The sequence below is a fragment of the Citrobacter sp. Cpo037 genome (assembly GCF_030332945.1).
Taxonomy (GTDB): Bacteria; Pseudomonadota; Gammaproteobacteria; order Enterobacterales; family Enterobacteriaceae; genus Citrobacter; species Citrobacter portucalensis.
The window spans coordinates 288,356-330,529 of sequence record NZ_JAOWGW010000040.1; the positions used below are offsets into that span (position 1 = coordinate 288,356).

The 42,174-nt window shown below is 50.8% G+C and carries 43 protein-coding genes; 22 read left to right on the forward strand and 21 right to left on the reverse strand.

Translation table 11 applies throughout. From position 1 onward, the window contains the following. Window positions 1-127: 127 nt before the first annotated feature. The 3 genes from mtlA to mtlR all read left to right on the forward strand — a co-directional run bounded on the left by mtlA (window position 128) and on the right by mtlR (window position 4,000). Window positions 128-2,044 carry a PTS mannitol transporter subunit IICBA gene (gene mtlA / locus OGX94_RS04925; RefSeq protein WP_003827337.1) on the forward strand — a complete coding sequence of 639 codons (1,917 nt, stop codon included), beginning with the start codon at window positions 128-130 and terminating at the stop codon, window positions 2,042-2,044. Between the two features lie 220 nt (window positions 2,045-2,264). Beyond that, on the forward strand, window positions 2,265-3,413 hold the full coding sequence (gene mtlD / locus OGX94_RS04930; RefSeq protein ID WP_003827336.1) for a mannitol-1-phosphate 5-dehydrogenase: 1,149 nt from the start codon (window positions 2,265-2,267) through the stop codon (window positions 3,411-3,413). Beyond that, window positions 3,413-4,000: a mannitol operon repressor MtlR gene (gene mtlR, locus OGX94_RS04935; RefSeq protein ID WP_003024179.1), complete on the forward strand. Its 588-nt coding sequence runs from the start codon at window positions 3,413-3,415 to the stop codon at window positions 3,998-4,000. The genes mtlD and mtlR overlap by 1 nt, the downstream gene beginning before the upstream one ends. Window positions 4,001-4,012: 12 nt before the next feature. On the opposite strand, the gene OGX94_RS04940 is transcribed toward mtlR, so the two are convergent. Further along, a complete protein-coding gene (locus OGX94_RS04940) occupies window positions 4,013-4,219 on the reverse strand; it encodes a hypothetical protein (RefSeq protein ID WP_003827334.1) in 207 nt (68 codons plus the stop codon). Window positions 4,220-4,511: 292 nt separating this feature from the next. On the opposite strand from OGX94_RS04940, the gene OGX94_RS04945 reads away from it, so the two are divergent. From OGX94_RS04945 to trmL, 5 genes are all read left to right on the forward strand, one after another. Then, window positions 4,512-4,874: a YibL family ribosome-associated protein gene (locus tag OGX94_RS04945; RefSeq protein WP_003827333.1), complete on the forward strand. Its 363-nt coding sequence runs from the start codon at window positions 4,512-4,514 to the stop codon at window positions 4,872-4,874. Between the two features lie 262 nt (window positions 4,875-5,136). Then, window positions 5,137-6,792: an L-lactate permease gene (gene lldP, locus OGX94_RS04950; RefSeq protein ID WP_257662182.1), complete on the forward strand. Its 1,656-nt coding sequence runs from the start codon at window positions 5,137-5,139 to the stop codon at window positions 6,790-6,792. Further along, entirely contained in the window at window positions 6,789-7,565 is a 777-nt protein-coding gene (lldR, locus tag OGX94_RS04955) for a transcriptional regulator LldR (protein WP_003827331.1), read from the forward strand. The genes lldP and lldR overlap by 4 nt, the downstream gene beginning before the upstream one ends. Further along, window positions 7,562-8,752 (forward strand): FMN-dependent L-lactate dehydrogenase LldD, encoded by a 1,191-nt coding sequence (gene lldD / locus OGX94_RS04960; protein WP_149335516.1) that lies wholly within the window; start codon window positions 7,562-7,564, stop codon window positions 8,750-8,752. The genes lldR and lldD overlap by 4 nt, the downstream gene beginning before the upstream one ends. Window positions 8,753-8,792: 40 nt before the next feature. Next, on the forward strand, window positions 8,793-9,266 hold the full coding sequence (trmL, locus tag OGX94_RS04965) for a tRNA (uridine(34)/cytosine(34)/5-carboxymethylaminomethyluridine(34)-2'-O)-methyltransferase TrmL (protein WP_003827329.1): 474 nt from the start codon (window positions 8,793-8,795) through the stop codon (window positions 9,264-9,266). Between the two features lie 181 nt (window positions 9,267-9,447). Here the strand turns inward: trmL and cysE are convergent, their stop codons facing one another. The 5 genes from cysE to OGX94_RS04990 form a co-directional block, all read right to left on the reverse strand. After that, window positions 9,448-10,269, reverse strand: a complete 822-nt coding sequence (gene cysE, locus OGX94_RS04970) for a serine O-acetyltransferase (RefSeq protein ID WP_003024160.1) — start codon at window positions 10,267-10,269, stop codon at window positions 9,448-9,450. A 77-nt stretch (window positions 10,270-10,346) separates the two neighbouring features. Next, window positions 10,347-11,366, reverse strand: coding sequence for an NAD(P)H-dependent glycerol-3-phosphate dehydrogenase (gene gpsA, locus OGX94_RS04975; RefSeq protein WP_003827328.1), 1,020 nt, complete (start codon window positions 11,364-11,366; stop codon window positions 10,347-10,349). Continuing rightward, window positions 11,366-11,833, reverse strand: a complete 468-nt coding sequence (gene secB / locus OGX94_RS04980) for a protein-export chaperone SecB (RefSeq protein WP_003024155.1) — start codon at window positions 11,831-11,833, stop codon at window positions 11,366-11,368. Before secB ends, gpsA begins: the two co-directional genes overlap by 1 nt. A gap of 46 nt (window positions 11,834-11,879) precedes the next feature. After that, a complete protein-coding gene (grxC, locus tag OGX94_RS04985) occupies window positions 11,880-12,131 on the reverse strand; it encodes a glutaredoxin 3 (protein ID WP_003024152.1) in 252 nt (83 codons plus the stop codon). Window positions 12,132-12,183: 52 nt separating this feature from the next. Then, entirely contained in the window at window positions 12,184-12,615 is a 432-nt protein-coding gene (locus tag OGX94_RS04990) for a rhodanese-like domain-containing protein (protein WP_003024148.1), read from the reverse strand. 249 nt (window positions 12,616-12,864) lie between these two features. Here OGX94_RS04990 and gpmM point away from each other — a divergent pair, with 249 nt between their 5' ends. Genes gpmM through OGX94_RS05005 form a run of 3 tightly spaced genes read left to right on the forward strand, consistent with a single transcriptional unit; the run spans window position 12,865 to window position 16,641 of the window. Next, window positions 12,865-14,409, forward strand: a complete 1,545-nt coding sequence (gpmM, locus tag OGX94_RS04995; protein WP_286568820.1) for a 2,3-bisphosphoglycerate-independent phosphoglycerate mutase — start codon at window positions 12,865-12,867, stop codon at window positions 14,407-14,409. A 33-nt stretch (window positions 14,410-14,442) separates the two neighbouring features. After that, the gene (envC, locus tag OGX94_RS05000) at window positions 14,443-15,702 is read left to right on the forward strand and encodes a murein hydrolase activator EnvC (RefSeq protein ID WP_231504629.1); all 1,260 of its coding nucleotides are present in this window, start codon (window positions 14,443-14,445) and stop codon (window positions 15,700-15,702) included. A gap of 3 nt (window positions 15,703-15,705) precedes the next feature. After that, entirely contained in the window at window positions 15,706-16,641 is a 936-nt protein-coding gene (locus tag OGX94_RS05005) for a divergent polysaccharide deacetylase family protein (RefSeq protein WP_003827321.1), read from the forward strand. Here the strand turns inward: OGX94_RS05005 and OGX94_RS05010 are convergent, their stop codons facing one another. Further along, window positions 16,642-17,676 carry a glycosyltransferase gene (locus OGX94_RS05010; RefSeq protein ID WP_003827319.1) on the reverse strand — a complete coding sequence of 345 codons (1,035 nt, stop codon included), beginning with the start codon at window positions 17,674-17,676 and terminating at the stop codon, window positions 16,642-16,644. A gap of 484 nt (window positions 17,677-18,160) precedes the next feature. On the opposite strand from OGX94_RS05010, the gene OGX94_RS05015 reads away from it, so the two are divergent. Beyond that, on the forward strand, window positions 18,161-18,847 hold the full coding sequence (locus OGX94_RS05015; protein ID WP_063941154.1) for a lipopolysaccharide core heptose(II) kinase RfaY: 687 nt from the start codon (window positions 18,161-18,163) through the stop codon (window positions 18,845-18,847). 52 nt (window positions 18,848-18,899) lie between these two features. Here the strand turns inward: OGX94_RS05015 and tdh are convergent, their stop codons facing one another. After that, window positions 18,900-19,925, reverse strand: a complete 1,026-nt coding sequence (gene tdh / locus OGX94_RS05020; protein ID WP_003024132.1) for an L-threonine 3-dehydrogenase — start codon at window positions 19,923-19,925, stop codon at window positions 18,900-18,902. Between the two features lie 9 nt (window positions 19,926-19,934). After that, window positions 19,935-21,131, reverse strand: coding sequence for a glycine C-acetyltransferase (gene kbl / locus OGX94_RS05025; protein ID WP_257662180.1), 1,197 nt, complete (start codon window positions 21,129-21,131; stop codon window positions 19,935-19,937). 214 nt (window positions 21,132-21,345) lie between these two features. Between kbl and rfaD the strand changes: the two genes are divergently transcribed. From rfaD to rfaC, 3 genes are read left to right on the forward strand one after another with little or no spacing between them, the layout of a single operon-like run. After that, the gene (gene rfaD / locus OGX94_RS05030; protein WP_197385429.1) at window positions 21,346-22,278 is read left to right on the forward strand and encodes an ADP-glyceromanno-heptose 6-epimerase; all 933 of its coding nucleotides are present in this window, start codon (window positions 21,346-21,348) and stop codon (window positions 22,276-22,278) included. Between the two features lie 2 nt (window positions 22,279-22,280). After that, window positions 22,281-23,327 carry an ADP-heptose--LPS heptosyltransferase RfaF gene (gene rfaF, locus OGX94_RS05035; RefSeq protein WP_257662179.1) on the forward strand — a complete coding sequence of 349 codons (1,047 nt, stop codon included), beginning with the start codon at window positions 22,281-22,283 and terminating at the stop codon, window positions 23,325-23,327. A gap of 3 nt (window positions 23,328-23,330) precedes the next feature. Then, window positions 23,331-24,293 (forward strand): lipopolysaccharide heptosyltransferase RfaC, encoded by a 963-nt coding sequence (rfaC, locus tag OGX94_RS05040; RefSeq protein ID WP_257662178.1) that lies wholly within the window; start codon window positions 23,331-23,333, stop codon window positions 24,291-24,293. A 63-nt stretch (window positions 24,294-24,356) separates the two neighbouring features. Here the strand turns inward: rfaC and OGX94_RS05045 are convergent, their stop codons facing one another. The 6 genes from OGX94_RS05045 to rfaQ all read right to left on the reverse strand — a co-directional run bounded on the left by OGX94_RS05045 (window position 24,357) and on the right by rfaQ (window position 31,054). Beyond that, complete coding sequence (locus tag OGX94_RS05045) at window positions 24,357-25,460, reverse strand: glycosyltransferase family 9 protein (protein ID WP_003827305.1); 1,104 nt, start codon at window positions 25,458-25,460, stop codon at window positions 24,357-24,359. 71 nt (window positions 25,461-25,531) lie between these two features. Next, the gene (locus tag OGX94_RS05050) at window positions 25,532-26,569 is read right to left on the reverse strand and encodes a glycosyltransferase family 9 protein (protein ID WP_003827303.1); all 1,038 of its coding nucleotides are present in this window, start codon (window positions 26,567-26,569) and stop codon (window positions 25,532-25,534) included. Beyond that, window positions 26,566-27,951, reverse strand: a complete 1,386-nt coding sequence (locus OGX94_RS05055; protein WP_257662177.1) for an O-antigen ligase family protein — start codon at window positions 27,949-27,951, stop codon at window positions 26,566-26,568. Before OGX94_RS05055 ends, OGX94_RS05050 begins: the two co-directional genes overlap by 4 nt. 121 nt (window positions 27,952-28,072) lie before the next feature. Continuing rightward, a complete protein-coding gene (rfaP, locus tag OGX94_RS05060) occupies window positions 28,073-28,873 on the reverse strand; it encodes a lipopolysaccharide core heptose(I) kinase RfaP (RefSeq protein WP_257662176.1) in 801 nt (266 codons plus the stop codon). Beyond that, window positions 28,866-29,990 (reverse strand): glycosyltransferase family 4 protein, encoded by a 1,125-nt coding sequence (locus OGX94_RS05065; RefSeq protein WP_003827294.1) that lies wholly within the window; start codon window positions 29,988-29,990, stop codon window positions 28,866-28,868. The genes rfaP and OGX94_RS05065 overlap by 8 nt, the downstream gene beginning before the upstream one ends. After that, entirely contained in the window at window positions 29,987-31,054 is a 1,068-nt protein-coding gene (gene rfaQ, locus OGX94_RS05070) for a lipopolysaccharide core heptosyltransferase RfaQ (RefSeq protein WP_074170599.1), read from the reverse strand. The genes OGX94_RS05065 and rfaQ overlap by 4 nt, the downstream gene beginning before the upstream one ends. A 408-nt stretch (window positions 31,055-31,462) precedes the next feature. Between rfaQ and waaA the strand changes: the two genes are divergently transcribed. Together waaA and coaD are read left to right on the forward strand one after the other, a co-directional pair. Next, window positions 31,463-32,740 carry a lipid IV(A) 3-deoxy-D-manno-octulosonic acid transferase gene (gene waaA / locus OGX94_RS05075; protein WP_003827291.1) on the forward strand — a complete coding sequence of 426 codons (1,278 nt, stop codon included), beginning with the start codon at window positions 31,463-31,465 and terminating at the stop codon, window positions 32,738-32,740. 8 nt (window positions 32,741-32,748) lie between these two features. Next, complete coding sequence (gene coaD, locus OGX94_RS05080; RefSeq protein ID WP_003024099.1) at window positions 32,749-33,228, forward strand: pantetheine-phosphate adenylyltransferase; 480 nt, start codon at window positions 32,749-32,751, stop codon at window positions 33,226-33,228. Between the two features lie 38 nt (window positions 33,229-33,266). Here coaD and mutM read toward each other — a convergent pair whose 3' ends face one another. The 4 genes from mutM to radC all read right to left on the reverse strand — a co-directional run bounded on the left by mutM (window position 33,267) and on the right by radC (window position 35,541). Beyond that, on the reverse strand, window positions 33,267-34,076 hold the full coding sequence (mutM, locus tag OGX94_RS05085; RefSeq protein WP_003827288.1) for a bifunctional DNA-formamidopyrimidine glycosylase/DNA-(apurinic or apyrimidinic site) lyase: 810 nt from the start codon (window positions 34,074-34,076) through the stop codon (window positions 33,267-33,269). 98 nt (window positions 34,077-34,174) lie between these two features. Then, complete coding sequence (rpmG, locus tag OGX94_RS05090; RefSeq protein WP_003024094.1) at window positions 34,175-34,342, reverse strand: 50S ribosomal protein L33; 168 nt, start codon at window positions 34,340-34,342, stop codon at window positions 34,175-34,177. Between the two features lie 20 nt (window positions 34,343-34,362). Then, the gene (rpmB, locus tag OGX94_RS05095; protein ID WP_003024071.1) at window positions 34,363-34,599 is read right to left on the reverse strand and encodes a 50S ribosomal protein L28; all 237 of its coding nucleotides are present in this window, start codon (window positions 34,597-34,599) and stop codon (window positions 34,363-34,365) included. A gap of 276 nt (window positions 34,600-34,875) precedes the next feature. Further along, window positions 34,876-35,541 (reverse strand): RadC family protein, encoded by a 666-nt coding sequence (radC, locus tag OGX94_RS05100; RefSeq protein ID WP_063941160.1) that lies wholly within the window; start codon window positions 35,539-35,541, stop codon window positions 34,876-34,878. Window positions 35,542-35,712: 171 nt separating this feature from the next. Here radC and coaBC point away from each other — a divergent pair, with 171 nt between their 5' ends. The 3 genes from coaBC (at window position 35,713) to slmA (ending at window position 38,082) form a co-directional block, all read left to right on the forward strand. Beyond that, window positions 35,713-36,933, forward strand: a complete 1,221-nt coding sequence (gene coaBC / locus OGX94_RS05105; protein WP_122973903.1) for a bifunctional phosphopantothenoylcysteine decarboxylase/phosphopantothenate--cysteine ligase CoaBC — start codon at window positions 35,713-35,715, stop codon at window positions 36,931-36,933. After that, window positions 36,911-37,369 (forward strand): dUTP diphosphatase, encoded by a 459-nt coding sequence (gene dut / locus OGX94_RS05110; RefSeq protein ID WP_003827259.1) that lies wholly within the window; start codon window positions 36,911-36,913, stop codon window positions 37,367-37,369. The genes coaBC and dut overlap by 23 nt, the downstream gene beginning before the upstream one ends. A gap of 116 nt (window positions 37,370-37,485) precedes the next feature. Beyond that, window positions 37,486-38,082, forward strand: coding sequence for a nucleoid occlusion factor SlmA (gene slmA, locus OGX94_RS05115; RefSeq protein ID WP_003827257.1), 597 nt, complete (start codon window positions 37,486-37,488; stop codon window positions 38,080-38,082). A 66-nt stretch (window positions 38,083-38,148) separates the two neighbouring features. On the opposite strand, the gene pyrE is transcribed toward slmA, so the two are convergent. Together pyrE and rph are read right to left on the reverse strand one after the other, a co-directional pair. After that, window positions 38,149-38,790, reverse strand: coding sequence for an orotate phosphoribosyltransferase (gene pyrE / locus OGX94_RS05120; RefSeq protein ID WP_164562363.1), 642 nt, complete (start codon window positions 38,788-38,790; stop codon window positions 38,149-38,151). A gap of 65 nt (window positions 38,791-38,855) precedes the next feature. Next, a complete protein-coding gene (gene rph, locus OGX94_RS05125) occupies window positions 38,856-39,572 on the reverse strand; it encodes a ribonuclease PH (RefSeq protein WP_003024054.1) in 717 nt (238 codons plus the stop codon). A 125-nt stretch (window positions 39,573-39,697) separates the two neighbouring features. On the opposite strand from rph, the gene OGX94_RS05130 reads away from it, so the two are divergent. Continuing rightward, window positions 39,698-40,561 carry a YicC/YloC family endoribonuclease gene (locus OGX94_RS05130; RefSeq protein ID WP_003024052.1) on the forward strand — a complete coding sequence of 288 codons (864 nt, stop codon included), beginning with the start codon at window positions 39,698-39,700 and terminating at the stop codon, window positions 40,559-40,561. Between the two features lie 190 nt (window positions 40,562-40,751). Next, a complete protein-coding gene (locus OGX94_RS05135; protein ID WP_048275722.1) occupies window positions 40,752-42,014 on the forward strand; it encodes a tyrosine-type recombinase/integrase in 1,263 nt (420 codons plus the stop codon). Window positions 42,015-42,174: the final 160 nt, after the last annotated feature.

Consider the following 42,174-nt stretch of genomic DNA (forward strand, 5'->3'; position numbering starts at 1 on the left):
CTGGACAGTTGAACGATTCAGTGCCAGATTTCGCAGTATCTACAGGGTCCGGCTACCTCCTGCCGCTACATTAACAAACCTCGGGCTTTCAGCCTGCGCGATAGCAAACATAAGAAGGGGTGTTTTTATGTCATCCGATATTAAGATCAAGGTGCAAAGCTTTGGTCGATTCCTCAGCAACATGGTGATGCCAAATATCGGCGCGTTTATCGCGTGGGGTATTATCACCGCATTATTCATTCCGACAGGGTGGTTGCCGAACGAAACGCTGGCGAAGCTAGTCGGCCCGATGATCACCTATCTGCTGCCGCTGCTGATCGGTTATACCGGTGGTAAGCTGGTTGGCGGCGAGCGTGGCGGCGTGGTTGGCGCTATCACCACCATGGGCGTTATCGTCGGTGCAGATATGCCAATGTTCCTCGGCGCGATGATCGCAGGTCCGCTGGGCGGCTGGGCTATCAAACATTTCGACAACTGGGTAGACGGTAAGATCAAATCCGGTTTTGAGATGCTGGTGAATAACTTCTCCGCTGGCATCATCGGTATGATCCTCGCCATTCTGGCATTCCTTGGCATTGGCCCATTGGTTGAAGCGCTGTCAAAAATTCTGGCGGCAGGCGTTAACTTCATGGTTGTCCATGACATGCTACCGCTGGCATCTATCTTCGTTGAACCGGCGAAAATCCTGTTCCTCAACAACGCCATTAACCACGGTATTTTCTCACCGCTGGGTATTCAGCAGTCCCATGAGATGGGCAAATCCATCTTCTTCCTGATTGAAGCTAACCCGGGTCCGGGTATGGGCGTCCTGCTGGCGTACATGTTCTTCGGTCGCGGCAGCGCTAAGCAGTCTGCAGGCGGCGCGGCTATCATCCACTTCCTGGGTGGTATCCACGAAATTTACTTCCCGTACGTGCTGATGAACCCGCGCCTGATCCTGGCCGTTATTCTCGGCGGTATGACTGGCGTATTTACCCTGACTATCCTGAACGGCGGTCTGGTTTCTCCGGCGTCTCCGGGTTCTATCCTGGCCGTGCTGGCAATGACGCCGAAGGGTGCTTACTTCGCTAACATCGCTGCTATCTGCGCGGCTATGGCAGTCTCTTTTGTGGTCTCAGCCATTCTGCTGAAAACCAGCAAAGTGAAAGAAGATGATGACATTGATGCCGCAACCCGTCGTATGCACGACATGAAAGCGGAATCCAAAGGCGCATCTCCGCTGGCGGCTGGCGATGTAACCAACGACCTGAGCCATGTGCGTAAAATCATCGTTGCCTGCGATGCTGGTATGGGTTCCAGCGCCATGGGTGCGGGCGTACTGCGTAAGAAAGTGCAGGATGCGGGGCTGTCTCAGATTTCCGTCACTAACAGCGCGATTAACAATCTGCCGCCGGATGTGGATCTGGTCATTACCCACCGTGACCTGACTGAACGCGCGATGCGCCAGGTGCCTCAGGCACAGCACATTTCGCTGACCAACTTCCTCGACAGTGGCCTGTACTCCAACCTGACCGAACGTCTGGTCGCTGCGCAGCGCCACAACGTGAACGAGGAGAAAGTTCGCGACCACCTGAAAGACAGCTTTGAAGAGGGTGATACCCACCTGTTCAAACTGGGTGCGGAGAACATCTTCCTTGGCCGTAAAGCGGCTAACAAAGAAGAAGCGATTCGCTTTGCTGGTGAGCAACTGGTGAAAGGCGGTTACGTTGAGCCAGAATACGTTGAGGCGATGCTGGACCGTGAAAAACTGACCCCGACTTACCTGGGTGAGTCCATCGCAGTACCGCACGGTACGGTTGAAGCCAAAGACCGCGTGCTGAAAACCGGTGTGGTGTTCTGCCAGTACCCGGAAGGCGTTCGCTTCGGTGAAGAAGAAGACGATATTGCCCGCCTGGTGATTGGCATCGCAGCGCGTAACAACGAGCACATCCAGGTGATTACCAGCCTGACCAACGCTCTGGATGATGAATCCGTGATCGAACGTCTGGCCCATACCACCAGCGTGGATGAAGTTCTGGAACTGCTGGCGGGTAAAAAAGCTTAACGCTTAAGTATCTCCAAAATAGTTCGAGCTGCAGGAAGGCGGCAACGCAGTGAATCCCCAGGAGCGTACATAAGTACGTGACTGGGGTGAGCGAGGAGAGCCAACGCATCTGCAGTTCGAAATATGAAGGCGATATCCTCTCCCTTGTGGAGAGGGTTAGGTTGAGGGAAAAGCCTCACCCCAGCCCTCTTGGGTAAAAACATTAATGAAGGTTAATACTATGAAAGCATTACATTTTGGCGCAGGTAATATCGGTCGTGGCTTTATCGGCAAACTGCTGGCGGACGCGGGGATACAGCTGACGTTCGCGGATGTAAATCAGGTCGTGCTCGATGCCCTGAATGCCCGTCATAGCTATCAGGTTCATGTCGTGGGTGAAAACGAGCAGGTTGATACCGTCTCCGGTGTCAACGCCGTGAGCAGCATCGGCGATGATGTTGTTGAACTGATTGCCCACGTAGATTTAGTCACTACCGCCGTCGGTCCGGTCGTGCTTGAGCGTATCGCTCCGGCCATCGCCAAAGGGCTGGTTAAACGCAAGGCGCAGAGAATCACTACTCCACTAAATATCATCGCTTGTGAAAACATGGTGCGCGGAACGACTCAGTTGAAAGGCCATGTAATGAACGCGTTAGCAGATGAAGATAAAGCCTGGGTTGAAGAACATGTTGGCTTTGTCGATTCTGCCGTGGACCGCATTGTTCCGCCTTCGGCTTCAGCAACCAACGATCCGCTGGAAGTTACCGTAGAAACCTTCAGTGAGTGGATTGTCGACAAAACACAGTTCAAAGGTGAACTGCCAAATATCCCAGGAATGGAATTAACTGATAACCTGATGGCATTTGTCGAACGTAAACTCTTCACGCTGAACACCGGGCATGCTATAACCGCGTACCTCGGAAAATTGACCGGTCATCAGACCATCCGTGACGCGATTCTCGACGAGAAAATCCGCGCAGTGGTAAAAGGTGCGATGGAAGAGAGCGGCGCGGTACTGATCAAACGCTATGGCTTTGATGCAGCAAAACATGCGGCATACATTCAGAAAATCCTCGGCCGTTTTGAAAACCCGTATCTGAAAGATGACGTTGAGCGTGTGGGTCGTCAGCCGCTGCGTAAACTTAGCGCAGGCGACCGCCTGATTAAACCACTGCTGGGTACGCTGGAATATGGTTTGCCGCATGCGAATCTGGTTACCGGTATTGCGGCAGCGATGCACTATCGCAGCGAAGAAGATCCGCAGGCACAGGAACTGGCCGCACTGATTGACGAAAAAGGTCCACAGGCCGCGCTGGCGCAAGTTTCCGGGCTGGATGCCAACAGTGATGTCGTGCTTGAGGCTGTTAACGCGTATAACGCAAAGAAATGATGCAGGACCTGGCGCAGGATATCCTGCGCCTGAATAATAGATTGTCAGATATGCAGGCAATAATGGAACAAACGCAGGCCTTTGAAAATCGTGTGCTTGAGCGTCTGAATGCTGGCAAAACCGTACGCAGCTTCCTCATCACCGCCGTAGAACTGCTCACCGAGGCGGTGAATATCCTTGTGCTTCAGGTATTTCGCAAAGACGACTATGCGGTGAAATACGCCGTAGAACCGCTGCTCGACGGCGATGGTCCGTTGGGCGATCTTTCTGTTCGTCTGAAGTTAATCTACGGCCTGGGCGTACTCAGTCGCCCGGAGTACGAAGATGCGGAGCTCCTGATGGCGCTGCGGGAGGAGCTGAATCACGACGGCAACGAATACGCATTCACCGACGACGAAATTCTTGGACCGTTTGGTGAACTTCACTGCGTGACGGCACTCCCGCCGCCACCCCAGTTTGATACCTCAGACTCTGGTTTGCATGCCATGCAGATCCAGCGTTACCAGCAGATGGTACGATCCACCATGGTCCTTTCCCTGACCGAGCTGATTTCTAAAATCAGCTTAAAAAAAGCCTTTCAAAAATAAGACGATGTTTGCTTATTTCTCTTCCTGCTGCGGTCGATACAGCTGCCGATAGTACGCCAGACGTTGCAGATACAGCTGCGCGTTTTCCTGCGGTATTTCTGAAGGGACAACGTTGCGCGGCGGTGTTTTATTCAAATATTCGCGAAAAGCCTGGCTTGAAGCCATAAAATCGACAGTTTTATCAATCAGGACCGAAACGTTCTCACCTATTTTCGCCATAATCTTCCCTCCTCCATGTATTAACCGCGCTCAGCCTGTGCGGTTGATCATTTAAGTTTAGGATCAGTTGGGTGTTTATATTGAGGAAAACGTGCTTCACCACGAACACGCCAATAAAAAGCACCACGGCCGATCTTATCGCTTAAAACTCCTTGTTAATCAATGCAGTAACATTATCATTAGCTAATTAATACTTACGGTATTTGATTATTTATCTTCGAGCAGTTGTGAATAATCCCGCTCTGCGCGCATACTATAGGATATTCATCCTATTTTTATCAGAAGCTATCCTATGAAAGAAGTCGAAAAAAACGAAATTAAACGCCTGAGCGATCGTCTGGACGCTATTCGCCACCAGCAGGCAGACCTGTCCCTGGTTGAAGCCGCCGACAAATACGCCGAGCTGGAAAAAGAGAAAGAAACTCTGGAAGCCGAGATCGCACGCCTGCGTGAAGTTCACAGCCAGAAGCTGAGCAAAGAAGCGCAAAAGCTGACAAAACTTCCGTTCCGTCGGGCCATCACCAAAAAAGAGCAGGCTGACATGGGCAAACTGAAGAAAAGCGTGCGCGGCCTGATCGTCGTCCACCCGATGACCGAGCTTGGCCGTGAAATGGGCCTGAAAGAGATGACGGGCTTCGCGAAGAGCGAGTTCTAATCTCCCACCGGGCAACATCCGCTTGCCCGGTCCTTCATTTCCCCTCGCAATTGGCCCTACCAATTTTAGCCAGATCCTACCAGCACCTCACATTTCATTAAAATGTGCGTACAATACCGTTGCCAATAAATAACATTTGATTAACCATTCATTGTCATTACCCCTACACAACAATATTGGCAGGGCCACTTTTACACATAATGTGACGAAGATTTGAGCAAAGACTCATTCCATTATGTCAGCGGCCCCCAGGAGACCTGCAATGAATCTCTGGCAACAGAACTACGACCCGGCCGGTAATATCTGGCTTTCCAGCCTGATCGCATCGCTCCCTATCCTGTTCTTTTTCTTCGCCCTGATTAAGCTCAAGCTGAAAGGCTATGTTGCGGCGTCATGGACGGTGGTGATCGCTTTGTCGGTCGCCCTGCTGTTCTACAAAATGCCGGTCGATCACGCACTGGCATCCGTAGTGTACGGTTTCTTCTACGGTCTGTGGCCAATTGCCTGGATCATTATCGCCGCGGTATTCGTCTATAAAATCTCGGTGAAGACCGGGCAGTTCGACATCATCCGCTCATCAATACTCTCGATTACCCCAGACCAGCGTCTGCAAATGCTGATTGTTGGTTTCTCCTTTGGGGCATTCCTCGAAGGAGCGGCAGGCTTTGGCGCTCCGGTAGCGATTACCGCCGCACTGCTGGTTGGTCTTGGCTTTAACCCGCTGTATGCAGCAGGTTTGTGCCTGATCGTAAATACCGCGCCGGTCGCTTTTGGCGCAATGGGCATTCCGATTCTGGTCGCCGGTCAGGTTACCGGACTGGACAGCTTCGAGATTGGCCAGATGGTAGGTCGTCAGCTGCCGTTCCTGACCATTATCGTGCTGTTCTGGATTATGGCGATTATGGATGGCTGGCGCGGCGTCAAAGAAACCTGGCCTGCGGTGATGGTCGCTGGCGGCTCGTTTGCTATCGCACAGTACCTCAGCTCTAACTTTATCGGGCCGGAACTGCCGGACATTATCTCTTCTCTGGTCTCACTGGTGTGTCTGACGCTGTTCCTGAAACGTTGGCAGCCGGTACGCATCTTCCGTTTTGGCGATATGGGCGCTTCGCAGGTCGATATGGACCTGCCGCGCACCCGCTACACCGCTGGGCAGGTGGTACGCGCCTGGTCACCGTTCCTGTTCCTGACCGCTACCGTCACGCTGTGGAGCATACCGCCGTTTAAAGCACTGTTTGCGCCCGGCGGCGCGATGTACCACTGGGTGGTCAATATTCCGGTTCCGTTCCTCGACAAGCTGGTTGCCCGTATGCCGCCGGTCGTACACGAAGCCACGGCCTACGCGGCGGTGTACAAATTTGACTGGTTCTCCGCGACCGGTACCGCAATACTGTTTGCCGCCCTGCTGTCTATCGTCTGGCTGAAGATGAAGCCATCTGCTGCGCTGCAGACCTTTGGCAGCACGTTGAAAGATCTGGCGCTGCCTATCTACTCCATCGGGATGGTGCTGGCGTTCGCGTTTATCTCTAACTACTCCGGGCTTTCATCCACCCTGGCACTGGCCCTGGCGCACACCGGCAGCGCGTTTACCTTCTTCTCGCCATTCCTCGGCTGGCTGGGGGTATTCCTGACCGGGTCCGACACCTCATCAAACGCATTGTTCGCCGCCCTGCAGGCCACGGCCGCTCAGCAAATCGGCGTTTCGGATGTGCTGATGGTGGCCGCAAATACCACCGGCGGCGTGACCGGCAAGATGATCTCTCCACAATCTATCGCTATCGCCTGTGCGGCAGTGGGATTAGTGGGGAAAGAGTCTGATCTGTTCCGCTTTACCGTGAAGCACAGCCTGATTTTCACCTGCATGGTGGGTGTGATTACCACGCTGCAGGCCTATGTCTTAACCTGGATGATTCCATGATAGTGATGCCCAGACGCCTGTCAGACGAAGTCGCATCTCGTGTGCGGGCGCTGATTGAAGAACAACAGCTGGAGGCGGGCATGAAGTTGCCCGCTGAGCGCCAACTGGCCGTACAGCTCGGCGTATCGCGCAACTCGCTGCGCGAGGCGTTAGCCAAGCTGGTGAGTGAAGGTGTGTTGATTAGCCGTCGTGGCGGCGGGACGTTTATCCGCTGGCAGCATGAAGCATGGTCTGAACAAAACATCGTTCAGCCGCTGAAAACCCTGCTGGCGGACGATCCTGATTACAGTTTCGATATTCTGGAAGCCCGCCACGCCATCGAAGCCAGCACCGCCTGGCATGCAGCTATGCGTGCCACTGCTGCCGACAAAGAGAAGATCAGACTCTGTTTCGAGGCCACACAAAGCGAAGATCCAGATCTCGCCTCGCAGGCAGACGTTCGCTTTCATCTCGCCATTGCGGAAGCCTCGCACAACGTGGTGCTGTTACAGACCATGCGCGGTTTCTTCGACGTATTGCAGTCTTCGGTGAAACAGAGCCGCCAGCGTATGTACCTTGTGCCGCCCGTATTTTCGCAACTGACGGCGCAGCATCAGGCCGTCCTGGATGCGATTGTTGCCGGAGATGCCGACGGAGCGCGTAAAGCAATGATGGCGCACCTCAGTTTTGTCCACACTACGATTAAACGATTTGATGAAGATCAGGCCCGCCAGGCGCGTATCACCCGCCTGCCCGGTGACCCTGGTGAGAATAGCAGGGAGAACAACGCATGATTATTTCAGCAGCCAGCGACTATCGCGCCGCAGCCCAGCGCATCCTACCCCCCTTCTTGTTCCACTATATAGACGGTGGGGCGTATGCAGAGCACACTCTGCGCCGTAACGTGGCAGACCTGTCGGAGGTGGCGCTGCGCCAGCGCGTGCTGAAGAATATGTCCGACCTGAGCCTGGAGACAAAGCTGTTCAACGAAACGCTCTCCATGCCAGTGGCCCTTGCACCTGTCGGTCTGTGTGGCATGTACGCGCGCCGGGGCGAAGTTCAGGCCGCCGCCGCCGCTGATGCCAAAGGCATTCCGTTTACGCTTTCCACGGTATCCGTATGTCCGATTGAAGAGGTCGCTCCAACCATCAAACGTCCGATGTGGTTTCAGCTATATGTTCTGCGCGATCGCGGCTTTATGCGCAACGCGCTGGAGCGTGCCAAAGCGGCGGGTTGCTCCACGCTGGTCTTTACCGTCGATATGCCAACACCGGGCGCACGCTACCGTGACGCACATTCCGGAATGAGCGGCCCAAATGCCGCACTACGCCGCTACTGGCAGGCAGTCACCCATCCACAGTGGGCATGGGACGTTGGCCTGAACGGTCGCCCACATGATTTAGGTAATATCTCGACTTATCTTGGTAAACCTACCGGTCTTGAGGATTACATCGGCTGGCTGGCGAATAACTTCGACCCGTCGATTTCCTGGAAAGACCTCGAGTGGATCCGCGAATTTTGGGATGGTCCGATGGTGATCAAAGGGATCCTCGATCCCGAAGATGCCCGAGACGCCGTACGCTTTGGCGCGGATGGTATTGTTGTCTCTAACCACGGTGGTCGCCAGTTAGACGGCGTGCTGTCTTCAGCTCGCGCGCTACCCGCCATTGCCGATGCGGTAAAAGGCGATATCACCATTCTGGCAGACAGTGGGATCCGCAACGGCCTGGACGTCGTACGCATGATTGCGCTGGGCGCAGATAGCGTTCTGCTGGGACGTGCTTATCTGTACGCGCTGGCCACCCACGGTCAGGCCGGGGTGACGAATCTGCTGAATCTGATCGAGAAAGAGATGAAGGTGGCAATGACTCTGACCGGTGCAAAATCGATTAGCGAAATCAGCCGTGATTCACTGGTACAAGAACTGGGCAAACAGGTGGCTGACTACCCGATGCAGCCCAAACGTGGAAATGCGGCGTAAACGTTAATTTGCTATGCTGCCCCGTACTTAAGGGGGCAGCATGCTAAACATCGTATTATTCGAACCAGAAATCCCGCCAAATACCGGCAATATTATCCGTCTTTGCGCCAACACCGGCTTTCGTCTGCATATTATTGAGCCAATGGGCTTTACCTGGGACGACAAGCGCCTGCGCCGCGCCGGGCTGGATTACCATGAATTTACCGCCGTGCTGCGCCACCCTGATTACGCCGCCTTCGTCGCCGCAGAAAATCCGCAACGTCTGTTTGCCCTGACCACCAAAGGTACGCCAGCGCATAGCGCGGTAAGCTATCAGGATGGGGATTATCTGATGTTTGGCCCGGAAACTCGCGGTCTGCCAGCCAGCATCCTAGACGCACTGCCAGCTGAACAAAAAATTCGTATTCCGATGATGCCGGACAGTCGCAGCATGAACCTGTCGAATGCGGTGTCGGTGGTGGTGTATGAGGCCTGGCGCCAGTTAGGTTATCCCGGCGCGGTATTGCGTAGTTGATTTTTGTCGGATGGCGGCTGACGCCTTATCCGACCTACGAAAGAATTTACCATTATTTTTCGAGCGTTATCGGAGCAGTCAGGTTGGACACGGACTGCGCTTGCCGACCTGCGCGTACACGTAGTACGTGAGGATGGCGAGCACAGCCCGGGTTCAAGATGACAAGTAAGATAGCTCGAAATCAGATTCCATCGCCGTATTCGAACGTATGATGTATCCCGTTGAAATGCTGATCCATATCCATAGACGGTTTATCGCTGTCAGGCTTGCCGACGATGCGCGCCGGTACGCCTGCGGCGGTGGTATGCGGCGGTACGGGCTGTAGCACGACCGAACCTGCGCCAATCTTCGCGCCGCGCCCGACTTCAATGTTGCCGAGAATTTTTGCTCCCGCGCCGATCATCACGCCTTCACGAATTTTCGGGTGGCGGTCACCGCCGGCTTTACCGGTCCCGCCCAGCGTGACGGATTGCAGAATAGAGACGTCATTTTCAATCACCGCGGTTTCACCGACCACAATGCCGGTGGCGTGATCGAGCATAATCCCACGACCAATTTTTGCCGCCGGATGAATGTCTACCTGGAAGGTAACGGACACCTGATTTTGCAAGAATATCGCCAGCGCCTGACGCCCCTGATGCCACAGCCAGTGACCGATACGGTAGGCCTGAAGCGCATGAAAGCCCTTCAGATACAGCAGTGGAGTGGAATATTTATCGACAGCCGGGTCACGCGTGCGTACTGCCTGAATATCGCAGGCCGCTGAGGCAATCATTTCAGGATCGGCCGCGTAGGCCTCTTCTACGACTTCGCGAATCGCAATGGCGGGCATGATTGGAGAAGCGAGTTTATTCGCCAGCATATAGCTTAGCGCACTGCCGAGATTTTCATGCTTGAGCAGCGTTGCGTGGTAAAAACTGGCCAGCATTGGCTCACATTCCGCCAGTGCCCGGGCTTCCGCTTTAATGTTTTTCCAGACGATATCCAGTTCTTCACACGGCATTGCGTACTCCAGAAGGTAGCAAAACGACCGATCCGTTCTTCGCGGATCGGGTCGTTATATTCAACAGTTCCTTACAGCTAGTGGCGACTCAGCTCGTCCTTGCGTGCACGGCCTAATAACGTCAATGCTGCCTCGCGCGCGTTTTTTCCGCAATACAATACTTGATAAATTTCCTCGGTTATTGGCATCTCAACACCAAAACGGTGCGCCAATTCACGAACTTCTTTCGTATTGCGATAGCCTTCAACCACTTGGCCAATTTTGTCCTGCGCACCCTGCACGTCCATCCCCTGGCCGAGCATCATGCCAAAACGACGGTTGCGCGACTGGTTGTCGGTACAGGTCAGCACCAGATCGCCTAAACCCGCCATCCCCATAAAGGTGGCAGGATCGGCCCCCAGCGCCGCACCAAGACGAGACATTTCGGTCAGCCCACGGGTGATCAATGCGGTTCGTGCATTCGCGCCGAAACCGATGCCGTCAGACATCCCTGCGCCAATGGCAATGACGTTTTTCACCGCACCGCCAAGCTGTACGCCAATGAAATCCGGGTTGCTGTATACGCGGAAGCTTTTGCCGCAGTGCAGCAACTGCTGGAGATCGTCAGCAAAGGTGTCGTCCGTCGAGGCCAGAGAAATCGCCGTCGGCATGCCCGCAGCCAGCTCTTTGGCAAACGTCGGGCCGGAAATAACCGCCAGTGGAATTGAGTCCCCCAACGCTTCACGCGCGACATCCTGCAGCAGACGCCCTGTTTCCGCTTCCAGACCTTTTGTCGCCCAGACCAGTCGTGCGTCAGAACGCATCAATGGTTTGATGTTACGCAGCACTTCGCCAAAGACGTGGCTCGGCACCACCACCAGAATATTACGACTGGCGGCCAGCGCTGTGGCTAAATCACTTTCCAGGCGCAGCGTGTCGGGAAAAGGCACATCAGGAAGGAACGCGACGTTGCAGCGATCGTGCTCGAGAGTCGCGATATGTTTAGGATCATGGCCCCACAGGACAACCTGATGGCCATTTCTTGCCAGGGTGATGGCAAGAGCGGTGCCGTACGAGCCGGCACCAATCACAGTCATTGAAGCATTACTTTGGTTCATCAGGCATCCTGATGTTCTTCAGTACCTTCGCCAGCCTGCTGCTGTAAATAGTTCATGAACAGCGCATCAAAGTTGACCGGCGCAAGGTTCAGTTGCGGGAACGTACCACGTGAAACCAGGCTGGTGATGCATTCGCGGGCATACGGGAATAGAATGTTCGGGCAGTATGCGCCCAGGCAATGCGCCATTTGAGTCCCTTCGATACCACTGATGGAGAAAATACCGCCCTGCTGAACTTCGCACAGGAACGCAGTTTCTTCACCCAGGGAAGCCGTTACGGTGACACGCAGCACTACTTCATACACGTCATCTGCCAGTTGGGTAGATGCGGTATCAAGATCCAGTTTAACCTCTGGCTGCCAATCTTTCTGGAAAACATGCGGTGCATTTGGCGCTTCGAAAGACACATCCTTGGTATAAATACGTTGGATCTGGAAAGCCATTTCAGTGTTATTTTGTTCTGACATGTTGAGAAAACCCTTTAGTGTTGTCCTTTAAATACTTCGGTACGCCTTAACGCAGCAGCGGATCCAGTCCACCACGCGCATCCAACGCATACAAGTCGTCACAACCACCAATGTGCTGTGCATCAATAAAAATCTGCGGAACCGTAGTACGGCCACTGCGCTTGATCATCTCTTCACGCTTCACGGCATCACCGTCAATCGGAAGCTCCTGGAAACTCACACCCTTGCTGTTTAACAGCGCCTTTGCGCGATGGCAAAACGGGCAGGTTGCTTTGGTATAGATCTCAATATTGGCCATGACTTATCTCCAGTGTTCCTTTTACCCTGCGGCATGAAAGAAGACGGGTAAATTACTTGCCGCGAACCAGTGGCAGATTCTCACCACTCCAGCCCGCTACGCCATCTTTCAGTACAGACACCTGCTCAAAACCGGCTTTGATCAGCGCAGTTGCTGAATCCTGGCACTGCATGCCTGAGCCATCAACCACAATAACAGGTTTGTTTTTGTGTTTTTCCAGTTCGCCAAAGTTGTTGGCTTTGATTTCGCTCGGCAGCAGGTTAGTGGAGCCAGCGATATGACCTTTGCGGAAGTCGTCGCGCTGACGTAAATCCACGACAACGGCGTCTTCTTTATTGATGAGACGTGTGGCTTCTCCGCGCGTAATCACCTTCACTTTGGAAGTCAGGCTCTTAAACGTGGTAAATAATACAGCCGCCAGTAACGCAATCCAGGCGATACTCAATACAGGGTGGCGACTAACAAATTGCATAATTTCTTGCATGGGGGGTAACAACTCCCGACTCAGTGATTAAAAAAACCAGGAAAGGAGTATACCTGCGCGTTGGCGCAAATACAGCCAGAGCGTGCATTGGATTGCATTTTTGCGGGGCGCTACGGAAAAAAAAACCTAAAACCACGCCCTCTGCGGCGCGCTCTGGTCGATTATTTGATCTTCCGGGGCTACTTTATCGATTCAGCTGTAGTAAAATTACGCAATTATTTTTTATCTATTAAGTGTGAGGTTGTCGCAATGTCGGTTTCTAAAAAACCTATGGTACTGGTGATTCTGGATGGCTATGGCTATCGCGAAGACAGCCAGGATAACGCCATCTTTAATGCCAAAACCCCGGTAATGGATGCCCTGTGGGCAAAACGTCCGCATACCCTGATTGATGCGTCTGGCCTGGAAGTTGGCCTGCCCGATCGCCAGATGGGCAACTCCGAAGTCGGTCACGTCAACCTGGGCGCGGGCCGCATCGTGTATCAGGACCTGACCCGTCTGGATGTAGAAATTAAAGAGCGTACTTTCTTCGCTAACCCGGTGCTGACCAATGCGGTCGACCAGGCAAAAAATAGCGGCAAAGCGGTACACATCATGGGTCTGCTCTCTGCGGGCGGTGTTCACAGCCACGAAGATCACATCATGGCGATGGTAGAAATGGCTGCTGAACGCGGGGCTGAGAAAATCTATCTGCACGCTTTCCTTGATGGCCGTGATACTCCGCCACGCAGCGCTGAACATTCACTGCATAAATTCGAAGAGAAATTTGCCGCGCTGGGCAAAGGCCGCGTAGCGTCCATCATCGGTCGTTACTACGCGATGGACCGCGACAACCGTTGGGATCGCGTTGAACAGGCTTATGACCTGATGACGTTGGCCAAAGGCGAGTTCCAGTTCGCTACGGCGGTTGAAGGCCTGCAGGCTGCTTATGCCCGCGACGAAAACGATGAATTCGTGAAAGCGACCGTGATCCGTGCTGAAGGCCAGGCTGAAGCCGCCATGGAAGACGGCGATACGCTGATTTTCATGAACTTCCGTGCTGACCGTGCGCGTGAGATCACTCGTGCGTTTGTTAACGCTGACTTCGACGGCTTCGCCCGTAAGAAAGTCGTTAACCTCAACTTTGTGATGCTGACCGAATACGCGGCCGACATCAAAACTGCGGTTGCTTACCCACCAGCATCTCTGGCTAACACCCTTGGCGAGTGGATGGCGAAGCACGACAAAACGCAGCTGCGTATTTCCGAAACCGAAAAATATGCGCACGTGACCTTCTTCTTCAACGGCGGCGTAGAAGAGCCGTTCAAAGGCGAAGATCGCATCCTGATCAACTCGCCGAAAGTTGCGACCTACGATCTGCAGCCGGAGATGAGCTCTGCTGAGATGACCGAAAAACTGGTTGCGGCGATTGAGAGCGGAAAATACGACACCATCATTTGTAACTACCCGAACGGCGACATGGTTGGTCATACCGGGGTGATGGAAGCAGCGGTTAAAGCGGTTGAAGCGCTGGATCACTGCGTTGAACAGGTCGCGAAAGCGGTTGAATCCGTTGGGGGTCAGTTGCTGATCACCGCAGACCACGGTAACGCAGAGCAAATGCGCGATCCGTCCACCGGTCAGGCGCATACTGCGCACACCAACCTGCCCGTTCCGCTGATTTATGTCGGTGGCAAGAACGTTAAAGCAGTCGAAGGCGGCAAACTTTCTGATATCGCCCCGACGATGCTGACGCTGATGGGTATGGAAATCCCGCAAGAGATGACTGGTAAGCCGCTGTTCATCGTGGAATAATCCCTCCCCATGAGGGGAAAGGCGATTAATACCATCACTCGGGCCGTGAAACCGCGTAAGTTTTCAGTCAGGCCCTTGTTCTACGCCAGCGCGCTTAGCGCTGGCGTATTGCTGTGCGCCTTTTCCGCCCACGCGGACGAACGCGACCAGCTCAAATCTATTCAGGCCGATATCGCGGCAAAAGAACGCGCGGTACGTCAACAACAACAACAACGCGCCACCCTCCTCGCTCAGCTTAAAGCTCAGGAACAAGCCATCGCCGTTGCCGCAAGGCAGTTGCGCGAAACGCAAAACTCACTGGCGCAGCTGAATGCACAAATCGCAGAGATGAACGCAGCACTCGCGAAGCTGGAAAAACAGCGGGCCGCACAAGAACGCAGCCTGGCAGCCCAACTCGACGCAGCTTTTCGCCAGGGCGAACACACCGGCATTCAGCTCATTCTTAGCGGTGAAGAAAGCCAGCGCGGGCAACGCCTGCAGGCCTATTTCGGCTATCTGAACCAGGCGCGACAGGAAACTATCGCGCAATTGAAACAAACCCGCGAAGAGGTCGACTCGCAAAAAGCCGAGCTGGAAGATAAGCAGAGCGAACAGCAGACGCTACTGTACGAACAGCGCGCTCAGCAGGCTAAGCTGGAACAGGCACGTAACGAACGCCAGAAAACGCTTTCGAGTCTGGAATCATCGATTCAACAGGGTCAACAGCAACTGGGCGAAATGCGCGCCAACGAATCCCGTCTGCGCAACAGCATTGCCCGCGCCGAAGCCGCAGCCAAAGCGCGTGCGGAACGTGAAGCACGCGAGGCGCAGGCAGTACGCGATAAGCAACAGGATGCGTCACGAAAAGGCTCAACCTATAAACCGACCGAAAGTGAAAAATCACTGATGTCGCGTACCGGCGGTTTGGGTTCGCCACGCGGTCAGGCATTTTGGCCCGTTCGTGGTCCAACTCTACATCGTTATGGCGAACAGCTGCAGGGTGAGCTACGTTGGAAGGGGATGGTTATTGGCGCATCCGAAGGCACCGAAGTTAAAGCCATTGCCGATGGTCGCGTCATTCTGGCGGACTGGCTGCAGGGCTATGGCCTGGTGGTCGTCGTTGAACACGGTAAAGGCGATATGAGCCTGTACGGTTATAACCAGAGCGCACTGGTCAGCGTCGGTACGCAGGTTCGCGCCGGGCAGCCTATAGCACTAGTGGGTAGCAGCGGCGGTCAGGGCAGGCCGGCACTCTATTTCGAAATTCGTCGCCAGGGTCAGGCGGTCAATCCACAGCCGTGGTTGGGAAGATAAGTTTTGCCACAACAATTTCGTCGTCTACTACTCTCTCTCGCCAGTCTGCTGGCCTTCGCAACACCTGTATTTGCTGGCAAACTCGCCATCGTCATTGATGATTTCGGCTATCGCCCACACACTGAAAACCAGGTACTGGCGATGCCTTCTACCATCTCCGTTGCCGTTCTGCCTAACGCCCCACATGCGCGTGAAATGGCAATCAAAGCGCATAACAGCGGGCATGAAGTCTTAATCCATCTGCCAATGGCACCGCTGAGCAAGCAGCCGTTAGAGAAAGACACGTTACGCCCTGAAATGAGCAGCGAAGAGATTGAGAGGATCATTCGCGACGCGGTAAGCAAAGTACCGAATGCGGTCGGTCTGAACAACCATATGGGCAGCGCGATGACCTCCAGTCTTTTCGGCATGCAGAAGGTGATGCAGGCGCTGGAACGCTACGACCTCTACTTCCTGGACAGCATGACCATCGGTAACAGTCAGGCAATGCGCGCAGCGTCAGGTACCGGTGTGAAGGTCATCAAACGCAAAGTCTTCCTGGATGACACGCAAAACGAAGCCGATATTCGCCGTCAGTTTAATCGTGCCGTCGAGCTTGCGCGCCGCAACGGTTCCGCAATCGCCATTGGCCACCCTCACCCGTCTACGGTTCGCGTTCTGCAGCAGATGCTGTATAGCCTGCCAGCCGACATCACGCTGGTTCGCCCAAGCAGCCTGCTCAATGAACCGCAGGTGGATACCTCCAGACCAAACCTCACGCCACCGAAGAACGGTACGCCTGATGAGCCGCGTAATCCTTTCCGTGGGGTGAAATTATGCAAACCGAAGCAGCCGTTAGAGCCGGTGTACGCCAGCCGCTTCTTCAGCGTACTCGGCGAAAGCATCACCCAAAGCACGCTGGTGCAGTATATGCGCTTGCAGTGGCAGGGCTGGCAATAATCAGTCTTTACTATCCAGCGTTAAATGGGCCAGGCGGCGCGGCGTCAATGATTTATCGCGCCACTGGCTAAAACGGATAGCCCACAACAGCACCTGATAACCCAGCTTTACGCTGCAGATATTACTCACCATACGCTTGAACATACCCGATACAAATACTTCAGCAATCATGCGCTGGCGGATCTGTGGATCGGGTTCTTTACGAATACAATGACATACTCGCAGTCCCTCATAAATCACTTGTTGCTTAAACTCAGGATAGATAGTGATGCGGTTAGCGTAGCTATGATTAAGTTCGTCCAGCAGGCGAGTGATCTTTATATAGTGCCGTTGATAGTTTAAATTCGCTTCACCCTGCCGCTTCATGTGGCTAATTGAGCCATCGTGTTGGTAGTATTTATATAATGGTTTTTCCGTATATTTCGCACGAGTGGCATTAAACATAAACACCGTACTCCACATGACATCCTGATGATGTAACCCAGGGATAAATCTTATATTGTGTTCTTTAATAAGGTCATTTCTATATACCCCCATCCAGAGAACATGCGTCCAGCGGCGCGAAGCAAGCCCCATACGCAACCAGTCTGGGCCGGAGAGAATACCGGTAGAACGCAGACGATCTGTTGGAATGGATACCCAGACTCGGGATGTTTCCCGCGAACTCCAGTCTGCGTTGCTTTGTACAACGTCAAGGTTGTCCTGCAAGGCCATTCCCATCAATGTCTCATACATCTCCGGATAGACTTCATCATCGGCATCAACGAATGCGATGTAATCCCCCACAGCGACATCCAGGCCAAGGTTTCGCGCGACAGAGACACCCTGGTTGGCCTGATGCAGCAGCCGAACATGGGGATATTTTTCTGCATAGTATTGCGCAATATCGACTGAGCAGTCCGTAGAACCATCATTTACAATAATAATTTCAAGATCTTTCCAGGTCTGCGCAATTAACGACTCCATACAGTCACGAAAGTAACTACCGGCATTATATAACGGGATAATAACGCTTAATTTATATTTACTTTGCATCGTAGGGTAATCATCTAATCTATGGGATTGTCGTTACTCTATCACCCAATTATTAAGATATTATTAAGGCTTAACAAGAGGTACAATTTCCAGAGAAATAGGCCAGCATTCCTATAAATTTATATTAGCTAGATTGATAACCTATTTACTTACACGTCCGAGAAACAAAAAACAGCACGAATAGCCAACTTAGTTGTTACCTGTGTATGACAAAGGATTTTGTTATACTAACTTGATCTCTATCACAAAATGAACAGTGCAAATGTAATGATGACCAAAGCACTCTTGCTACATTGATGCTTTAAGTCATGAAATTTTCATAACGTAAAGCAATTAATCAATTACTTTCAATTAGATAGAGCATAACACTGTTGTTTATGTGTCTTTTACATAAAAGCATGTATTAACTAACCACCGTCGATACAATTTTGTATAATACAGAGCATAACTATCCACAACAGATTAATATACGAAGGCGAATTTAATGAACATTAGTAAGGTTGAATTAAATGACTTTAATGTTTATTTCAAGAAAGAAAAAATTAATTTCCCTTTGTTGATGAAAAAAATATCAAATAATGAAATAAAAGGGAAACAACTGAATGCTGAAAATGGTTTTCGCAGCGTCCATCTTGTCGAATATGAAAATAAAAAGTTTATTGTCAAGAACGATCGTGAAATAGACAATCGCTTTGAAAAAAAAGCGCTAAACTTTATTTCCGGGCCCTTTTATTCACATATGATTAAACGACTGGCACGCTTAACTCCAGAGCAACGCGCCTGTACTGCAGATCTGTACTACGTTGCCGAAAAATGTCACTTTCGTCAATGTGTTGAAGTGTCAACCGTGCATGAATACATTGATGGCAACCCCCTTGCCGAAATCAACGAAAGTAATGCCGAAGAGGTGAAAAACTGTATTATTAAACTTCACAATGCAGGTCTTGCATCGAATGACATTCACCCTGGAAATTTTATTAGAACGCCATCTGGTGAACTTAAAGTTATCGATCTTTCATGCAAAGGCATTATGAAAATATGCCAGGCGAACGATATCCTCACGCTCCGGAATAAATACAATATCGATATTCAGGGTCATGGCTTCGTTTATAACCTGATTTTATTGAAAGAAAAGCTTCGCCGACTTTCACGAAAAATTCGCGGCAAGTAAAAAATAGCCAGATATTAATCATATCTGGCTATTCATTCTTACCGGCTTAATACTAATCCCAGCTCAGGATCACTTTCCCTGACTGGCCTGAACGCATCGCGTCAAAGCCCTGCTGGAATTCATCGATGGAGAATCGATGGGTGATGATCGGCGACAAATCCAGTCCAGACTGGATCAGTGCAGCCATTTTGTACCAGGTTTCAAACATCTCACGACCGTAGATACCTTTAATAAACAGCCCCTTAAAGATAACTTTGGTCCAGTCGATGGACATATCAGATGGCGGAATACCCAGCATAGCAATACGGCCACCGTGGTTCATGGTGTCCAGCATGGCGCGAAACGCTGGCGGCGCCCCGGACATCTCCAGGCCCACATCAAACCCTTCGGTCATACCCAGTTCAGCCATCACGTCGGTCAGATTCTCTTTCGACACGTTGACCGCGCGTGTGATACCCATTTTGCGTGCCAGCTCAAGGCGATACTCATTAACGTCGGTGATCACCACGTGGCGTGCGCCAACATGCTTCGCGACCGCCGCCGCCATAATACCGATTGGACCCGCACCGGAAACCAGCACATCTTCCCCAACCAGATCGAACGACAGCGCCGTGTGCACTGCATTACCGAACGGATCGAAGATAGACGCCAAGTCGTCGGAGATATTGTCCGGGATTTTAAATGCGTTAAATGCCGGGATCACCAGGTACTCCGCAAAGCAGCCAGGGCGGTTTACACCGACACCGGTCGTATTGCGGCACAGGTGAGTACGTCCACCGCGGCAGTTACGGCAATGCCCGCAGGTGATATGACCTTCGCCTGAAACGCGATCGCCGATTTTAAAGCCTTTAACTTCCTGACCGATGCCAACAACTTCGCCGACATATTCATGCCCAACGACCATCGGTACCGGGATGGTTTTTTGCGACCATTCATCCCAGTTATAAATGTGAACGTCAGTCCCGCAGATGGCTGTTTTACGGATTTTAATCAGCAAATCGTTATGACCGACTTCCGGTTCAGGAACGTCGGTCATCCAAATGCCCTCTTCCGCTTTCAGTTTGGATAACGCTTTCATTTCACATCCTCAGGCAATAACGCCCAGTTGTTTACCAATGCGTGTGAACGCCTCAACAGCACGCGTAATCTGCTCAGGGGTATGCGCCGCAGACATCTGGGTACGGATACGCGCCTGGCCTTTTGGAACCACCGGATAGAAGAATCCGGTAACGTAAATCCCCTCTTTTTGCAGCTCGCGGGCGAACGCCTGCGCCACTACTGCATCACCCAGCATGACCGGGATGATCGCGTGATCCGCACCGGCTAACGTAAAGCCTGCGGCAGACATTTGCTCACGGAACTGACGTGCATTCGCCCACAGACGATCGCGCAGGTCGCTGCCAGCTTCAACCATTTCCAGCACTTTAATGGAAGCCGCAACAATCGCCGGTGCCAGTGAGTTGGAGAACAAATAAGGACGGGAACGCTGACGCAGCCACTCAACAACTTCTTTGCGCGCTGCGGTGTAACCACCGGATGCGCCGCCGAGTGCTTTACCCAGCGTACCGGTGATGATGTCCACGCGACCCATCACGTCACAGTATTCATGGGAGCCACGACCATTTTCGCCGACAAAACCGACGGCATGGGAATCATCAACCATGACCAGCGCGTCGTATTTATCCGCCAGATCGCAAACGCCTTTCAGATTAGCGATCACACCATCCATAGAGAACACGCCATCAGTGGCGATCAGGATATGGCGAGCGCCTGCTTCACGCGCTTCTTTCAGGCGAGCTTCCAGTTCCACCATATCGTTGTTGGCGTAACGGAAACGTTTTGCTTTACACAGACGCACGCCATCAATGATAGAAGCGTGGTTCAGGGCATCGGAAATAATTGCGTCTTCTGCGCCCAGCAGCGTTTCAAACAGACCGCCGTTGGCGTCGAAGCAGGAAGAGTAAAGGATGGCATCTTCCATTCCGAGGAATGCCGCCAGTTTTTGCTCCAGTTGCTTATGGCTGTCCTGGGTACCGCAAATAAAGCGAACCGAAGCCATACCAAATCCGTGAAAATCCATACCCGCTTTTGCCGCTGCAATCAGTTCCGGATGGTTAGCCAACCCCAGATAGTTGTTCGCACAAAAGTTAATAACGTGGCTTCCATCCGCCACGGTAATATCCGCCTGCTGGGCAGATGTAATAATGCGTTCTTCTTTAAACAATCCTTCCGCACGTGCGGTTTCGAGATCGTTCGTTAACTGTTTGTAAAAATCCCCACGCATTTCAATTCTCCAGACTGGGCAAATTTCAGCACATATTACCCAAAGCTATACGTTGATACGAGATGACGCATCATCACTTCTTCAAAATGAAGCATAAATCACGTGTACCCGCACGGCTTATCGGTGAATGGCTGAAGCCTAAGCCATGTAGTGATATGATAGAAGTATTCGTGTCTGAGATTGTCTCTGACTCCATAATTCAAAGGTTACATTTATGATCATCGTTACCGGCGGCGCGGGCTTTATCGGCAGCAACATCGTTAAGTCTCTGAATGATAAAGGTATCACCGACATTCTGGTGGTGGACAACCTGAAAGACGGCACCAAGTTTGTTAACCTGGTGGATCTGAATATTGCTGACTACATGGACAAGGAAGACTTCCTGATCCAGATTATGGCCGGGGAAGATTTCGGCGATATCGAAGCGATTTTCCACGAAGGCGCATGCTCTTCAACCACCGAGTGGGACGGCAAGTATATGATGGATAACAACTATCAATACTCCAAAGAGCTACTGCACTACTGCCTGGAACGTGAAATCCCGTTCCTGTACGCATCCTCTGCCGCCACCTACGGCGGTCGCACTTCTGATTTCATCGAGTCTCGTGAATATGAGAAACCGCTGAACGTCTACGGCTACTCAAAATTCCTGTTCGACGAGTACGTGCGTCAGATCCTGCCAGAAGCCAATTCTCAGATTGTTGGCTTCCGCTATTTCAACGTCTACGGACCGCGTGAAGGCCACAAAGGCAGCATGGCAAGCGTTGCTTTCCACCTCAACACCCAGCTTAACAATGGCGAAACACCAAAACTGTTCGAAGGCAGTGAAAACTTCAAACGTGATTTCGTTTACGTAGGCGACGTAGCTGCGGTAAACCTGTGGTTCCTGGAAAACGGGGTTTCCGGCATCTTTAACCTCGGTACAGGTCGTGCGGAATCTTTCCAGGCCGTTGCCGATGCTACGCTGGCGTACCACAAAAAAGGCAGCATTGAGTACATTCCATTCCCGGAAAAACTGAAAGGCCGCTACCAGGCATTTACCCAGGCAGATCTGACGAACCTGCGCGCAGCGGGCTATAACAAGCCGTTTAAAACCGTCGCCGAAGGCGTCACGGAATATATGGCCTGGCTGAACCGCGACGCGTAAGTATGAAAATTTTGGTGGTTGGCCCGTCTTGGGTGGGCGACATGATGATGTCGCAAAGTCTCTATCGCACGCTCAAGGCGCGCTATCCCCAGGCGATAATCGACGTGATGGCACCTGCATGGTGCCGTCCGTTATTGTCGCGCATGCCAGAAGTCAACGAAGCTATCGCCATGCCGTTGGGGCACGGCGCGCTGGAGATCGGCGAGCGCCGTAAACTCGGCCACAGTCTGCGTGAGAAGCGCTATGACCGCGCTTATGTGCTGCCTAACTCGTTTAAATCCGCTCTGGTGCCGTTCTTTGCGGGTATTCCCCATCGTACAGGTTGGCGTGGCGAGATGCGCTACGGTCTGCTAAACGATGCGCGCGTACTGGATAAAGAAGCATGGCCACTGATGGTCGAGCGCTATGTGGCTCTGGCTTATGATAAAGGCGTGATGCTGACGGCCAAAGATTTGCCGCAGCCTCTGCTATGGCCACAGTTGCAGGTCAGCGAGGGTGAAAAATCGCTAACCTGTAGCCAGTTCTCCCTTTCAGCTGAACGCCCCATCATCGGTTTTTGCCCAGGTGCGGAATTTGGCCCAGCGAAACGCTGGCCACATTACCACTATGCAGAACTGGCAAAGCAGCTGATCGATGAAGGCCATCAGATTGTGCTGTTTGGCTCAGCAAAAGACCATGAAGCCGGCAATGAGATCCTGGCGACGCTGAGCGTTGAACAGCAGGCATGGTGCCGTAATCTGGCGGGCGAAACACAGCTGGAGCAGGCTGTCATCCTTCTCGCAGCCTGCAAAGCGGTGGTCACCAACGACTCTGGATTAATGCACGTGGCCGCAGCGCTGAACCGTCCACTGGTCGCATTGTATGGTCCAAGCAGCCCGGATTTTACGCCTCCGCTTTCCCACAAGGCGCGTGTCATTCGCCTGATTACGGGTTATCACAAAGTGCGTAAGGGCGATGCGGCAGAAGGCTATCATCAGAGCCTGATTGACATTACACCCCAGCGCGTACTGGAAGAACTCAACGACCTGTTGTTACAAGAGGAAGCCTGACGGATGCGGATTCTGATCGTTAAAACGTCGTCTATGGGCGATGTACTGCATACGTTGCCCGCATTAACCGATGCTCAGCAGGCTATTCCGGGTATTCAATTTGATTGGGTGGTGGAAGAAGGGTTCGCTCAAATCCCCTCCTGGCATTCAGCCGTTGACCGGGTTATTCCAGTGGCGATCCGTCGCTGGCGTAAAGCCTGGTTTTCAGCGCCGATTAAAGCCGAGCGTAAAGCGTTTCGTGATGCGGTGCGTTTACAGCAGTATGACGCGATAATCGATGCTCAGGGTTTGGTTAAAAGCGCGGCGTTGGTGACACGTCTGGCACGTGGCATCAAGCATGGTATGGACTGGAGCACAGCCCGCGAACCGCTGGCAAGTCTGTTTTATAATCGCAAACATCACATAGCCAAACAGCAGCACGCGGTAGAACGTACGCGTGAATTGTTCGCCAAAAGCTTGGGATATGTTAAACCGCAGTCGCAGGGTGATTACGCGATTGCGCAGCATTTTGTAAAACAGCAAACGTCCAATTCGCAGCCCTACGCTGTATTTTTACATGCGACCACGCGAGATGATAAGCATTGGACAGAAGCACACTGGCGGGACCTTATTACGCTGATACCGAAGACAGGGATTCGCATTAAACTTCCATGGGGAGCAGCGCATGAAGAGGAAAGAGCAAGAAGAATTGCGAAAGGATTTGATAATGTCGATGTATTGCCAAGGATGAGTCTTGAGGAAATTGCGCGTATCCTCGCCGGTGCTGAATTTGTAGTTTCGGTTGATACTGGCCTTAGTCATCTGACCGCCGCGCTCAATCGCCCAAACGTTACGCTGTATGGTCCCACCGACCCAGGGCTCATTGGTGGCTACGGTAAGAATCAGTTAACGTGCATTGCTCCGGAAGGAAAACTATCGTTACTCACCGCTCAGCAAGTACTAACACACCTACCGTCCGACGTATAACCCCCCGACTCGGGACGGGGGCTCTGCACGCTTATCAGAACATGCAGAGCATCGGTAAGCTTACTACAGGAATGGTTTTACATGCGCCATGATCTCTTCGCAACTCACCTTCTCTAGCGCTGAACGATACTTAATTTCATCCAGCGTCGTATAGGCTTTGTAAACCACCTTGTGCAATTGAGGGTCCTGATAGGGGCCATAAAGATAAGGTGAGGTGATCACATACATACTCACCGTCGGTACCCGCATTGCCACGGCAAGGTGCATAGGTCCTGTATCAGATGTTACCAGCAGGTCCATATTCTTCACTTCCTGAATAAGCCCTTTAAGCGTCGTTTTACCGATAAGTGGCTTCACGCGGTCATGAAAGCGGCTATCCAGCTTTTGCAAAAATTCGTCCTGCAGAGGCACTTCATTCGGCGCACCAATCAGGACGACACGCACATCATCATGAGCAAAAAGTTGGTTTGCGAAAGTGACAAATCGCTCAACAGGCCAGCATTTCTTAAAGGATGATGCTCCCATTTGAAAACCAATCCAACGCAGCTTTGAATCTTCCTCGCTCACCGTACGTTCGACAGGAAACGGCAGGTGCATACTGTTGTCTGGCTTTTCATTCAGCAACGGCATGATAAGCTCCAGCTTTCGCTGAATAGTATGCCCAACGAATTTACTGATTCTGTTGGTTGCCCATTTACTTACGAGTGGGATGTCCTGCTTATCGTTATCCACAAAGACATACTTTGTGCCAGCAATAATGGCGCTAAGGAAATCATAAGGTGTATGTGAGTGAAGAATTACCGTCAGGTCTGGCGTTCCACGTTTCTTGATCTCTTTAACCAATGCCGGGAGGGTAGTGAGTTTATTATCCCATGAGATAAGATCGTCCCAGTCACTCCCCCCTTTGAGGAAGTCATACATCTTTTTGTGGCAAATCAGGGTGATTGTCGCAGAAGGATATGTCTGGCGGAGCGCATGAATTGCTGGAGAGTTCATCATGAAATCACCCAGCGCCGTTGAAGAATAAATCAGGATATTCTTCAGCTGATTTTTATCCTGATTTTCAAATTCTTGCTGACTAAAAGAAAAATCTTTCTTACGGGTGTATATCATTAAAAAAAGATTAACCAGTAATAGCTGAATTTTTTTTCTCAATGCTCTAATCATTAAATAAAACCTATTTAATCTATCGCCAGATAGAGATCAATATATCAACTTATCTATAGCAATAAGTAAACTTATGCTTCATCCATTGCCGTATTTTTACGCACTTGCTCCTGCAGACTTACAAACCGCGTAAATACATCATCGACGCTAATATTGCGAGCATCATAATCTTTTCCTTGCAGCATTTCGTACGGCACACCCCATGGCGTCCATAGCCATGCAGCCTTGTTGCCGAACAGCGCCACCACTGGTTTACGCACCCCAGCAGCAATATGCAAGGCACCGCCGTCGCTGGTCACAATCTGATCGCATAGTGACATACCGGCCATCAGCTCACGAACGCTATTCGTTCTTACTGGAATAATCGGCAGATCGGCACATTGCGCGCTGATAAAATCAGCCTTATCATCATCACCGGGATGTAATTTATTATCTGATTTTCCTGGAGACCAGAATAACATAATATGGCACGCCTGTATGGCTGCAAGTTTATGAGCAAGCTCAACAAACTTTTCTTTTTGCCATTGTTGTTCTTCTCTTCGGGAACTTATCTGCAACCCATAAACAGGTAAATTGTCCTGTGGAAATTCTATCTTTGCTTTTATATCAGCCAGTTCTTGTGGTGTGACATACAGCTCCAGCGGACCTGGTTTAGAAGTACAGCCTAGCGGTCCCGTTAATCTATTCAATAAATTGACCAGATGAAGCTGCTCCTGAGTTTCAGGAATAGCATCGGTGACAATGTCCGGGCAGTCATTACCAATAGCGATAATTCTTTTAGCACCCGCTAATTTTGCCCACTGTAAAGGTCGTTTATCCCAATGCTCTTTGGCAATAATCGCGACATCATATTTAGCACGACGCAGATCGATAATCGTCTTCAGGCGCTGAAACAATACCTTAAGGCTAGATGTGCCTTTAGAACGGTGGTGCAGCTTGCTGTATAAGAAAACTTTACCTACATGAGGATTATTTTCGATAATCGATTGATTGTAGGTGTTAACCAACAAATCAACTTTACAATTCATGTCTTTTGCAATAGTCGAGATCAGCGGCGTTGTCAGTATCAAGTCGCCAATGTTATCTCTACGAATAATTAAAACTTTCATTTTTTAGCCCGTGATATTTTATTACTCGTAAAGATCAGACCCAGCATTAAACCTGATAACGCAAGGTTTTGCTCAAGGTAGTGATCACGCATCATGTTATCTACACCACTACGGAACAAGAAGCTCACCGTGAAAAGAGACAAGTACAGACCCGGAATTATTAAATCACGAGAGAATGCACGCCAGCCAATAAGGATCATCAACATGACGAATGCCACCCAGTTGATAAGCCCAAGGACACCGTTCTGAAGCGCGACATCAATCAACCCGTAATGGCTGTTAGATTGCTGAATAATAGGGTCGTGATATTTTTCCTGCAGAAGCACTAAGAATGCATCTTTTCGCGGACCCGCACCAAACGGATATTCAGCGATCAGTTCGTTCCCCTGACGGAAAAACGATGCCCGGCAACTATTCGAGTCATCCATTATGCGGCCAGTGCTGTCCTGCATCAACGGGCCATCAAAACCGTTATAGCAACGACTGTGCATACCCAGATCCCAGCCAGCAACCATATCCATGCTTAGGCTTTTCCAGCGGGAGTCCTGATGCCAGGAAGTGTAGCCTATAATGCCTACTACTATCGTAACGACCAGTGCAGCCAGACAGAGCTTCAGCAAGTTCTTTCGGCTAATCGCTTTTAAGGCAATAAATACGCAGATAGAAATCGTACTGCCAATCAGACCAATAGTGCCCCAGCGGGTCTTCGCTAATGCTGAACAGATGAAGCACAGCAAAATAAAGGCAGCCATCAATTTGTTGCTGAAAATTAGATACTTACGACCCAGGAACAGTCGACAGGCAAGTTCTGCCAGTAAAATTCCCGTAACCATGTTTATCTGAAAGCTCATCTCGGTGCGAGTTGGTACAATCCACGTCTCACCCCAGAGTATCGTTCCCGTCTTGATATAAAAATAGATATTCTGCAGCAGGTGAATAAATATCACCCCTAGCGAACACAGAACAACTAAAGACAATACCTTATTGGCCGTTATATATTTAAAATGATACTTACAGATTGGATACAAAAAGAGTCCAACGAAGAATAATAGCCCCGCACGCAGGTATTGTCCCTGCCAACCGCGCAACATTTTCCCCACATCAATTGCAACAAATAACCCATTGACCAGTGTAAACACGAGAAAAATAAGAATTAAAGCGACAGCATATTTCGCAAGTTGACTAAGCTCAATAGATACATATTTTCTACAAACGCAAAAGTATAAAGTTAGAGCTGCACTTAAATATATGGAGAAGTTCCTATTGGCTGGCAAGATAGAATTCTGTATAGGCCAAACAAAACATAGAACACAAAATGAAATTAACAACAAATAAACTGCAATACCTTTACACGAGGCTTGCATTTGTGTATTTGAATTCATATAAACCCTATTGAAACAAAACCCGACACATATTTATAAATAAAAAATGCAAGAAGAGACATAGTATGAATTCATTCCATGAAATACAAATTCCATTTACAACATATTTTTACAGTTAAAATCACAATGATTTGCGAATTGTTCTTTCGCGAATGGCTCTGGCTTTTCCTTCAACCTGTTCAATGAACACACCCTCATTCTTAATAATATCTTTCAGGTTACGGTTGAAATATACCTTTAAAAATCTATAATAATCTCGAGTCGTCAATCCAATATTATCGGATGAAAAATAAAGTCCAGTAAGATCCTTATTACGCCAACGTAATGGCACTTTATTTCTAATTTGTGCCCGATGCAGATCGATCACCGAAATTTTTAGACTATCTTCATTTTTATCATCAAATGGAAGATGAAGTAAGAAATGGCAAATATAACAATCACGATGGTTAACACCGCCAAGATGCATCGCGCGAACCATATCGGCTACGCGTTGAATCAGCATTCTTTTTACGTGCGGATGCGGGGGTTCAACACACCAATTCGCACAATAATCTTCCAGGCTAATAGTTGGCGTTAAATCTTCGGTAATGATAAAAGAGGTTTTCTTTACCGGATTCCAACCCGTTTCGCCAAATGCAACGCCATGCATCGTATCAACGCCTAAGGAGGCTAAACGGTGTATGGCATTCCACTCACGGTCGGCACCCAGTACCGGCATACGAAGTGACAGTAGATTTTTAATGACTTCTTTATAAGTGGTACCTCGGTGCCACTTCAAAAAATAGCTCTTATCAGCAACGCTAAAACGAAGTGTGCGACGGGTTTCTAGTTCCCGAAAGACCTCACCCTGAAGCTTTCTAACCTCGATGAATGGGTCTTTTCCCTTCCACAATGTGGCAAAGGGTTCATTTAACTCAACCATGCAATTCACCTGTAATAATATCCGCTACATGTTCTGGCAAACTATAAAGATCCTGCGTATCCGCATAATGCCGCGCATTTTTTGCCCACTTTTCACGAAGAGAACTATCCGCCAGGACCTTATGCAAATCGTCATCAAGCGCATGTTGCTCAAAAGGTTCACTCAATACAACACCGCATCCTGCCGCCGCTACGTGAGGTGCGTACCCGCAGACCTCCGTCACGAGCACAGGCAACCCCGCTGCGATAGCTTCAACCAGTACAATTCCCGCAGCTTCCTGCTTCGCCGGATGTAATAACACGTCCGCAGCCGCCATCAGATGTGCAACATCATCACGCCCAGCAAAGAAATGGACGTTCTCTTTCACACCCATTCTTTCTGCCTGTGCAGCGAATGCGCGAGGTTTATCCTGACCAACAACAAAGAGCTGGGTTTGACGACGGATAGCCTCAGGCAGTGCGGCGACAGCGGCAATTGAGCGGCCGACTCCTTTTCGTGAAAAATCAGAACCAACCTGCAACAATAAGAAGTGATCCGGAGTGATGCCGATGGCTTCACGGTAGCGTTCACGGCTACCGGGGGCCTGGCTACTGTATTTTCTATCGGGATAGATGCCGGGCGGAAGAAGCTGAAAGCGCTCGTCTTCCGTATGGTAATACATTTTAAAATCAAGGATTTGTTTTGTAGTCAGCATCAGCAACTTTGTCTTCATCCCTGGTTTAAACACAGCTTGCTCAAAGGCAGCGTAGTGACGGTATCGCGCCGTTAAGCGATACAAGAACCCCTTTTCTTTCGCTACCTTCGCCGCATAACACACATCCGCTGCGTAGTAATAATCCAGCCCCGGCATTTTATTAAAACCCAGGACACGGTCTGCCGGGTACTGAGTTAAATGCTGCTGAACCCACGTCTGATACTGTTTATCTCTTCCATGGTTGGAATGTGCGGTAACCGGGACATCAACGCACTCAAATTCCGCCGGGCGCTCCCCTTGCCAGGCTCGTGTATAGACTCGGACATGATGCCCGCGCGCCGCGATCGTTTTAGCGATACGCATAAAGTCACGCTGTAGCCCACCATAGGGAAAATATTTGTACAGACAGAGGGCAACAATCATTGTGCATTCACCTCAATTTCTGGCGCGTCGCCATTGAGCACTTGCCAGGCGGCGTTAATAACATCCTCCGCAGGGATAACTGACGGATATTTATAACTGCGGTCCAGCTGCTCTCTTGGCGGTACTGGCTGATAGTTTCCAGCCCATAGCAACGTGACATTTTCCGCCCATGGCCGCCATGCGATATGATCCGTCGCGCCAAACAAACAAATGATAGGGGTCTTCACCGCTGCGGAAATATGCATAGGCGCGGAGTCAACACCGATAAACAACGCCGCATGATCAATGAGAGCAGCCAATTCAGGAAACGTCGTTTTACCCGCAAGCGCGGTGACGGGAGATAATTTGCATCCCTCAGCAATATCATGGATACATTCCTGGTCTTCCTTCCCAGGTCCAGAGGTCAGCACAACCGGATAACCTTGTTCCTGTAAGGCATCAATAACCTCACAAAATTTCTCGTTATCCCAACATTTAAAGATCTGACGTGCGGTTGGCTGAATAACCACATAGCGCTCACCCACGCTGAGCTGTTTTAGCTGTTCATGGATATTTTTCCAATGGGAAGGAGCGTAGTGCATGGACAGTTCGTGCTTGAGTGTTTTAAGCCCAAGTGGATTCAGAATCGACAGGTTACGCTCGACGATATGGTCGCCAGTAATCGGCACAAGATGCGTAAAGCTCTTCTGCCAGAAAGGCTTCTGACGGTGCGGGAAATCAGGAGAAAGTTTTGTATCAGCGGACAAAAAGCGGACCAATAGTGCAACCAGCCACTGATCGGTCAAGTTGATTACTAAATCATATTGGTTTTGGCGTAATTTTTTTATTAATGAAATGAAATTAGCGATTTTCTTTTTTGTCGTGGCGTTTTTCTTACTGATTCCATATAGCGCATTAATCTCCGGATTTTCAGATAAAATCGGCTTTGTGTCTTCGTAAAGGAGCACATCGATTTTGGCATCAGGATAGTTACGTTTTAATGTACTGATGACGGGGGTTGTCAGCAGCATATCGCCATGAAAACGCATTTTAATGACCAGGATATTTCTGAATAACTTTTCCACAAGCGGCTCTTTTGTTGAGAGTGTCCGATACCGTTAAGCAAAAAAAAGCACGCTACCGCCCCAAGCTCAACAGTTGCCTGATTACTGATATCGCACTAAAATTTTGCGCGCTAGTGTACCACTTCTTTAGTGGCAATCCGATACGAATAAAAGTTAAGCACATTTTTCTTTTCGTCTTTCCAATCAATTCATTAGCGCAGATTAATGTCAACTTTAAAACCAATTTTGTTATCCTCTCTAGCCCCTGACTTTAATTTCAAAGAGTTACGCCAGAATGTAACTTAATGGTCTATCACACGTCAGATTGACCACTTTAGCGTCTAATTGGTCCCTGAATGGCAAAAGTAATAGCAAAGCACCGGGTAAATACATAGAATCCACAGCACATCCATTAGCCAGCTAACGCCCATGCTTGAGTTGCTTTACACCACATTGCTCTACCTTATTCAGCCTTTGATCTGGATACGGCTTTGGGTGCGCGGACGTAAGGCTCCGGCCTACCGTAAACGCTGGGGCGAACGCTACGGCTTTTATCGCCGCCCGCTAAAACCCGGCGGCATCATGCTTCATTCGGTCTCTGTGGGCGAAACGCTGGCTGCAATCCCATTAGTCCGCGCTCTGCGCCACCGTTATCCCGACTTGCCGATCACGGTCACCACCATGACGCCAACCGGTTCCGAGCGGGTACAATCTGCTTTTGGCACTGACGTTCAGCATATTTATCTGCCTTACGATTTACCGGATGCCCTGAACCGTTTTCTGAATAAAGTTGACCCCAAACTGGTGTTAATTATGGAAACCGAGCTGTGGCCAAATCTGATCGCGGCACTCCATAAGCGCCACATTCCTCTGGTCATTGCCAACGCACGGCTTTCTGCTCGTTCAGCCGCTGGTTATGCGAAATTAGGTAAATTTGTTGGCAGACTACTGCGTCGAATTACGTTGATTGCCGCACAAAACGAAGAAGATGGCGCACGTTTTATTACGCTTGGCGCCAGAAGCAATCAAGTCACCGTTACTGGCAGCCTGAAGTTTGATATATCCGTCACACCGCAACTGGCCGCAAAAGCGGTGACATTACGTCGTCAATGGGCGCCTCACCGCCCGGTATGGATTGCAACCAGCACCCACGACGGTGAAGAAAGCATCATCATTGCCGCTCATCAGGCGTTATTAAATCAGTTCCCGAATCTTTTATTGATTCTGGTTCCCAGACATCCAGAACGGTTCCCGGATGCCATTAACCTTGTACGCCAGGCTGGACTAAGCTATACCACTCGTTCTTCGGGTGAAGTTCCATCATCAGGCACTCAGGTTGTGATCGGCGATACCATGGGTGAGCTGATGTTGCTGTATGGCATTGCCGACCTTGCTTTTGTCGGCGGTTCACTGGTTGAACGTGGTGGACACAACCCGCTGGAAGCGGCAGCGCATGCTATTCCGGTGTTGATGGGACCACATACGTTTAATTTTAAAGATATTTGCGCCCGTCTCGAACAGGCAAGCGGATTGATCACCGTCACCGACGCAACTACGCTGGTGAAAGAGGTCTCTTCCTTACTGACCGATGCAGATTATCGTAATTTTTATGGCCGTCACGCAGTTGAAGTTCTGTATCAAAATCAGGGCGCGCTACAGCGTCTGCTGCAACTGCTGGAACCTTACCTGCCACCCAAAACGCATTGAGGCAAGTCATGCAAAAACGGGCGATTTATCCAGGAACCTTTGATCCTATTACTAACGGCCACCTTGATATCGTGACGCGTGCTACAAGCATGTTTGATCACGTAATTCTGGCGATTGCCGCAAGCCCCAGTAAAAAGCCGATGTTTACTCTGGAAGAGCGCGTTGAGCTGGCACAACAGGCAACGGCGCATCTTGGCAATGTGGAAGTGCTGGGATTCAGCGATCTGATGGCAAACTTTGCCCGTGATAATCAGGCGAACATTCTGATCCGTGGCCTGCGCGCGGTAGCCGATTTTGAATATGAAATGCAGCTGGCCCATATGAACCGCCATCTTATGCCGCAACTGGAAAGCGTTTTTCTGATGCCATCTAAAGAGTGGTCTTTTATCTCATCGTCACTGGTGAAAGAAGTTGCCCGCCACCAGGGTGACGTGACACACTTTTTGCCGGAAAACGTCCATCAGGCGTTAATGAGTAAACTGAAGTAATGCACCTGGCCGGATGCAGCATCCGGCCAGCAATGACACTATTTCTGACAGCGACGGCAATAGAACGTTGTACGCTGGGCGTGTTTTGTCGCAACAATCGGTGCGCCGCATGCACGACACGGTTCACCTTCTCTCCCATAGACCTGCAGCTCCTGGGCAAAATAGCCAGGCTTACCGTCACTTTGCAGAAAGTCTTTCAGCGTCGTCCCGCCCTGCTCGATAGAACGCAGCAACACCGCCTTGATAACGCGTACCAGCAATTCACACTCATCTTTCGACAGCGATGACGCAAGACGGTCAGGATGAATCCCAGCCGCAAATAGCGACTCGCTGGCGTAGATATTACCCACACCCACCACCAGCTTGTTATCCATCAACCAGGGTTTAATCGCCGTTTTCTTCTTTGCACATTTCTGCTGTAGATAATTGGCGTTGAAATCGTCGCTCAGCGGCTCAGGGCCAAGATGGGCGAGGACATTATGTCCATCCAGTTCTTTAGTCCACAGCCAGGCGCCAAAGCGACGGGGATCGGTATAACGCAGAACTTTGCCGTTGCTCATCACTAAGTCAACGTGGTCGTGCTTGTCTGCCGGAAGCTCTTCAGGAAGGATACGCAAGCTACCCGACATCCCCAGATGAATGATTATCCAGCCATCCGCCAGTTCTAGCAGCAGGTATTTCGCGCGCCGCTGTACGCTGAGGACAGGTTGATCACTCAGACGATAGATTTCCTCAGATACTGGCCAACGCAAACGACCGTTACGCACCGTCGCGTGCATAATCGTTGCTCCCACCAGATGCGGCTCAATACCACGGCGGCTGGTTTCGACTTCAGGTAATTCAGGCATAGTATCTCCGGCGGTATGTCAGGTCTCATTAATATGGGGACGGCCAGAAAACAAAAAACCCCGCCGAGGCAGGGTTTTTCTTTACATCAAAACGAAAATTATTTGATTTTCGCTTCTTTGTATAAAACGTGCTGACGAACAACTGGATCGAACTTTTTCAGTTCCAGTTTTTCCGGCTTAGTACGTTTGTTCTTCGTAGTGGTATAGAAGTGACCAGTACCAGCAGAAGAAACCAGCTTGATTTTCTCACGAATACCTTTAGCCATGATTTATTTCCTCTTAGTACTTAGTACTTTTCGCCACGGGCACGCAGTTCAGACAGAACTGTTTCGATGCCTTTCTTATCAATAACACGCATACCTTTAGCAGATACACGCAGGGTGACAAAACGCTTCTCGCTCTCAACCCAAAAACGGTGAGAGTGCAGGTTAGGCAGGAAACGGCGTTTAGTCGCGTTCAGTGCGTGGGAACGGTTGTTACCGGTCACCGGACGCTTGCCAGTAACTTGGCAGACTCGGGACATGTCTATTCTCCAAAAATCAAATTAGCTCGAGCTTCGTATGGGGTATTGGCGCCTCGTCAGGCTTCTCAGCCCGGTTATCGCAGTTCAATACACTTAATCTTTCAATGTTGCCTCGTCATTGGACGCAACAAGAATGATTTTGCGTATTTGCGAACTCTCGATTGCCAGGCCCAAATGCCAAACCCGAGATTCTCAAAGGTGGCGTAGTATACGCTGAGTCAGCGATGTGCTCAAGTCCCGAACAGACAAAGATCCCGATGGATCGCGTAAAGTGCGTTAAATCCAACCGCGTTCCGCAAAAGAAACGTACTCTCCGCGCCCAATGACCAGATGATCAAGCACCCGGATATCCATGAACTGACAGCATTTCACAACACGCTCGGTGATGAGTTTATCTGCTTTACTCGGCTCTGCACACCCCGAAGGGTGATTATGCGCAAGGATCACCGCAGAAGCATTCATTTTTATCGCTTCCCGGACAATTTCTCTCGGATGTACCTCGACATGGCTAAGCGTACCGGAAAAAAGTTTGCTGTGTTTAATCACGCGATGTTGAGAATCCATAAAGATCACCAGAAAGATCTCGCGTTCCTCTTGCGAAAGCTGGCTTTGCAGAAATTCTCGCGCCATTTCCGGACTAAGTAGAGCACGCTCCTCTATCACTCGCACTTTGTAGTAGCGTCTTGCCAGCTCCGCAATCCCCTTCAACTGTGCGTACTTCGCGATACCGATTCCCTGAACATAGCTAAAATCCATGTAATCAGCAGACAACAGGCCATACAGCGACTCAAAATGCTGAAGCATCTCTTTCGCCAGCGTAAGCACATCTTTACCCTGCATGCCGGTACGTAAAAAAAGAGCCAAAAGCTCAACATCGGTCAGAGAACTGGCCCCCTGCGCCAACAGCTTTTCCCGGGGCATCATACTTCCTGTATTTTCCATGCTTCTCCCTCCTCTCGCGTCCGCATAGTGGCATAACACCGACGGTGAATCGACGTGCTGTTTTCACTTCTTCGTAGCGCCTCGCAAAGTGGAGTACGGTCAAAAGCACGACAAATTGCGGATTGTGATAAAATATCCGCCTTCTGGTGAAACCCAACAGGAAAGATCATGATGAGCCTGGCCGGTAAAAAAATCGTACTTGGCGTCAGTGGCGGTATTGCTGCGTACAAGACCCCTGAGCTGGTGCGTCGTTTACGGGAACGCGGCGCTGATGTCCGCGTGGCGATGACCGAAGCGGCAAAAGCATTTATTACTCCCCTGAGTTTACAGGCGGTTTCAGGTTATCCCGTTTCCGACAGCCTGCTTGACCCCGCAGCCGAAGCCGCGATGGGCCACATTGAGCTGGGGAAATGGGCCGATTTGGTCATCCTGGCACCCGCTACAGCAGACCTGATTGCTCGTGTCGCCGCAGGTATGGCCAACGACCTGGTGTCAACGATTTGTCTGGCAACGCCTGCTCCTGTTGCTGTACTGCCAGCCATGAACCAGCAGATGTACCGCGCTGCCGCGACCCAGCACAATCTGGGTATTCTTGCCTCACGCGGTTTACTCATTTGGGGTCCTGACAGCGGTAGTCAGGCATGTGGTGATATCGGCCCTGGGCGCATGCTGGATCCGTTAACGATTGTGGATATGGCGGCAGAACATTTTTCACCTGTCAACGATCTGCAACATCTCAACATCATGATTACGGCGGGTCCGACGCGTGAACCGCTTGATCCCGTGCGTTATATTTCCAACCACAGTTCCGGGAAGATGGGGTTTGCGATCGCGGCCGCTGCCGCAAAGCGCGGGGCAAACGTCACACTGGTATCGGGTCCGGTTTCGTTATCCACACCACCATTTGTTCAGCGGGTTGATGTGATGACCGCGCTGGAAATGGAAGCCGCTGTGCAATCTGCGGTGCAACAACAGCATATTTTTATCGGTTGCGCTGCAGTCGCTGATTATCGCGCTGAAACTGTCGCCCACGAAAAAATAAAAAAACAAGCGACGCAGGGTGATGAATTAACAGTAAAAATGGTCAAAAACCCGGACATTATCGCCGGTGTTGCCGCACTGGATGTTAACCGTCCTTTTGTCGTTGGGTTTGCCGCCGAAACAAATAATGTGGAAGAATATGCCCGGCAAAAACGCATCCGCAAAAACCTTGATGTGATCTGTGCGAACGACGTTTCGCTGTCAACTCAAGGATTTAACAGCGATAGCAACGCATTACACCTTTTTTGGCAGGATGGAGACAAAGTCTTACCGCTTGAGCGTAAAGAACTCCTGGGCCAATTATTACTCGACGAGATCGTGACCCGTTATGATGAAAAAAATCGACGTTAAGATTCTGGACCCGCGCGTAGGGCAACAATTTCCGCTCCCGACGTACGCCACTTCTGGTTCTGCCGGACTTGACCTGCGTGCTTGTCTTGATGACGCCGTAGAGCTGGCGCCGGGCGCAACAACGCTGGTGCCAACCGGGTTAGCTATCCACATTGCCGATCCTTCTCTGGCAGCGGTAATGCTCCCGCGCTCCGGGCTGGGCCATAAGCACGGTATCGTGCTGGGCAATCTGGTTGGTTTGATTGATTCCGACTACCAGGGCCAACTGATGGTGTCCGTCTGGAACCGTGGTCAGGACAGCTTCACTATTGAGCCGGGCGAACGTATCGCGCAAATGGTATTTGTACCGGTCGTGCAGGCTGAATTTAATCTGGTGGAAGAGTTTGAAGCCACCGATCGTGGCGAAGGTGGCTTCGGCCATTCCGGGCGCAAGTAACCCGCAGAAAAGTATCCCATAGCGTAATAACGCAATAACACACCGCAAACATCAGTTTGCGGTCGCTGTGTGGATGCCTGCCTGGCAAGAGCTTATTTTCAGGGGTATTTTGTAACATGGTAGAAAAGCAAACTGCGAAAAGGAATCGTCGCGAAGAAATACTTCAGTCTCTGGCACTGATGCTTGAGTCCAGCGATGGTAGCCAACGCATCACCACAGCAAAGCTGGCAGCCTCAGTTGGCGTATCCGAAGCAGCATTGTATCGCCATTTCCCCAGCAAGACCCGTATGTTCGATAGCCTGATTGAGTTTATCGAAGATAGTTTGATTACGCGTATCAATCTGATTTTGAAAGATGAAAAGGACACCAACGCGCGTCTGCGCCTGATCGTTCTGCTGATTTTAGGGTTTGGTGAGCGTAATCCTGGCCTGACACGAATTCTGACCGGACACGCGTTGATGTTCGAGCAAGACCGTCTGCAAGGTCGCATTAACCAACTTTTTGAGCGCATTGAAGCGCAGTTACGCCAGGTTCTGCGAGAAAAAAGAATGCGTGAAGGTGAAGGCTACACCGTGGATGAAACGTTACTGGCCAGCCAGTTACTGGCTTTCTGCGAAGGTATGCTTTCCCGGTTTGTACGTAGTGAATTTAAATACCGCCCAACGGATGATTTTGACACCCGCTGGCCGTTGGTTGCCGCTCAATTGCAGTAGCGATTTCGTCTTGTCCGGCCTACGGGGTTACGTAGGCCGGATAAGCGCAGCGCCATCCGGCAGTTATTAAACGCCGTACGCTTCACGATAGGCCCGTACTGCCACCAGATGTTCCGCCATCTCTGGTTTCTCTTCCAGATACGCAATCAGATCTTTCAGGGTAATGATAGAAATCACCTTGCAGCCATAATCACGTTCCACTTCCTGAATCGCGGAAATCTCGCCGCGACCGCGTTCCTGACGATCGAGAGAAATCAGTACCCCCGCCAGAGTGGCGCCATTCGCCTGGATAATTTCCATCGACTCACGAATCGCCGTACCTGCGGTGATAACATCATCCACCAGCATCACGCGCCCCTCTAGTGCGCTACCGACCAGATTACCGCCTTCACCATGGGTTTTCGCCTCTTTACGGTTAAAGCAGTATGGCAAATCTTTATCGTGGTGTTCCGCCAGCGCAACGGCCGTTGTGGTAGCAATCGGAATACCTTTGTACGCAGGGCCAAACAGCAAATCGAACTCAATATCGGAATCCACCAGCGCTTCGGCATAAAAACGGCCTAACAGTGCCAGGTCGCGCCCGGTATTAAACAGCCCGGCGTTGAAGAAATAGGGGCTTTTGCGCCCGGATTTCAGCGTAAATTCGCCAAACTTTAGTACCTGCTTGCTAAGCGCAAACTCAATAAACTGGCGCTGATACGGTTTCATGGATTCGCTCCTCATCTCACTTTATTACAGACAAAAAAAAGGCGACTCATCAGTCGCCTTTAAAATCAATTTTCTAACGCCGCCTTCTGCGTCGCTACAATGGATTCGATTCCCCCTCGGGCCAATGCCAGTAGGGTGAGAAGTTCTTCATGACTGAACGGCTCGCCTTCCGCCGTGCCCTGAACCTCTATAATACGACCGTCTTCAGTCATCACTACGTTCATGTCGGTTTCAGCAGCAGAGTCTTCAACGTACTCAAGATCACAGAGTGCTTCACCATTCACAATGCCCACGGAAACCGCAGCGACCATCCCTTTCATCGGGTTAGTTTTCAGCTTACCGCTCGCCACCAGCTTGTTCAGCGCATCAGCCAACGCAACGCATGCGCCGGTAATTGATGCGGTGCGCGTACCGCCATCGGCCTGAATAACATCGCAGTCCAGCGTAATTGTGAATTCACCGAGCGTTTTCAGGTCAACGGCTGCGCGCAGCGCGCGGGCGATCAGACGCTGGATTTCCATGGTACGACCGCCCTGCTTACCTTTCGCCGCTTCACGGGCATTACGGGTGTGGGTGGCGCGTGGCAGCATGCCATATTCTGCGGTGATCCAGCCCTGGCCCTGACCTTTCAGAAAACGCGGTACGCCTTCATCAATAGAGGCGGTACACAGCACTTTGGTATCACCAAATTCGACCAGCACGGAGCCTTCAGCGTGTTTTGTATAATTACGGGTCAGGGTGACGGGACGCACCTGATTGGCACTACGACCTGCTGGACGCATGATAAAATCTCCGGCTTGAAACGAATGTGGCTGCGCATTATACGGACTTCCGACTGTTATTCCTATCCTGACAAGACGCTGATGGCTATAATCCTCCCATCTCATCTTTAAAAACAGGAACGTCTATGATCCGCAGCATGACCGCCTACGCCCGGCGTGAAATCAAGGGTGAATGGGGTAGCGCCACCTGGGAAATGCGCTCGGTAAACCAGCGTTATCTGGAAACTTATTTTCGCCTGCCGGAGCAGTTCCGTAGTCTCGAACCCGTTGTTCGCGAACGTATTCGCACGCGTCTGACGCGCGGTAAAGTCGAATGTACGCTGCGTTTTGAGCCTGATGCCAGCGCGCAAGGCGAGCTGATTCTGAATGAAAAACTCGCTAAACAGCTCGTTAGCGCTGCTAACTGGGTCAAAATGCAGAGCGATGAAGGTGAAATCAACCCGGTTGATATCCTGCGCTGGCCAGGCGTAATGGCTGCCCAGGAGCAGGATCTGGACGCCATTGCCGCCGAAATCCTCGCCGCGCTTGATGGTACGCTGGATGACTTCATCGTTGCGCGTGAAACCGAAGGTCAGGCGCTGAAAGCGCTGATCGAGCAGCGTCTGGAAGGCGTCAGTGCTGAAGTCACAAAAGTGCGTGCTCATATGCCGGAAATCCTGCAATGGCAGCGCGAGCGTCTGGTTGCCAAACTGGAAGACGCCCAGGTGCAGTTGGAGAATAACCGCCTTGAGCAAGAACTGGTGCTGATGGCGCAGCGTATCGATGTGGCAGAAGAATTAGATCGTCTGGAAGCCCACGTCAAAGAAACCTACAACATTCTGAAGAAAAAAGAGGCCGTTGGCCGTCGTCTGGACTTCATGATGCAGGAATTCAACCGTGAGTCGAACACTCTGGCATCCAAGTCTATCAATGCCGAAGTGACGAATTCCGCGATTGAACTGAAGGTACTGATCGAGCAAATGCGCGAGCAGATCCAAAATATCGAGTAGTGTTTCACGCGATCTCATAGAGTCTCACTAAGTCGCATCAGGACAAAAAGGCCATTGTAAATCATGGCCTTTTTGTTTTATATAGTCTCATATTGTATCACTACAGCGCGTGTTTCGTGTGTACATAGACGTGTACATACAGGCATTTATGACACGCCGTTTATGTACACAGCAATGAGACAAGGTAAGCATGGCGAAACTGACAGACATACAAATCAGAGCATGGATAAAAGCGGGTGAGCATTTTGCTGGTCGCTCTGACGGAGGCGGGCTGTATTTATGCTTCCCTGAGAATTACTCGATACCCTTCTGGCGTTTTCGCTATCGCTTTGCGGGCAAACAGCGGGCAATGGTCATAGGCACGTATTCTGAACTGTCGCTCGCTAGAGCACGCGAAACGGCTAAAGAGATGTCAGCCCGTGTTGCGCTGGGCTACGACGTATCGGGAGAGAAGCAAGAACGCAAGGCTGATGCGTTAAAGAAAATGGAGGAAGAAAAGCACGCGCTGCGTGTTTCAGAGCTGGCCGCTGAATACTTTGAGCGCCAGATCCTCAACCGGTGGAAACACCCGGACATTCTGCGCCGTCGCATAGACAAGGACATCAACCCCAATATTGGGCATCTCAGAATCGAAGACGTTAAAGCCTGGCATATCGACGACATGCTGCAAAAAATCGTCCAGCGTGGTGCGCCGACAGTCGCTAACGATGTGTTGAGGTGGACTCGCCGTATATTCGATTACGGCATAAAACGGCATATGCTGGAAACTAATCCTACAGGCGCATTTGAAATTGCTGATGCGGGCGGTCAGGAGCAAAGCCGGGAACGCTGGCTAAGCCGTGAAGAACTCATCCAGTTCTTTCAGGCCATGCCTATGACAAAGGGATTCTCACGTCAAAATGAACTGACAATGAAACTCCTGTTAGTCTTTTGCTGCCGCAAGATGGAGCTTTGTGGTGCTCGTTGGGAAGAGTTTGATCTTGATGAAGCCGTCTGGCACTTACCCGCAGAGCGGGTTAAGAATGGCGATGCGATCGATATCCCCATTCCAGCACCGGCGCTTGAATGGCTGAAAGAACTGCACCGGATGTCCTGCAATAGTCAGTGGGTGCTTCCGGCCAGGAAGATGCAGCACCGGATGATCCCCCACATTCAGGAAAGCACATTGCCAGTAGCGTTAGCAAAAATAAAAGCCAACATGCCCGGCGTTCCTAACTTCACCATTCATGATTTCCGACGCACAGCGCGATCTCATCTGGCCGCATTGGGAGTTGATCCAGTTGTTGCAGAACGCTGCCTGAATCACAGAATTAAAGGCGTTGAGGGGATTTACAACCGCTATCAGTATTTCGACGAGAGGAAACAAGCCTTAGATTTATGGGCTAACTTGCTGGTTTCCTTAGAAAGAGGTGAGGATTATAACGTGACGCCGTTGAAGAAGGGCATAGGGTGAAGTGTACTGGTATGGATGTCGATTATAATTCAAAAAATAGGTTGAGCTAACATTAACGCATATTAAATCATTGAAGTTATGGAAGGTGCGAACAAGTTCCTGATATGAGATCATCATATTCATCCGGAGCGCATCCCAGAGGGACATCATGAGCCATCAA

Coding starts and splice junctions, on each gene's coding strand:
- mtlA (WP_003827337.1), top strand. CDS start 128: ATGTCATCCGATATTAAGATCAAGGTGCAAAGCTTTGGTCGATTCCTC.
- mtlD (WP_003827336.1), top strand. CDS start 2,265: ATGAAAGCATTACATTTTGGCGCAGGTAATATCGGTCGTGGCTTTATC.
- mtlR (WP_003024179.1), top strand. CDS start 3,413: ATGCAGGACCTGGCGCAGGATATCCTGCGCCTGAATAATAGATTGTCA.
- OGX94_RS04940 (WP_003827334.1), bottom strand. CDS start 4,219: ATGGCGAAAATAGGTGAGAACGTTTCGGTCCTGATTGATAAAACTGTC.
- OGX94_RS04945 (WP_003827333.1), top strand. CDS start 4,512: ATGAAAGAAGTCGAAAAAAACGAAATTAAACGCCTGAGCGATCGTCTG.
- lldP (WP_257662182.1), top strand. CDS start 5,137: ATGAATCTCTGGCAACAGAACTACGACCCGGCCGGTAATATCTGGCTT.
- lldR (WP_003827331.1), top strand. CDS start 6,789: ATGATAGTGATGCCCAGACGCCTGTCAGACGAAGTCGCATCTCGTGTG.
- lldD (WP_149335516.1), top strand. CDS start 7,562: ATGATTATTTCAGCAGCCAGCGACTATCGCGCCGCAGCCCAGCGCATC.
- trmL (WP_003827329.1), top strand. CDS start 8,793: ATGCTAAACATCGTATTATTCGAACCAGAAATCCCGCCAAATACCGGC.
- cysE (WP_003024160.1), bottom strand. CDS start 10,269: ATGCCGTGTGAAGAACTGGATATCGTCTGGAAAAACATTAAAGCGGAA.
- gpsA (WP_003827328.1), bottom strand. CDS start 11,366: ATGAACCAAAGTAATGCTTCAATGACTGTGATTGGTGCCGGCTCGTAC.
- secB (WP_003024155.1), bottom strand. CDS start 11,833: ATGTCAGAACAAAATAACACTGAAATGGCTTTCCAGATCCAACGTATT.
- grxC (WP_003024152.1), bottom strand. CDS start 12,131: ATGGCCAATATTGAGATCTATACCAAAGCAACCTGCCCGTTTTGCCAT.
- OGX94_RS04990 (WP_003024148.1), bottom strand. CDS start 12,615: ATGCAAGAAATTATGCAATTTGTTAGTCGCCACCCTGTATTGAGTATC.
- gpmM (WP_286568820.1), top strand. CDS start 12,865: ATGTCGGTTTCTAAAAAACCTATGGTACTGGTGATTCTGGATGGCTAT.
- OGX94_RS05010 (WP_003827319.1), bottom strand. CDS start 17,676: ATGCAAAGTAAATATAAATTAAGCGTTATTATCCCGTTATATAATGCC.
- OGX94_RS05015 (WP_063941154.1), top strand. CDS start 18,161: ATGAACATTAGTAAGGTTGAATTAAATGACTTTAATGTTTATTTCAAG.
- tdh (WP_003024132.1), bottom strand. CDS start 19,925: ATGAAAGCGTTATCCAAACTGAAAGCGGAAGAGGGCATTTGGATGACC.
- kbl (WP_257662180.1), bottom strand. CDS start 21,131: ATGCGTGGGGATTTTTACAAACAGTTAACGAACGATCTCGAAACCGCA.
- rfaD (WP_197385429.1), top strand. CDS start 21,346: ATGATCATCGTTACCGGCGGCGCGGGCTTTATCGGCAGCAACATCGTT.
- rfaF (WP_257662179.1), top strand. CDS start 22,281: ATGAAAATTTTGGTGGTTGGCCCGTCTTGGGTGGGCGACATGATGATG.
- rfaC (WP_257662178.1), top strand. CDS start 23,331: ATGCGGATTCTGATCGTTAAAACGTCGTCTATGGGCGATGTACTGCAT.
- OGX94_RS05045 (WP_003827305.1), bottom strand. CDS start 25,460: ATGATTAGAGCATTGAGAAAAAAAATTCAGCTATTACTGGTTAATCTT.
- OGX94_RS05050 (WP_003827303.1), bottom strand. CDS start 26,569: ATGAAAGTTTTAATTATTCGTAGAGATAACATTGGCGACTTGATACTG.
- OGX94_RS05055 (WP_257662177.1), bottom strand. CDS start 27,951: ATGAATTCAAATACACAAATGCAAGCCTCGTGTAAAGGTATTGCAGTT.
- rfaP (WP_257662176.1), bottom strand. CDS start 28,873: ATGGTTGAGTTAAATGAACCCTTTGCCACATTGTGGAAGGGAAAAGAC.
- OGX94_RS05065 (WP_003827294.1), bottom strand. CDS start 29,990: ATGATTGTTGCCCTCTGTCTGTACAAATATTTTCCCTATGGTGGGCTA.
- waaA (WP_003827291.1), top strand. CDS start 31,463: ATGCTTGAGTTGCTTTACACCACATTGCTCTACCTTATTCAGCCTTTG.
- coaD (WP_003024099.1), top strand. CDS start 32,749: ATGCAAAAACGGGCGATTTATCCAGGAACCTTTGATCCTATTACTAAC.
- mutM (WP_003827288.1), bottom strand. CDS start 34,076: ATGCCTGAATTACCTGAAGTCGAAACCAGCCGCCGTGGTATTGAGCCG.
- rpmG (WP_003024094.1), bottom strand. CDS start 34,342: ATGGCTAAAGGTATTCGTGAGAAAATCAAGCTGGTTTCTTCTGCTGGT.
- rpmB (WP_003024071.1), bottom strand. CDS start 34,599: ATGTCCCGAGTCTGCCAAGTTACTGGCAAGCGTCCGGTGACCGGTAAC.
- radC (WP_063941160.1), bottom strand. CDS start 35,541: ATGGAAAATACAGGAAGTATGATGCCCCGGGAAAAGCTGTTGGCGCAG.
- coaBC (WP_122973903.1), top strand. CDS start 35,713: ATGAGCCTGGCCGGTAAAAAAATCGTACTTGGCGTCAGTGGCGGTATT.
- dut (WP_003827259.1), top strand. CDS start 36,911: ATGATGAAAAAAATCGACGTTAAGATTCTGGACCCGCGCGTAGGGCAA.
- slmA (WP_003827257.1), top strand. CDS start 37,486: ATGGTAGAAAAGCAAACTGCGAAAAGGAATCGTCGCGAAGAAATACTT.
- pyrE (WP_164562363.1), bottom strand. CDS start 38,790: ATGAAACCGTATCAGCGCCAGTTTATTGAGTTTGCGCTTAGCAAGCAG.
- rph (WP_003024054.1), bottom strand. CDS start 39,572: ATGCGTCCAGCAGGTCGTAGTGCCAATCAGGTGCGTCCCGTCACCCTG.
- OGX94_RS05130 (WP_003024052.1), top strand. CDS start 39,698: ATGATCCGCAGCATGACCGCCTACGCCCGGCGTGAAATCAAGGGTGAA.
- OGX94_RS05135 (WP_048275722.1), top strand. CDS start 40,752: ATGGCGAAACTGACAGACATACAAATCAGAGCATGGATAAAAGCGGGT.